Origin of the sequence: Nitrosovibrio tenuis (genome assembly GCF_900109785.1) — a bacterium.
GTDB classification, from domain to species: domain Bacteria; phylum Pseudomonadota; class Gammaproteobacteria; order Burkholderiales; family Nitrosomonadaceae; genus Nitrosospira; species Nitrosospira tenuis_A.
This window is the reverse complement of sequence record NZ_FOBH01000009.1, coordinates 1-57,671: the sequence shown is the minus strand read 5'-3', so window position 1 is coordinate 57,671 and position 57,671 is coordinate 1. Positions and strand designations below refer to the sequence as shown.

Here is a 57,671-nt window from a genome sequence, read left to right as displayed (position 1 = left end):
GAATCCATCCTGCAGCAATTGAAGGATTTTTTAATGAAGGAGACCCCGCCCATACTATTGCAGCGCCATGTACTGTGCATCGAACAAGCCGGGGCAGCAAAAGTTTATGGAATGTTCTTCGGCGTGGGGCTTATTGCCCGAGCGGTGATATTCTCGCAGAGCAGGATCAAGCAGCTGGGTATTACCGGGGAAATTTATTCAGCCATCATTACACTTGGCTACTTGGCCGGTGTGCTTCTGGGGCGTCGTAGCGGGGCATGGGCGCCGGTCCAAATGTCCATCATTGAAAGAAATATCGAGCTTCACCGAGGGTCATTCGCATTTCTTTTCGCCAGTACCCTCGATCGGCTGCTGTTTGGCATGCGGCCGTACTGGGGGCAGGAGCCGGAGCCGTTGCACGTAACTTTTATCCGGGAGCAGCGCAAGCGTCCTCTGCGCTCGTTAATGCAGCTACTTTTCGGCCGCCGGGGCGCCCTCGAGGAGAAAAACGGTTATCACAGTTGCAATAAGCAGGTATTGGAGTTGCTGATAGACGACGACTATATCGTCGATGGCGAATCCTATCGCGCAGCGAGCCAAAGTGGACCATTGCGGATTACCCCGGCCGGTCCGGTTACCTTTCTGGTTGCGGCTCGCGCAAACGCAGGCTCATAACATGCCGAGGACCCTACCGACAGACGAGCAGCAACTTCCGGATGATCTCATCTCGGAAATGGCTTCGTTGAGTTCCAAGGCCGTATCGGGAGACTTTCTTATCCTGACTGAAGCATTGAAATCACGGTTCGGGTCGTCACTGGAGGCGGTTCTGCTTTATGGGTCCTGCCTGCGTTCCCATGAGATCGGTGATGGGGTCGCAGATTTTTATGTTGTGGTGAACAGCTACAGTGATGCCTATCCTGAACGCTATCTACGTTATTTCAACGCATGGCTACCGCCGAACGTCTTCTACCTGGAAGTGGCTAACGGTGAAAGGAAATTCCGGGCCAAGTATGCAGTCGTCTCAATGGCGGATTTCGAGCGTGGAACGCGGTATTGGTTTCACCCTTATCTATGGGCTCGCTTTGCTCAACCCTCCCGTTTATTATATGCCCGTGATGAAGCCAGCCGCAGGCGTATTCATCAAGCTCTGGCTCATGCTGTGGTGAAGTTCCTCAAATCCAGCCTTCCTGTGCTCGGCTCATCCATAGCCGATGCCGAAGTAATCTGGATCAATGGATTGACGCAGACCTACGGCGCGGAATTGCGGCCGGAGCGCGCCACGCGCGCGCGCCAGTTGGTGCAGATCAATCTGGAGGATTATGCATTGCTCACCCGGTGCGCTGCGCCCGCGTTAGCGGGAACGCTGGAGATACTGGCAGGCGGAAATTATCGATGCGTGACAGATACGGTGAAGCGCCAACATTCACTTTTGCATTGGCGGTTGCGCCGCTGGCAGGGAAAAATTCTATCCGTGCTTCGTCTTACAAAGGCGGCGTTTACCTTTAACGACAGCATTAATTATGCGGCGTGGAAGATCGAGCGTCATACCGGTGTTCGCGTTGAGGTAACGCCAATGCTGCGGCGCCACCCCGTCCTCTGGGGTCTGAAGGTATCCTGGAGACTGTTGCGGCGTGGCGTGCTGCGCTAGTTGCCCAGCGCTCAAACGCCAAGTCAGGTATTGAAACTGAAGTGATCTCCGTATGAGCGGGCCATTCGTCCAGGCACATCATTGGCATTTCTCTGCGTCCAGATCCCTGCATGGTGTGCCTTCGCTTGATTTGAGGATCAGATCGCACACTTCTCGGACAGCGCCATGACCGCCTGAGCACTCACAAACGTAATGGGCTTGACGCAGAATTTCAGGAACGGCGTCCGCAGGACAAAAAGCTGTACCTACATGACTTAAACATTCCAGATCGCTGAGATCGTCGCCGATATATGCGATATTTAGCAGGGAGATGCCCCAGCGTTGCGCCAACTCCAGGAGAAGGGGAAATTTATTACGTATGCCTGGGTAATATTCATCAATATGCAGCTTTCTCATCCTGGCTGCAACGGCGGGACTATCCTCAGTGCTGATAATGCAAACGCTGACCCCCTTTTCACGCAGTAGCTGTAAGCCATGGGCATCACGTGTATTAAACTTCTTCAGTGCCTCGCCAGCAGGTCCGTAGTACATGCCCGCATCGGTCAGCGTGCCGTCCACGTCAAGTACCAACGCTTTAACCTGCGAAGCACGGGCGGTGGCCGATATCAGCTTCTGTTTTGCCAAAAGTCGCTCGACAACACTCCAGCCTGCTTCATCGCCTATATCAATTGCGGTCTCAGCGGCCATTTCGTGGATGCCAATGCGGCCACCCAAATGGCAGCCGTGATCTTTGAGCCACTTCGCCCGGGTCAGGTAGAAGGCGCCATTTTCCACCGCATAGCCTTTGCGATTTTGCGATGCAGAGCGTTTCATGGGGTCATGATCAACTGGTGTACCTGTCCGCGTCCAAAAAAAACGTTTTGACTGCACGGCAGTCAGAAGCGAATCCAGATCTTCCGCAAGAAATTGATGCTTCGCGGCGCGAAAATCTTCCGCGCGGGTGAGAGGCGAGGTTGCCTGGATCAGGCACACGACATCGAAAGCGGCATGCTGCTGAAACTCAAACAGGGCACTGTCTATATCCCCGGTACCGGCACCGGTCGCATCGGAATAATCAAGAACCTCAACCCTCTTATTTGCCAACAAAGATTCATCTGATAGTTTTTGGCGAATTTCCGGTGAAGCAGTAGTGATATAGATTGTATCGAAACACTCGGCCGCGAGGGCCTGTTCCAGGGTCCAGGCGAATAACGGCCGTCCCGCCATGTTGCGCGCGCTATTTCCAGGAGGTGATTCGGAATTTCCACGCAGAGGCATCAAAGCTACCCAGCGCATCAGTTGAAGTGTACCCCTTGCACGCGTTTGAGTTTGTCGCGCTGCGCAAGCTCAATTTCCGTCATTTCACCTTCCTTGAACTTCAATGTCTTGCAGACATTGCGAACGTCTCGTACCAGCCTGCGCAACCCATCCGGTTCCAGCGAGGCGGCATGGTCGGTTCCCTTCCAGGTACGGTCCAATGTGAAATGGCGTTCAATCCAGGAAGCGCCCAAAACGACAGTTGCAATATCAATGGCAATGCCGAGATGATGACCTGAAAACCCAATCTCCTTGACGCGCGAGCCGAACTTCTCACTGAGCGACTGTATCTCGAGCAGGCAGACCTGGTCGAAAGGAACGGGATACCCGGATGTACACGCGTATAGCACAACCCGATTAGCGGCGTCGCATTCCTCCAGCAACTGCACGATATGCTCCTGCTCAGCGGGAGTGGTCATGCCCACGGATATGTGAATGTCTCCATCATAATGAGTGGCCAGATACTGCAGCATGGGAAAATTGAGATTGCACGCTGAGGGGATCTTGATGAATTCGGGATTGAGGCTGGCAATTTCTTTTGCTGAGGTAAGATCCCAGACCGATGTCGAATAGCCGATCCCAAACTCCTGGCACCATTGTTGTAATTGTTGATGCTGGTCTATGTCAAATTCGAGAAATTCACGATGAGCGCCATAGCTTTCACCATAACTGTTTTGAGGGTTTGGATGGCGTGCGTTGTACTCTCCAGGGGTGAGCAATTCCTTATTCGAACGCTTTTGAAACTTTACGAAATCGCATTTTGCAAATGTGGCCGCGATTCCTATCATTTCTCGCGCAATCTCAATGTCCCCTTTATGATTACAGCCTATTTCAGCAATGACTTTTGGTGTCTTCATAAACAAATTTGCGATTAATCCTTTGGTTTTAAATAAAAAAATATATTAATCTGAGCCCGATTTTTGCAGGCGCGCCACTATATCATACAGATGCGGGAAGTTTTTTGAAAAGAAAGATCGTGAGAAGCGGGGCATCCATTAACAATTAACCATGGAGCCTGAACAGATGTTTCGAGTGTTGTTGGACCCGGATGGTGCGGAAACGATTCAATAAACGGCCGAAACGTGCGATTTTCTGCTCAATCTCCGCAATTGAGATTCCGGGAAAGCGATGGTCATGGTAGGAAAGCCTGTTGGGGCCGGGGCGGCGCATGTTCAGGTTTGTGACCGAAGCCTTTAGCTTGGCAAGCGCCCAACCCCGCACATATGTTCCGACCGGGGATGCGGGCGGCTGCTTTTCACCATAGCCGCTGTCCTCAAGGATATCGACGATGCGCTCGGAGGCCAAACGCCCATTTTGAGCTGCCAGGTAATAATCGATGAGCGTTTTGCGCTCCTCACCCCCCGCCATTCCCAGTTCACCATTAAGAATCCCAGCCAAAGTCGTTTGCAGTTCTTCAAAACTGAACGACTGATAGCTTAGCTTGGTGGGCAAGCCTTGAAAGTCATAGTCATAGTATTCATTAAATGTGGAAAGGTAAGAAATGGCGGGCACCCCGAGTGCATAGGCCTCCAATCCCGTCGTGCAACCATTGTGCACCATTGTTTTTGCAGCCAGAAGCCAGGGAATCACGTTCCCTTCGTTGCTGACTTTTACTCGCTGGCATTTCGCAGCGATGTCATTGTACACCTTGAAGTTTTCGCTTGGATGCGGCCGGACCACGATTGTCAGATGGGGAAAAGCCTGTTCGAGGGCCGGAATGAGCCGCTTGAAGTCTTCCAGTATTGCTTGTTTATGCTCCCACAGTCCTTCGGCGAACTCGCGGCTCATTCCAATCCCGGCTTGGCCGCGCCGGGATTTCTTCTGCCCGTCTTTCGATGGCACGAACAAGCCAATATTGGGAATGAAGGGATTTACATCAGTAAAATTAGTATTAATGAGGATGAAATCCCCATAAAGATTACGGAGCTTTTCCACCTCTGTATCAAAGTAGGGGCGCATTTCAGGCCGCAATATATCCCCCCGCGGATTTCCGGTAATATGGATGGGCATGTTTGCAGGCAGCTGCGGGTATTGCTGGAGTAAATCGACATTTTCCTGACCCCAGGCAAATACATGGGATACATTACTGATCGTCGTCGGAGACAGCCGCAGGGTGAAATAGGTTTCGGCTGGCGGATGAACCAGCGCCTCTTCTTCCCATGCGACAATCTCGTGGCCGAGCATACGCAAAATCCTGAACATCGAGTTGCTCAGGCTGCGCATGCTTTTCGCAAGATACACACCACGCGGAAGCGATGCCACCTCGAAATGAACGAACGCACGTGAACCGATAATAACCGGAAAGCCGCGTTCCGCCGCTACACAGGACAGCAGGAGTTTCGCGTCCAGCTCGCGAACCTGATTTTCAACCGGAATAATGAGGGTTGAGGCGGAATTTCTCATACATTTTTCAGAACTTCAATTTAGCAATGTAGGAATTGCTATCCCAGGAATTGCTTATTGCTATCTCCATCGCACTGCGTAGGCGCAAGATGACGATTCAAACCAATAGACGAAAACGTTGGGGTTCCGCCGCGGTCACATGGGGGCGTTGGCTGGGCTAATACCTCGCGGTATCGATTGCATCTGCTTCGCCTTTACCAGAACCTCTCCGATATAATCCTCGACTCTTCAATACAAGCCACTGGCCCATCAGAACAGGGAAGGGATTCCATCCTCTGACTGGGGAGTTATAAGATGAGACAGAATCCCGGAGTCATGGGGTTCGTAATTATACCTAGTCAGCCTGAAATATTCGAATCGATCGCATAAATCTCGAGGTCAGCAAAAATTCATGCCAAAACAGTTCAGATCCCGTCGCTTGACAACAATTTACCCCAAGCGCATCATTTCGGCCGAAATGGGCCGCCCGACCCACCGGAAGCAATGCACTACATAGCCGATGTTGATCTACTCACTCATTCCCGCACGGGGAGGATCCAAAGCCGTACCCCATAAGAATATCCGGCTTTTACGGGGAAAACCGCTTATTGTCCACTCGATAGAAATTTCCCTCGCGTCTCCTTCGATTCAAAGAACTTTCGTCAGCACGGACTCGGAAACCATTGCCGAGGTCGCCAGAAACGCCGGTGCCGAAGTACCATTCTTGAGACCCAGTGAACTGGCACAGGATGACACGCGTGATTTGCCCGTATTTCAGCATTTTCTCAAGTGGCTTGAGCAAAATCGGGTTCCTCTTCCAGATGCCATTTTTCAATTTCGTCCCACATCTCCCTCCCGTAGCGTTGCGAAGGTAGAAGAAGCCGTTGACCTGTTGAAAAAGAATATGGCAGCCGACTCGGTTCGAGGAGTCATTGAGCCGGGGCAAAATCCCTACAAGATGTGGACCATCGCGGAGGACGGTTTTATGCGGCCTCTACTGAGCATTCCACGGATCGCCGAGCCCTTCAACGAGCCCAGGCAAAGTTTGCCTAAAGTGTACTGGCAAATCGGCTATCTCGACCTGATTCGCACCCGGACCATTCTGGAAAAAAATTCCCTTACAGGCACACATGTTTTACCGCTTAAAATCGACAGCAAAGATTCCATCGATATCGACGATGAATACTCGTTTCAACTGGCCGAGTTCTTGATGGAAAAACGGGAAAGCGTCATTTGAAAGCTTTGGTGGTTGGCCTTGGCTCCATTGGCGTCAGGCACCTCAACAATTTGCATACACTCGGGGTTCACGAACTAGGCGTCGTGCGAACCCGTAATCTCCCACCGCCAAAGGAGATCATCCCCAAAGACGTTACCGTCTTTCAGGATATCGATCTCGCGCTCAGCAAGAAATTCGACCTCGTGGTGGTAGCCAACCCGACCTCCCTCCATCTGGAAACGCTCATCAAAGCACTTAAGGCAGGGTCCCACGTTTACATTGAAAAACCGGTCGCCCACGAAAAACGGCGACTGCCCGAGCTCACACGCTACCTCGCCTCAAATAACCCGAAGGTTTTGGTGGGATGTCAGCTCCGTATGCATCCGGGGCTGCAAAAAATCGAAGAGTGGATCAACCAGGATAAACTCGGAAAGATCTATTCGGTGCAAGTCGATCTGGGGGAATATTTGCCAGACTGGCATCCTTGGGAAGATTACCGGCAGACCTACGCAGCCCGCGCGGATCAGGGGGGAGGAGTTGTCCTGACCCTTATACATGAGTTGGACTACTTGCATTGGCTTTTTGGAAGACCCAGGGGCGTCTTTGCCGTCGGAGGGCATCGAACTTCTCTCGAACTCACTGTGGAAGATACCGCCCTCATCACGTACGAAACCGAGCGGAACATCTGTGTTCAGCTCCGGATGGATTATTGGCGAAAGCCACCTGTTCGCCATATGAACATTGTCGCTGAAAAGGCCATCGTGGATTGGGACTATCCCGCGCGCCTTACCACCCTGAAACAAAATGGGCAGATCCTGGATAAAATCGAATTACCGCCAACCTGGGACCGGAATGAGTTATTTCTATCGATGATGAAGGAATTTATCGATAGCTTTTCCGGGAGATCATCTACGCGGGTCACCTTGCAGGATGGCATCGATGTACTGCACACCGCTCTAGCGGTCAAAAAGTCCCTTCAAATTCATCAGAAGGTTTCGTTATGAATCAAGCTTACAAGGGAACACCCTTCGACCTCACAGGCCGCGTGGTGCTTATCAGCGGGGCCACCGGCCTCCTCGGCAAGGAGTTCGCTCTCGCGGCTGCATCGGCTGGCGCGCATTTGGTGATGGGTGATCTGAACATTAGCAAGCTTGAATCGCTGAAAAGCGAAATAGCGTCCGCATCTCCGGACACGCAAACATGGGTCCAGGTTCTGGATGTGACCGACGCCGATTCTTGCCGATCCATTGCGCAGTTATGTGAAGCCCGTTTCAATCGGATCGACGCCGTGGTCCACAGTGCTGCGATTGACCCAAAATTTGAACAGGGTTCCGATACATCGCGTTTTTCGAAATTCACGGAGCTTCCAAGAGAGCTTTGGGAAGCATCTCTCGATGTCAATTTAACCGGCGCCTTCCTCTTCGCCCAAGCCACATGCAAGGTGATGGAAAAATCCGGAAAGGGATCTGTTATTTTTCTCGGGTCCAATTACGGGCTGGTGGGGCCGGACCAGCGCATCTACAAAAAGGCGGGCCAGGAACACCAGACATATAAACCCGCGGTTTATTCCGTATGCAAGGCAGGCCTGCTGGGGTTGACGAAATTTCTGGCCGCCTATTACATGAATACGTCCATCCGCATAAACATGCTCACGCCCAGCGGAGTCTGGAATCAACATGACGATGAGTTTGCAAATAATTATTCATCGCGGACCATCCTTGGCCGCATGTCGGAAAAAAACGAATATCGGGGGGCAATCATTTTCCTGGCGTCGGACGCTTCAAGTTATATGACAGGAGCAAATCTGGTCATTGATGGCGGATGGACAGCATTATAAACGCCTTGCCCGAAACCCGTCGCGGCTGGATGCAACTCCCAGACTGATTTTCAACGGAGATGAGTTTTCGTAAACCGAGCCGCGGATGCAAAAGTGCGAATCGCTGATTCGCTTGCATGACGGAATCGCATCACAACGATAGACAGGACTCCCCACAAGCTCACGCGGAACCTCGTCTTGTGACTTAAACGCTGGGTCCACGGCGGCAATCTCAAGCAAATACTGCGCAATTTCTTTCCGCATCAGCCTCTTTCGTTTTCCAACACATCCCAACGGCCGGCAAAAGCCTGAAAAATCGCAGGATCGCTCGAGATGGCGGCAATCTCATGGTTGAGCCAAAATGAGGGTTTAGTCCAATTAAAACTGCCAAAAATCGACCATGCGCGATCACTATCCTCTATTAATACGAATTTCAGGTGCATGGGAAGGTGTTCGGGATTTCGGATACGCCTGAATCGGATTCCAACGGTGGCCAGCCGCCGTTCCACCTTCGGTGTGACACGTCTGAGCGTCGACTCCGCAAATATTTCCAGTGCCACGCCTCGCCTGGCGAGCCCTATCATCACGTCGACAGCGGCTTCTGTTCTGATATGCGATGCCACGACACGGACACGAGCGCTACTATTAACCTGACTCAGGAACTGCACGACCGGATGTGGACGCACGCGGGGCCAGAGATGAATCGTCGTATCCGGGCTATGGATGGCCCGGTTTGCGTCGGCGGAGAACCGGTAAAAGAGGCCCGGCGGCGCCTGGTGAAGATGCCTTGCGTGTTTCACCAACTCTTCCACCAGCGTCGGATCGCGGAGCCCAATCAGCGCATTGTAGCCGCGGTCCTGGTCACCTATCTCCCGGATGATCTCGGGATCCTCTTCCGGCATATTCCCGGATGGGTTAAAAGAACCGATTAAGGCAACGGGTTTCGGGTGGGAAAAACAGTAGAGTTTTTCGTGTAGTTGGGGCTTCCATGACTTATTTGCCGGTGATGGTATGCCGGTGATGGTCACGACGCGAAGCGCATCGCCCAACCCGTCGGATCCCGAAAGCATGGCAATCACGGCGTCATTGGCGTGCGGAATGCGCGGTTTGCCTTCCAGGCTGAGGGTGACATTGACACCCCGTTTATACGCCTGAATCAGGGCTTCGGCCAAACGAAGATCACGAAAATAATAGGTAACCCAATTGATGGAACCACCAGGGGGAACAGCCGCGACATGCGCGGCCAGCACATTGCGCAGGGCGCCCGGAGGTTGATCGGGGCCGCCGAAATAGATCGCGGAGGAAAATTCGTCTCCAAGTTCAGATCGATTCAATGGGCCTGCGCAATAGAAATTTTACGACTGGCATTGAGCCAAATGGTTGCCTGGGCCACTCGCATGTCATGCATGGTTTCGGTCAAGGGTGTAGCTCGGTCACGCGCGTTTCAGGCTTCTTGTTTCGCTAGCGCCTGTTCCACCTGTGCTGCCCGTTTCGTCCGTTTTTATCCGTTCCGCCTGTTCCTCGAGCAGTGCCACATAACGTGGTAATACATCTGCCCCCCCGGCATGAAGCATCTCATCGATGAAGCGCTGCCGGTGCTCCTCCACGTAAAACGATTCGCAGCCGTTGGAAAGAAATTCGTCGATTCTTCTGTACACGTCATCCCGGCACTTTAACTCTGTCTCGGGCATATAGTAGGCCAGCGCGGAACGGCCAGCATGCAGGTAATCGGCCGCCAGCACGGGTTTTTTTGCCTTGACGGCTTCAAATACCACCGAGGTGGCAAGATCAATAATGACATCCGCCCAATTCATCAGATGGATCGAGTGGACGCTGTCCGCCGCGACGCTCACATTCGAGAGCTGGCGCAGAGAGGCATTTCCGGTCAGGGGCTGTCTCCAGCCGCCGCGTGTGTGGGGCTTGATCACCAATTCGACGCCGGGAAAAGCGGCGATCATTCCCACGACCTCGCTGACTTCCTCCCAGAACGTGGTGAAGTTGCTCTTTCTCAAGAAGATGACGATCTTGAGTCGTCCCTCGGAGCCAGCCCCCTGCGGGCGCTGCGGGGACAACTTTGCCAATTTGCTTAGCCATTCATCACAATAGCGCGGGGACCCCAATACGGCGATCGCCTGGTTATCCAGGAACGGACGAAAGCGCGTTGCGCACAACTCGTTGGGCACGACAAGTTTGTCAAATATTCTTGCGGCCGAAAATAAAGCATCCGGTTTCAAGACCCATTCATGATGACGTATCAGCCGGTTGGCATGAGGACTGTCTCCATGCGGCAGCGATACCGTGCCAAGGCCCATGCCTCGTGCAGTCGCGACGACTGTCTCGACCCATTCGACCGAGATAGGCGAATCTCTCGTGATCCAGTCGAAGACCACCACGCCCTTGCCGCCTTCGCCAAAGCTGTGTTCGAGCAATCGCCTGGTGGTGTTCCGCCAGATTGGCTCACGTCGTTTGGCGTTGTATGTTTGGACCAGTATTCCAACAAGCCTGCCAATAAAAAAGAGGCGCCGCGCACCGTTGGTCAGGAGGAGCATCTGTAGCCGCCATCGCAAGAATTCCGGCGGAGGCAACAGATCTCGAATATGAGCGAGCCGGACACGATCGAGCTTATTCAAAAATTCGATACGGTAGTCATTGCGAAACTTTGGATGACCTACCAGGACAACATCGCAGTGATGACCTGACTCGATCCACTTTGAGATGACCGGTGTGATGTGATCGATATCGTTATAATGGCGGAGAAAAAAAAGGGCTTTCATTATGAAAAGTGGGGCAAACACCGGCCCAAGACGAGATCATGTTCTATCTGACGAGTGAAAAACGGATCCGATTTCGCCATTTCAGACAGGACAGAGATTGAGAGCCGGCATGCCGGGATTAATATTCCGAGTACACAGCAATCGTGCAACGTTGACCACGCCCGGGATAAGCATGAGAAGCTCCGGATAAACCGCAGATTTTGCCAGCTCAGCGTCAGGTTGCCAACTCGATTATGGACTGAGCATCAACTGGATGCCTAATCAGGCGCTGATTCAGTGTCTGATTCACAAGCTCCTGCACCGCGGTTTTGCCTCATCTTGCGCCATCCTAAGTTCAGTGCTCGATCATAGTCTTGTTTGAAAAAGCCGCGGAATGACTGGTATATGAATATGTTCAGGAAAGTACTGATCAGAGGCTTGCGATGCATGACAAAGTAGTCAGCTCTTCCAGCCTGTTGCCAAATGCCCAGGCTTGGCAAAACATTCTGGCAAAGTTTGTGTTGCTTTTTTTCGGCATAGCCTTGTGGATGAAATGGATGAGTATGAGTGCGGGTTTTATTGTGGCACTGGTGTGGATTCTTGACAACGGCCATCGCAGGTTGGGTCAGATTATTAAAGAGCCCTTGGTATTGGCGATACTCATTTTGTGTGCAGCGCTGGCGCTGGGAATTCTGTGGGGGGATTACCCTGAATCGGGGCGTTTGAAATGGAGGAGATATTTTGCATTGCTGGTCTTCATTCCTTTTCTGTCTCTTTTGAATAAAGACCGTTTGCCCTGGGCAATCGGCGGTCTGGTTTCAGGTTATGCCATCGTTCTGATGATTGGCATTTACCAGTGCGTTATTGCCGGTGAACAAGGCATCCCGCCTCTGGATATAAGCTATCTTACCTTTTCGTCGATGCTTGGGATTGGCATCATCATATCAATCTATCTGGCGGGTGAAAGCAACCATAAAAAAATAAAATCGGCGTTATGGTTTTTGACATTATTGTTGTTATATGTCCAGTTTAATCAGCATGGCCGAGGACCGCTTGTCGCCACGCTTCTGGGATCGGGATTATTGATTTTTCTGCGCTACAAATCAGAAAAAAAAGTGCTTTTGAGCATTGCCGTGTGCTTTATCATCACGGCCGTGGCTTTCGCATACAGTGGCGGCTTGTACCAAAGGTTGGCTCAGGTCCAGACCGATATCGAACTCTCACAGCAGGGAAAATACGATACAAGCCTCGGGTATCGATTCGCCGTGTGGGACGTCGGCCTGCATGGAATTGCCGAAAAGCCGCTGTTTGGCCATGGGACGGGAGTACCGGAAGGATACTTCGAAAAAACTGTAATGACCTACAAAGGGGGGATCTACAAGGATTTGCCGAAGTATATGGAAACTTCTCACTATCATAACGACTGGATTGAGATTGGGATGCATCTGGGTGCATTTGGCCTCTTGGTGTTTGCCTTTCTCCTGCGGAGCTGGTTTCAAACACTCAAAGCCCATAGTCTCTCTATTCCGGGTGCTGCTTTGGTGTGTTTCATTTTCATATCGGGTTTGACGGATACATTCGCGCTTTATACTAAAGTTGTCACCTTCCTTCTTGTCATTACCGCTGTTGCCATCGTCTGGCAAAAGAAAAACATGGGCGAAAAAACTTGGGAATACAAACGCGTGGGAATATTTTGAACGAAGGAACAGCATAAACCGGTTTGCCAACTGGATGCTGACCGACTGTCCATTCAGCCAGGACGACTCAGCTGTCGACGCTTCGCCCTACGTCGACTATTTGAGGTTTCCCAGGTGCTGTTCGCCCAGGTATCCATATGCAACACGGTAATAGACTTGCCGCAGGGATTTACCGTCCTGCACGATTTCCCGATCTTGTACCGGGCCGGGGTCCACAAGCATCTTGCCAATGTCACGATCTTGCCGGGTTCGCTCAAGATTATGGGGCCACATGCCCACCAGGATGATTGGGCGTGCCGTGGGTGGTTCCGATGGGTACCAGAAATCATACATGGCCCCGCTGTCGCCAAACATATTGCGCGAGCGAATCTCCATCGGCTTTCCCCGGTTGTAAAAGGTCAGTACACTTGCCACGGACCATTTACTCATGCCTACCACAATGGGTTCTTGCCCGGTCTGTTGCCGAACCTCTTCCACGACTTCTTCAATTCCCTGTGTTGCTTCGCGCCAGAAATAATGTTCGGGGAAGCCTTCGTAAATGCCCCGGTATGGAATACCCGGAATGCCAAGCACCAGATAGTGCAGTGCAAAAGCGTAAAGAAAAAGGCAGATCGCGATGGTCGGTTTCCAGGCTGACCTCAAGCGGACCGCAACGGCGCGCAAATCATCGGTTTGGCCCATCAGCCATGCCATGGTGGGCAGCATGCCGAGCCATATCGGGCCGGTCCAGTGAAACCGCAGCGAATCAAAAATGCTGAGAACGACGAACACCGCCAAAGGCACACCCCCGAATGCCAACACGAACAAACGGCGTCTGCGCTCGTGTGAACTACCGCTATTGTCGCGTCCCGATAGCAATGCCATTATCGCGGCCAACAAGCCTACCGGGGTCAGCAGTACCATAAGGTGAAGAATGAGCAGGTGTAGGGAAAATTGATCATCACCGACTCCCTGGATCCGGCTCGACTGAAACGAAAGCGAGGCCCAGTTGTGTCCCATATTCCAGATGATGACCGGTGAAAACAACAGCAGGGCAAGTGTCGCCGCCAGATAAGGGTGGGGACGGCGTAGCCAGCGGCGCGCGGCCGGATCGAAGATTACAAATACCAAGGCCGAAAGGCCGAGAAGGCCCAGCGTATACTTGGACAGAATGCCCAGGCCAAACGCGATGCCCACGCCCAGCCAGGCGGACCGGCGATCGCCAATCAACGCTCGTTCCATGTAATACAGAGTCGCTGCCCAGGCGGCAACCAGCGGTGCGTCTGCTGTCATCACCGCACCGGTGGCAAAATAGAATGGCAACACGGCAAGCAGCAGCACTGTGCGAATAGCGGTCGACTTATCGTACAGGTTGCGCGCCAGCGCATACATGTAGCCCATCGTTATCAGACCACAGCAAAATGCGCCGAACCGAACCCCGAACTCGCTATTGCCGAAGATCGAGGTCCCCAGCCAGATCAGCCACGCTACCATGGGTGGATGATCGTAAAAGCTCAAGTCCATATGTTGGGTGTAATTCCAGTAGTACGCCTCATCCGGAAACAGTTCAGCTGTTCCGATATAGATCAAACGCAGCAGTACGCTAAATCCGATGATCCCTAATGAGGCGACCCTCCAGCGTACATCTGGCGAGGGTGGGTTGTGCTCGACAGGAAATACGTAGAAAGCGGAGCCTAAATAGTTAATTACAGCCGTGGCCGCGATGGCGGGAAAAATTGCTAAATACGACGGTATATGCCAACTATAGATCAGCAGGGCCAGTACGCCGCCGCGCATCAACAACGCAAACACGCCCACGGTCAAAAAACGGCTAAACTGACGCCATTGAAGATGGCCCGCATGGTGGAGGCGGAACGACCATTTTGAATTGAGTGTGTAGTTCACCGAGGCCGCGGCGAAGAAGCTCATGATATGGGCCAGCGCCAGACCGGCTCCGTTGCTCATGAGCCATTGGAACAGCAAGGCGTCCACGACAACGCCAAATAGCCCAACCACCGCAAACCGGCTGGCCGTACCGAAGGAAACGGTACCGCCGGCCAGCGTCATCAGGCGCTGCAGATAGGTCCATTGATGTGAAAATGACAGCTTCGAGGCGCCGCGCGTCCGGTCGCTAAAACAGATGGGGACCTCTATTACCCTCAACTTTCCCTGACCGGCCACCAGCAGTTCGAGCAGAATCTTGTATCCGCGTGCACGTTCCGCAATGGTTGCGGCCAGTTCGCGGCGAAACGCGAAAAAGCCGGACGTTGCATCATTTACATCGCAGAGCGGGCGGGCAAGCCAGCCGCCAAGACGTGATAACCACTGGCGATGCAGAGGCCATCCTTCGGTGCTGCCGCCCGGTATGTAGCGGCTACCGACTGCTACATCGTGGCTTCCGTCCAGCACCGGCGCAATCAGGGCGGGCACCCGCTCAGGCGGATGGCTCAAATCTGCATCCATCACAACAATGACATTGCCGCGTGCCAATGCCGCGCCTGCCAGGATGGAGCCTGTCAGGTCGGGCTTTTCCCGGCGCTCAACCAGCCGCACATTCGCACGGCTCTCCCAGGCGCGCACTCTGGCCGGCGTCCCGTCGGCTGAGCCATCGTCAACGATAATGACTTCAAAACTCTCCTTTTGCAGGTCAAGTGAAAAAAGGCGAGTCAACAACGGATCGATATTTTCTGCTTCGTTAAGCGTTGGGATGACTATGGAGAACTGCGTCAAAGCTACCTCTAAAAATTAAGCAAAGGTCCGTCTTGCGGAATCAACTGATATGGATTAGGAGAACATAACTACAGGCGGTCCCGTCGATCAGCATAATAATGCCGGACGGGGTTCAGGTTGTCGTCGAGCTCATATACCAGAGGTCGCCCATTGGCTATCGACAACTTTATCAGTTGTGCGATCGACAATCTGTCCAAATGCATTATCAGGGCGCGCAGGATATGCTTGTGAGCGACGATGAGAACGCGCTTTCCATGGCGGATCTCCGGGACGATTATTTCCCGCCAGTAGGGCAGTACCCGTAAGAGAGCCTGCTGCATGCTTTCTGCTAACGGTAATTCGTTCTTGTCAATGGAAGAATAACGCAACTGATTCCCGGGGAAACGCGCGTCGCAGGGATCGAGAGGAGGCGGTGGCGAATCAAACCGAAGCTGGGAGTCAAGAATGGGGCGAACGCCGAATTTCCTGATAGCACTCAAGGGATCGATTCCTTCCAGCGCGCCGTAGTGGCGTTCGTTCAAACGCCAACTCCGCCGTATTGTCAGTTCAGCGAGCCCCATTGCTGACAATACGATACGTAGTGTATCGGTAGCTCGCTTAAGTTCCGAAGTGAAGCACATGTCGAACCTGAACCCTGTCTCCTTGAGCAACCGGCCAGCACACTCAGCCTCCAGCTCACCCCTTGCGCTCAATTCAACATCGTTCCAGCCGGTAAAATGTCCATCCCGGTTTGAAATACTTTCTCCATGCCGCAGCAGAACAAGCTGTGTCACGCGTCGATTACTCGTTCAAATCAGTTAACTGACAGTACAAAAAGAAAATGCTTCGTTTTTTCTGCGTGCAGACACGCAGCGTGGACACGTGGTTTATGGTGGCGGTTGGGTACGCAATCATAGAGAAAATGCTGTGAGAAAGCTAGAGAGCCAGGACAACTTGCAGAACCTCTGGGCAATTCTCTGGTCAATTTTCAGGCGGCGCGACGGCGGTTTTGGAGGATGAGGTGCGCGAAAGGCAAAAGTGCGATCCTGTCGATGCACGCGCCCAAGCCGATATTGTCAAGCTGGTTCTAGGGAATGAGAGGTGCTGCACCCAGTGTCGGCAACTCGGGGACAACCTTTTCAAGAGATATTCCTGGCGAGGTCAAACTCATGCGATAGATATGTACGCTGGAAATTCGCTGTTGCGATTCCACGTTAGTCATGCCCAGCAGGATCCGATGTGCTCGATGACATGGCGGTTAACTTCAGCATTGACTGCGTAAGCGCGGCTAAAATCGGGCACCCCCGGCCAGCCGGAATCAATAAATTCGACCCCGTTAAAATACTTTGCCTCTGCATAACGCGGAATGACGTGAAGGTGTACGTCGGGATCAACCATCATCAGCATCAGGTAATTCAGTTTATCGTAACAGAATGCGTTAGCCAAAGCATGCTCCAGCTGTGCTGTGACTTGGTGAAGCTCAGTAAAACTTTCCTGGCTAAGCTCAGAGAATGCTCGCGCAGGCTCATGAGCAGCCAGAACCACTGAACCCAGCGTCAACTGGGCTGGACGCAGCATAATGCTCCAATACCGGTATTGCCGGATTATTGTTTGTGGCGCGCCAAACTTGCGCATCGTTGCGTTCAATGCTGACATATCCCAGGGTGAAGCACCAGTCATCGAAGAATCCATGATGTTTTGCGAATGATAAGACTGCGAAGGAATCGCGAGCAGTTTATCTTGAGTATATAGCAGTACCTTGCCCTGCTGCCACTCAGTCCCCCTCGTGGCTTCCAAGTTGTCCTAAATATTCTTTGCAAATGCAATAGTCCGAACGGTCTATATTTTCATTGTAAAGACTGAATTATTTTCATTACCGTAACCTAAAATACATAACGGCGTACTATTATATATTTGGATTCATGTAAGGAGATTCAAAAGTCACGGCTGAGTATAGATTGCAAGTTTGCGCTTCTATAAGAGGTCTGGACGGCCGGGAATGCGACATGGAAATTCCTGTCCTTTGACTAACTGCGGCAGTGAACGTGGAGAGACGAGTGAAAATCGTCGGCAACATAAGTCTTGATAGTCTAACCCGGGACTTGAGCGGAGCCCTGTGGATCTTTGCCCGATTGCGCGAAGATGGCTCGGCAGCAACAAGTATTCACCGGTATATCCAGCGTGAAGTTTGGCGCGACGCCAACTCTGGTGACCGAATGGTGAAGGGGGTGGCGCTGCTGTTCGCCCCTCTCATGCTTGGTGTGCTGGTAGCGGTTTTTACGACCCTCAACGGTCGAGCCATAAAGAAACGCGCCGGTAAAGGAGTGATCCAGCAAATTCGCGAACAGATTGAACTGGCGCGGCGCTTTGCCATTCTGCCTCCATGGTATTATATTTTCGAGTTGCATGATGACGATAAAAAAACGCATGCCAGCGAGTATCTGAACCGGTTTGAAACAAAAGCGGGACTCTACCGCTTTCTGCGCGATAATAATGGTGGTCTTCCCGTCCCGGCGGAACGCAGCACCGACTGCATCAAGGACAAAGCTCGGTTCAGGACCCGCTGTCTCGAGCACGGGGTAATGACTGTGCCTGTTCTTCTGAACGTTGCGCATGCGGAAGTCAATGCAGTGGATTGGGCCTTGCCGGACTTGCCCGAGTGCGATCTATTCATAAAACCGCTGCACGGCCAGGGTGGAACAAAAGCCACGTGCTGGGAATACCTTGGCGATGGGCGGTTCCAGCGCAACGAGGGTGAAATTATTACTGGCGATGAGCTGCTGGGTCGCTTGCGGCTGGAGTCGCGGCGCAGAGCCTTTCTGGTACAACCCCGGCTCGTGAATCATAAGGAAATCACCGATCTGGCCAACGGCACACTCGCCACAGTTCGCGTAATGACCTGCCGTAACGAGCAAGGGCAGTATGAAGCAACCAACGCGGTCTTTCGCATGGCGCGAAATAAATCGGTCGTCGTCGATAACTGGCACGCCGGGGGTATCGCGGCCAACGTCGATATTTGCACCGGCCAACTGGGAAGGGGCACCCGTGGCGCCTGGGGGGCAACTGCGGACGGATGGTATGAGCAACACGAGACGGGCGTGCAGATCCTGAATCGCAAGCTGCCGTGCTGGCCAGAGATGATCGAACTGGTGCAATATGCGCACGGCAGCGCATTCTCCGACCAGGTAGTCATTGGTTGGGACGTTGCCCTGCTCGACAGCGGCCCGTGCATAATGGAGGCCAACAAGGCACCCGATCTGGACATTCTCCAGCGGGCGGGGGGCGGGCCCCTAGGCAACCAGCGGCTGGGAAAACTTCTGGCGTTCAACCTGAGGCGTACTGTTGAAGCCAAGCACGCGCTTGGCTTTCCTAAGCAAAACTCAACGGTTCCTACTCATGCGTGATAAGCTCAGTTGAGCACAAAAGGTCTCGGCTGTATGTCGGGCCGGATACTTTCCTTGGATTCTCTGCTGAAGAGCGCTTCAGCTCTTGCCAAATCTACGGCGAAATCGATCTCGCACCAGAGGTGCTGGTAGATAGAACATGCTTTGACCATCTGTTTTCCCGCCAGCGCATCGATGATAGTCAGATACCAGGATTTAAGCTCGGCTTGATGCCGAAGCGCAGCTTCGACTGCATCGCGGAACGATTGCGGTCCGTGCTCCCGAAAAAAAACAAGCCCGATAGACTCCGCATCGATTTGCTCTGCGGATAAAGTTTTGCTCACGTGCTTGACCCAGCCTCTTTCATCCAACTGAACCTTCATGTCGTCCGCATCATAGGCGGGCTTGCGATCGACGCTAAGAGTAATGGGGGCGGATTCGGAGTTTAACACCTGGGCCAGCAGGGACCCATCAAAAACAGTGTCTCCATTCAGGAGCAGAAAGTCACGATCCATTGCGAATCGCGCAATCCAGCAACTGGCCAGGTTATCCGCAACTTCAAAGAACGGATTAAAAATTGTATTGACCTGCCCATCCGTATATCGTTGTTGCAGCAGGGCTTCAACCATGGCGGACTGGAAACCGGTGACGACGGTGATTTCGTTAACCCCGGCAGCGAGAAGTGCATCGATTTGCCACTCTATAATCGGTTTGCCTAAAATCGGCAGTAGACATTTCGGAGTATTTTCGGTTAGCGAAAGTAGCCTGCGACCCTGACCGGCACTGAGAATAATCGCTTTAACAGGGTTTTTTTGTTTGATGCCAGTCATGTCTCGTGATCTATAAAAAGTAATCGAAATTTACGCTCGGTCCTACCTTTAGCGCATTCTCAGCGTTTCCCTTATATCCCGGCATTAAAATTGTTGTACTGCTGTCACTGTTTTATTTCAATGCTCAACGCGGCAGCTTGGTTCGACTCATGGGATTGCCTGGCTGTATAACGGTTAAAACAACTGCAGTTTGATGTACTCAAGCGAGTAAAGGGCTCAGATCGGGCAATACGCTTACGTCTGCCGGAAACGGGTTCTCATCCCCAGGACGAACACGTCCCAGAAATGCGATTTTGTTAAGCTGTGCACTTTGGTAATCAGCCAACGCGTCGCCAATCATCAGGACGCGGTCCGGCACCAGGGCATGGGTCGTCAGAATATCCGCGACCAGCATCTGTTTAGGCGTGGGTGAACCGCGTACAGCAGTGAAATAGGATGCGAGGCCACGGCGTTCAACGATGGTATTCAGCTCGGCTTCCGGCGTACCGGATGCGATAAACAAAGGTATCCTCATGGCTTCTTTACGGATCAACTCGGCTGCGCCCGGCACCGCTTCGCTGGCAATGACGGCTTCGACTACCAGTTCCGAGAAACGCTGGTCCAGGAGTTGTTCTTCATGCCGCGTCAAGGGCGGTTTTTTCAGCAGATTTTGCTGAAAATAGCGGAATTTGTGGTAGCGCGACATGCCCCCGTTCAAGCAGTGATACTGTGCTACCGCAGCCATGATTGCGTCGCCATGATCCTGATAGAGATTGACAAAAGCTTGCGTCTTGATATCCCCCGACTCAACCACCACTCCATCGAAATCGAAAATGATGGCTTCCCACCCAGCGGTTTTCATGCCTTGTTATCCGATGCCAAAGGTGTTGCTTCATCATCTTCACTGGAATGATGCATGGTTTGATGGATGTCCCGCAGGCAATCCAGCAGCCCCTGCCCCAGATCGACGTGCTCATTAAGCACCAGCTTGTGTCCGATGCGGGGCTGGAACGCATAGGGCGTTACCGCATAATGATGCACCGCATTAGCTTGATCAAAATGCAGGTCAACTTTCCAGGGCATGATTTCCGAAATCATCGTCATCACATCCTTAATACGCAGGCGCTCCTGGCCAGTAAGAATCAAATGGCGGTTGGCAAATTCGGGCGCCAACACCTGGACGCTCATGCGTGCGGCGTCTTCAACATGTATATACTCCCGGATTGCTTCACCGGTGCCGTGATAAGTGATCGAATGCCGTGCTACGGCTTCATATAACATCCGGTAGATGCCATTACGCGCATCAGCGCGTCTGCCATATAAGGACCCGTAGCGCAAAATGCTGTAATCCAGTCCATAACGCTCGTGATAAGTCTCGATAAACCGCTCCGCAGCCTGTTTGCTTGCACGGTAAAAGGAGCCCGACTCAGAGTAGACATAAATCGTGCTGGCAAAGACGAAGCGGCGCGCTCCTGCCAGACGGGCGGCTTCCAGCACGTGCATATTGCCCAGCACATTGATGGCGGCGGTAGGCAGCGGTTTGTCGTGGGCTTCATCAATATCCGCGATGGCGGCGAAATTGTAGACAACATTGGCTCCGTTAGCCGCTTCTGCGACCTGATCGAGGTTCATGATATCGCCAATGATCATTTCCTGATCGTAGCGTCGATAGGGCGAAGGGCGGCGATCAAACAGGCGCACGCGATAGCCTGCGGTGGATAATGCATCGGCCACGTGGCTTCCAAGGAACCCACTGGCGCCGTACACTATGGCGGTTTCGCTAGACATTCGTTGCGTGCTCGTCCGTCACCACGCCCGCTTTAATCAAACCCTGAAGCAGATTCTCCGCAGCTTCAAGCTCCATGCGCTGACGGGCTTCCTTCGCGAGCGAGCCGACATGCGAGGTGAGGATTGCCTTGTCACATTGGAGCAATGGTCCGCGGTACGGCTCCTGCTCGAAAACATCAAGCGCGGCAGCATCCAACTGTCCCGAGAGCAGGGCCTCCGCCAGGGAGGTTTCGTCGATGAGGCCCCCTCGGGCAGTATTGATCACGACAGCCCCCCGTTTCATACGTGCGAAAGCTTCCTTATTCAGCAAATGGTGAGTGTGGGCATCATAGGTCAGGTGCAGGCTTACGATATCCGCCTTAACCAGAAGTTCCTCCAACGAAACCAGTTTTACGCCTTGAGGCGACTGCTCAACATAAGAATCGTGTGCCACAACCTCGGCGCCAAAAGCCTGGCACAAGTGAGCAACGCGTCGACCGACACGCCCCAGACCGATGATGCCGACCTGCTGGGCGGCGAGTAGCCGGCCCTGAGTTCGTGGCCATTGTCCCTCGCGGAGCAGTCGGTCAGTCTGGCATATCTGCCTTAGCGCGGTCAATATCAAACCCAGGGTGAGTTCAGCCACTGCCTGAGCTGGGGCCTCCGGCGTGTTGAGAACCGTGATCCCATAACGCTTTGCCGCGGCGAGATCCACATTATCCAGCCCACTTCCGCAACGGGATACTACTTTCAGTTCTTTGGCGGATGCCAGAACATGTTCTGTCAGAGGCTCTATGCCTGCAATCATTCCGACGGTATCGCTACCCAACAATGCGGCCGTTTCAGTTTCCGTAAGTTTTCGCCCATAGCTGTTTTGGACAATATAAATCCCCTCTTTTATCAAGTGCTGAAGAGGACGGTTATTGTTCACATCAAACGATGAAGTGGAAATGACGAGTTTGCTCATACCGTTGCCCGAATGTCTTGCATATGGCTGCGGCACAGCGTATCAAGGATACGGATATCGAGCCCATAGCCAAGAAAGCTGAAGCCTGCCTTGATGTTGCGCCGCAGTTGGTCCGGATCCGGTTCAACCACATGGATACCACCTGGCTTGCCCAGGCGGCGCCCAGCCTCCAGCACCTTTTCTATTGCAGTTTGAACTTCCGGATAATCGAGCTCGCCAGGGCGTCCCATGGAACCGGATAAATCGTAGGGGCCGATAATATACGCATCGATACCAGGAACGGAAAGAATGGAATCAATGGCATTGACGGCATCGATATGCTCTATCATTGCTACCACGACGGCATTATCCTCCAGCCAGAGCCGATATTGTTGAAAATGGGCGCCATAGCCTTGAGCACGCGCCAGACCAACTCCCCGCTGGCCCCTGGGCGGATAATACACGGCTTCTACCGCAGCTTTGGCATCCGCGGCGGTTTTGACCATGGGCACCATTATGCCCGTTGCGCCGGCATCCATGACACGCTTGACCTGATCCGGGTCATTCGAGGTCAATCGCACGATTGCCGGGCATCGTTGGGAATCGAGCACCTGAATCAGCATTTGCACATCGCTGAGTTCCAGGACGCTATGCTCGGTATCCAGCACGAGCCAGTCAAACCCGGCGGCAGCCATGATCTCGGCGATCGAGGGATGCCCCAGTGTAATCCATGACCCTATGGTCAATACGTTTCGGGCCAGTTTTGATTTTAATTGCATAGAAAGCAGTCTGAAGGAGCCTGCGAAGCATCTGCTCAATACGAGGCCAGTAGCGGATCGGACTCCATCAACCGGGCTACACGCTCCAGATCAGCCGGGGTATCCACTGCTTGCGTATTGAACTTGGTTCTCACCATTTTCACCCGATAACCATGCTCCAGTAATCGCAACATATCGACGGACTCCAATTGTTCCAATGGAGTAGGCGGTAATCGGGCGAAGTCAAGCAGGGTTTTATGCCGGAACGGGATGATACAGACTTGCTTATAAGCAAGGGTATGGGAGAAATTTGAATGAGCGGGTTGAGCGGCGGGGGGCGCGGTCGGTATCGGTTGGCGTGACATGTAAAGTGCGTCACCCTTCTGATTCATCACGACCTTGATTGTATTGACATCGTAGAAATCGGCTTTATTATCGATGCATCGCACCAGATTGACGCAGCCCAGCTGGGGATCGTGCCGGAATGGCTCTACCGCTGCATCAATCATCTCGGGCCGGGTCATTGGTTCGTCACCCTGAACCATCACAACGAGCTCAGCATCCATATCGGCCACAGCCTCGGCAACCCGATCACTGGCGCGCTCATGGGTATCAGCCGTCATGATCACTGGGGCGCCAAAATCCCGCGCGACATCCCGTATTTCCTCATCACAAGTAGCAATGTAGGTCGCGTCCACGGCATGGCTCAGGGCAACGCGCTTGTAAACATGTTCCAGCATGGCGCGACCCAGCAACTTCGCCACCGGCTTTCCGGGAAAGCGTGATGAACCCATGCGTGCCGGTATCACAGCAATTGTTTTCATTGTTTCATTGTTAACCTAGTTAGCCGGTACTGTCCGGATGATTGATATAATCGCTCTCATCTTGTCGACAGTACTCATAAGCTTGAGGCGGGTATCCCTCATAGTCATCTTCCAGGGTCGCTATCCTACCACTAGAGATGCCGCTCTGCGAGAGCTTAAAGCAGATTTCAGGGCGCTGTATAGATCGGATAACGAGGAATGAGGAAAGCGGGCTGTGCTATTCAATGAATATGCCCCGGTGTACAATAAGGAAATTTTCCTAACCAGGAACAGACCTGAATCTTTATCAAGTGAAAGTGGAGAAAGTACCAGCGGCCACTCCCGCTATACATGCCAGAAAATAGAAGGTAAAAGATCAGTAAAGAGAACCCTTTTCTTTCTCTGCCAGTATAACGACCTACCCTATTATCTATTACTCCGGCTATTTTCAAGCACCCTACTGAGCCTTTATGTCAGCCATGCCATCGATCGATGTAGTGATCCCGGTTTACAATGCGCCGGCGCTGACTCGCCGCTGCATCGAATCTGTAGTAAGGTGCCTCAGCCCATCCATACGACATATTTATATCCAGGACGATGCATCCGGGGCCGAGACACGTGAAATGCTCGATAACCTGCCGTACGGGGATCTCCGTATTTACCATGCACCGAAGAATCAGGGCTTCGGTGCATCGGTAAACGAGGCTATCAGCCGCTCCGACGCATCCTATGTACTGGTGCTCAATTCCGATACCGTGATAACTGAGGATATCCTCCCACGGTTGTACGAGGCGCTTGTGGCTGACCCGAAGCTGGCTCTCGTTATTCCCAGCGGAAACGATTATGCCAGGGATAACCTGGACCGATATGTACGCAAGCCCGGGGGTTACATTCGTACACACCGTCTTCGAGGGCACGCCTTCCTGATGCGGCGCGGCATTTTTCTGGAGATCGGCGGCTTCGACGCCGCATTCGGCCGTGGCTATTATGAAGACACGGATCTGGGTCGCCGGCTTAACCTGCGCGGTTGGCAGCTTGGCGTGCATCCCGACGTGCACATCCAGCATAAGGGCGGTGGATCATTTGGCCGCGGCCAGTCTTACATGCAGCTGGTCAGGCACAACCGCAACCTCTATCTCTCGCGCTACCCTAACGCATCACTTAACGTGCTTCTGTTATCGGGCAACTGCCCCTTGACGCATTTTCCTTCAAGTCTTCTCGATGCGCTCGATTACGTGTTTCGCGAAGGGGGCTATATTCATTGGCTTACCCCAGAACCGGCGCGATTACTCCTTTGCTTGCAGATGCGCAGCTACGCCATGGGTCTCGAGGCAATAATCAGGCTCATGCTACGAAGCTGGCGCGAGGAAAAGCGCATCTCTGAAATATGGATGTTGCCGGACGTTCCCCGGTTGTTACGTGCCTTGATCCAATCCTGGGCGCGTGTTCGCGGAATCAAAGTTCTATCGTGGGATTGGGCTCCAGCAGCGCAGAGCTGCACCGCTTCGATTACCTCGACCTAAGTTGAACCTAAATCCGATAGTTGATCGCTTAGGATTAGGAGGCAGGCAGGCATCGAAATTTCGGGAAATCATGATTTTCACCTTTCAACCTTTTGGTGGCTAAGCGTCCAACGCCGGATTTAAGTTGTAGGGATGTGGTAATACCTGAGCAAGTCTCCCCCCAGAGCGTGTTCAGGCGCGCGTTGTACGAGCGGAAGATCTTGAGGGAATTTCGAGGGAAGAGCGAATCGATCCTGGGTATCCGTTCCGTTTCCATTTCATTGCCAGGACGTGCAATAATCCTGTAAGAGTTTTGAGGACACGACCAGGAGGGCACATTATTCACTTAACCGTACTCGGATGCAGCGGCGGCATTGCAGCAGATTTGAGGACCACGTGCCTGATGCTGGATGACGACATTCTGATCGATGCAGGTACTGGAGCAGGAGATCTGACGTTGAGCCAAATGCTCGGGATTCATACGGTCTTTCTCACCCATTCCCATCTCGATCACACCGCCCTGCTGCCGATGCTGGCAGATGCGGTCGGGCCACGCCGGGATACATCACTTGACGTTTATGCCCTGCCTGAGACCATTGCTACACTCAAGCAGAATGTATTCAATTTCAAACTTTGGCCGGACTATACGGCCTTGCCCTCGCTCGACAAGCCTTACGTGAGGTTTCATCCTGTTGAAGTAGGCTATCCGGTAGAGTTGTCAGGGAGGAGGATTACGCCTTTGCCCGTGCGCCACGCCGTACCTGCAGTGGCCTATCAATTCGATAGTGGCAATGCAAGTTTTGTATTCAGCGGTGATACCACTTACCATGAGCCTTTCTGGGAATCTTTGAACGCGATAAACAACCTCCGCTATTTGATGATAGAGGCGACCTTTCTCAATCATAATATTACGGGTGCCGAGTTTTCGGGTCATATGCGTCCTCAATTACTGGCACAAGGGTTGAGAAAGCTCAACAAGCCGGTTCGTTTGCTTGTAACGCATATGGAGCCTGGCAATGAAGATGCAACCATGGCAGAAATTCAGACGGCAGCTGGAGAGTTCCGGCCCGAAAAGCTGAGGCGCGGGCAGGTGTTCGAGTTTTAGACGCGGTTTCGCGGTTCTTTCCGTTCATAGCCATATGCTATAGCCATTTTTTCCGTCGAAATAATGCGAGCATGCCTACGCTGATGGCAGCCATTATTCCGAGGACCGTAAAGAAACCCCAGTCCCAGTCGAGCCCAGGCAGATGCTTGAAGTTCATCCCATAGATGCCGGCAATCAGGGTGAGCGGCATAAATATCGTGGTAATGACGGTAAGGACCTTCATTACCGCACTGATGCGATAACTGATGCTGGATATGTAGATATCGAGCATGCCCGAGGTCAGATCGCGCAATGACTCAACCGATTCGATAATGTGAATCGTGTGGTCATAGACATCCCGCAGATAGAGCAACGTATTGCTGGTCATCAGTGGCGAATCCCCGCGCTGCAGCGAATTGATCACTTCGCGCAGCGGCCATAGCGACCTGCGAAGAAAAACATTTTCTCGTTTCAGGCGATAAATGGCATGCAGAGTCCGGGGCAAAGGATTCGATATCAGCTCTGTTTCCAGTGCCTCGGTTTTTTCATCGAGTCGCTCAAGAATGACGAAATAGCTGTCCACAATTGCATCAATCAAGCTATACATCAGAAAATCCGCGCCCAATTTCAGGATCTGGCCTTTGCCTGAGCGCAAGCGTTCACGCACCGCCTCGAACTGAAAGCCATTCGTTTCGAGAAACGAAAGCACAAAGTTTTTTCCTATTACGAGACTAATCTGATCCGAACTTAATCGTTCTTCCGGGCCATCCTTTTCATAGACGAAGGTTTTCAGTACTACGTAAAGATAATCGCCGTAATCCTCAAGCTTTGAGCGCTGCTCGGTGTTGAAGATATCTTCGAGCACCAGAGGGTGAAGGTTAAAGCAGGCCCCGATTTGCTCCATTATCCCGATATCGCCCAGGCCATTGAGGTTGACCCAGATCGTCCCTCGTGCAAGCTTGATCTTATCGGCGAGTTCGGCGGTAGCTACCTGGGATTCACGCGCGCCGTTCTCGTCATACTCCACCAACATAACATGAGATGCGGCAGTCTTTTTCTCCCCTATATGGACCAGCGTGCCCGGTGGCAATCCTGCTTTGGCAGATCTTTTTTTTGAATGGCGAGCCATGAATTGATAGAAGGGTTTAGGAGCTAAGGGGGCTAAGGGAACTAAGGGGAACTCAGCGCTGGTTGCGCTTCAGGATGTTTTATCGGGAGGATTGATCCCTTCCCTATCATGTTTCACACGGAGATTGAAATCAAGAGCGGCCCATTGTTCGATTTCCGTAGACAGTGCTGTATCAGTCAAAGGATTGCGCTCCAACCATCCTGGCTCGATGAGCAGTGTAAAGTCCGAATTATTCCAATGCACCTCCAATTGCGGTAATTGAATATCGCTGCGGCAGCGGTGGAACAACGCGGCCAGGCGCAGTGCAAAGAGCAAAGCAAAATCCATCGGGTCGGTAATACGATCTCGCGCTTTAATTACAGCGCCCCTATGGGCCAGCGTAAGGGCGCTCAAGCGTTCCTGTTCCCTTCTGGAAAAACCGGGCATGTCAGCGTTAGCAAGTATGTATGCTGAATGCTTGTGATAGCCTGAATGGGCTACTGAAATCCCGACTTCATGCAGTCGCGCTGACCACGAGAGAATACGCAACGGTTCCTCTGCGTCGTTAGCCACGTGCGTCAGCAATTGTTTCCCCAGCAATAAGGCCAGCGATTCCACCCGTCCGGCTTGGGCGGAATCGACCCGGTAACGTTGCATAAATTGCCTGACCGTTATTTCGCGCATGTCGTGCTTATGGAAGCGTCCCAGCAAATCGTAGAGTACGCCTTGGCGCAATGCTCCCATGGCTTGAGACATCCTACGAATGCCCAGTTCAGAAAATGCAGCGGACATGATAGCGAAGCCACCGGGGATAACAGGCGCCCGATCGGCAGGCAGCCCGGCAATTTCCAGTTTTTTAATATCGCCAGCCTTAAGCAAATAATCGCGAAAGTTTTCCAACCCTTCCAGCGTAATGTCGCCGTCATTGCCCGCATTGCCGAGCTTGTTCAACGTTATAATATCTCCCAGCGCCCGCGCCGTGCCGGATGAGCCAAAAGCATCCTGCCAGTGTGCTGCGGAAAAGTCCGTGGCGATGGCCTGCATTTCGTTGCGCGCAGCCAGTTCGGCTCGCCTCATCGTTCCTCGGGTGATTTTCCCGTCCGGAAAAAAAAGTCGGCTATAGCTGACACAGCCCATGTAAAGACTTTCAAGTTTGATTGGTTTTAGCCGGTTACCAATGATAAACTCGGTGGAGCCGCCGCCGATATCCACTACAAGGCGGTTATCGTTCGATGGACGAAGACTATGAGCGACGCCCAGGTAGATAAGCCGTGCTTCCTCGTGCCCGGCAATAACTTCAATGGGAAATCCGATAGCGGCCTCTGCCTTTTTTAAAAAGCTCGCTGCGTTTTTTGCCACTCTGAGTGAATTGGTGCCGACCGCGCGTACGGCATGGGGTGGAAACCCCCGCAGACGTTCACCGAAACGCCTTAGACAATCCAGGGCGCGCGCTTGAGATTCCTCATCCAGCCTCTGGTCAGCGGTAAGGCCGGCGGCAAGCCGAACCATTTCCCGTAAACTGTCCAGCGGATAAATTTGCTTGCCCACTACCCGCGCTACTTGCAAACGAAAACTGTTGGAACCGAGGTCTACGGCTGCGAGAGTGGAGTATGCGAGCATGGCTTCTCCGGAAGAGTCGGATTTCGGGGGAGACTCTCATCAAACCCCGGGTTTGTCAGCTCGGGCGCCAACCCGGCGCTTCCGCGAGGATGTCTGAAAGATGCGGCGTTATTCTCTTACTTCGCGTTCGATCTCTTCAACAGTGACATGGCGTACATCCCGGCCTTTAACCATGTATATTACGTATTCAGACATGTTTTTGGCGTGATCACCGATGCGCTCGATCGCCTTTGCTATAAACAGTATTTCCAGGGCGGTAGAAATTTTGCGCGGGTCTTCCATCATGAATGTGATGAGCTGGCGCATGATCGAGCGGAATTCTTCGTCGACCTGTTCATCCTCCCGCACGACCTGAGCAGCGGCTGCCAAATCCAGGCGGGCAAATGCATCCAGCGATTTGCGCAGCATTTCCATGGCAATGTGGGCTACATGCCTGATCTCGACGAAACGCGGCACATGCATACGGTCGGTTTCATATATCAATTTGGCCATGCGTGCGATCTTTTCCGCTTCGTCACCAATACGCTCAAGATCGGTAATGGTCTTGATGACGGTCATGATCATACGCAGGTCGCCTGCGGCAGGCTGGCGGCGCGCAATGATCTGGCTACAGATTTCATCTATCGATACTTCCATTGCATTGACGCGATGGTCATTGGCAATGATGCTTTCTATCAGGCTATCATTGCCGCTGGTAAGCGCCTCGATAGCTTTCTCGATCTGTTCTTCCACAAATCCGCCCATGTGCAGTACGCGCGTGCGCACGGCCTCAAGGTCGGCATCAAACTGTTTGGATATGTGTTCGCTGCTTGCCATTGCACACCTGTTGGTTGGTGCAAATCAAAGGATAATAATCGTGGATTATGACAGTTTTATTGCTGATGCATCAGATACCATCGTCCGGACCCCGTTATCGGTGCCCAGGAGTAACAGATCGGCGCCGCGCCTCGCGAACAACCCGTTAGTCACCACGCCGGTTATCTGGTTGAGCGTTGTTTCCAGTTCAACCGGGTTTAAAATCTGCATGCCATAAACGTCAAGGATCATATTCCCGTTATCGGTAGTAAAACCCTGGCGCAGCATGGGCTGGCCTCCCAGCCGTATTATCTCGCGTGCCACATAACTGCGCGCCATCGGAATAACTTCAACGGGCAGGGGAAACTTTCCGAGTATCTTGACGAGCTTACTCTGATCCGCAATGCAGATAAATCTTTTGGCCACGGCCGCGACAATTTTTTCCCGGGTCAAAGCCCCCCCACCCCCTTTTATCATATGCAGGTGCTCAGTAATCTCATCTGAGCCGTCTATATACACAGGCAGTATATCGACACTATTCAAATCGACAACCTCGATACCATGTCCGCCGAGACGCTGGGCAGTTGCTTCCGAACTTGCTACCGCGCCTTCAATTTTATGCCTGATTCTGGCTAACTCGTCTATGAAATAGTTCGCGGTAGAACCTGTACCCACGCCTACTATACTACCGGCAGGTATGTGCTGGATGGCTGCCTGAGCAGCGGCGCGTTTTTGTTCGTCTTGCGTCATGGATATTAATGGATAAAAGAAAATTTTTTTAAAGGATAATCCTATCCGCCAATTTTAACAATCAAGCTGGACATTCAAGACTCTCCGGCATGTTAAAATTCCCGGATTCAAGCTTCGCAAAAATGCCGAATAGAATGAAAAACAATTACCTGGAAAGAATTCTCACCGCTCAGGTTTACGATGTAGCGATAGAAAGCCCTCTGGACCTTGCGTCGAATTTATCTGCGCGGTTAAACAATCGGCTATTTCTGAAACGCGAAGACATGCAGGAGGTTTTTTCATTCAAACTGCGCGGCGCGTACAATAAAATGGTGAAGCTTTCCCCCACCGCGCTCAAGCGCGGTGTTGTCACAGCCTCTGCCGGCAATCACGCGCAGGGGGTAGCGCTCGCGGCACAACGGCTTAATTGCCAGGCGACCATCGTGATGCCTGTTACGACACCTCAAATCAAAATGCAAGCTGTCGAAGCGCGCGGTGCGACTGTGATAACGCATGGGGACTCTTATGACGAGGCCTATGCCCATGCATTGAAATTTGCGGCGGAGCAGCATGCCACATTTGTGCATCCATACGACGATCCTGATGTCATCGCGGGCCAGGGCACGATCGGAATGGAAATTCTGCGTCAGCACACCGGCGCCATTTACGCGATATTTGCGCCGGTGGGGGGCGGTGGACTTATCTCGGGTATCGCGGCGTATGTGAAAAGGCTTTATCCAGAAATCAAGATTATCGGCGTCGAGCCTCTCGATGCAGATTCCATGTATCAGTCGTTGCGGAAGAAGCGCCGGGTGAGGCTCCCGCAGGTGGGATTGTTTGCGGATGGCGTCGCGGTAAAGCAAGTAGGGGTAGAAACCTTACGCTTGTGCCGCGAGTTGGTGGACGAAATTATTCTAGTGGATACCGACGCCATCTGCGCGGCAATCAAGGACGTGTTCGAGGATACCCGAGCAATCCTTGAGCCGTCGGGGGCGCTCTCCATTGCCGGAGCAAAGGCATACGTCAAGCGTGAGGGGATCCATGACAAGGACCTTATCGCAATCGCTTCAGGGGCCAACATGAACTTCGACCGCTTGCGCCATGTGTCCGAACGGGCGGAACTGGGCGAGCATCGCGAAGCCGTGATGGCCGTGACGATTCCTGAAGAACCCGGCAGCTTCAAAAAATTTTGCGCCATGCTGGGGGCGAAGAGCATAACTGAATTCAACTACCGTTATGCCGACCCTAAAGAAGCGCATGTGTTTGTCGCCGTGTCGGTTCGCGACCGGGAGGAGGCGACCAAGCTGATAAAAAGCCTGGATAGTAGCGGCCTGCGCACCGTCGACCTCAGTGACAACGAGATGGCTAAATTACACATACGCCATCTGGTAGGTGGACGCGCACGTGAAATAAAAAATGAGCTCCTCTACCGTTTTGAGTTTCCAGACAGGCCGGGGGCGCTCATGAAATTCCTGAACAGTATGAGTCATCACTGGAATATAAGCCTGTTCCATTACCGCAACCACGGCGCGGACTACGGCCGTGTTCTGGCCGGGATCGAAGTGCCGCCCGAAGAGAAAGCCGAGTTTAAGGCATTCCTTGGCCACCTCGACAATCACTATTGGGATGAAAGCAACAACCCCGCATATAAGTTATTTTTGGGGTAAGCGAACAGCAGAGTTTTCTTGGCTGGCTCGACGGAAATATTTTCAAAACAGTTACTTCGGGAAGAATAAAAAGGTTATGTCAATGTGTTTCTCCACGGTAAATTTGTTCTGTGCCAATTTCGAGGTCCGTGCTTGATGGATTCGAGTTATGGAGGGAAAAGATTCCGTTAGATGAAACGCATTTCAGCATATACAGACCGGGTAGCGGCTGCGTTACGCACTGCCGCAGGGCCCGGCCCGTTATTGGTCATGCTGAGCTCAAGTACGCTCATGCAAACAGCTTGACAAGCCCGCTGAAGACACAGGTATGGAGATTGGCTGGGTTAATGGAAGCGCGAGCCAAAACGCGAATATTCCATCCGAAGGACTCGAGGGTGCTGTCGCCTTTGTCGACCGTGCTACCCGATTCCAGTTGAACCAGCTCAATTTATTCTTATGCTGTTCAAGATCCGTCTATCGGCATTCACGCCGAGGGGTTTAACAATAGAAACGGCTGGCGCGTCTTTTCGCCCTACCGCATGCTCTCGCGATAGTTCCTTTTTGACATAGGGGTAATGTTATGCCCTTATTACCAAGCAGAACAATAAAACTCATCTAGTTTTACATCCAGGGGAAAGGGGCTTTCAGCGGCTTTCGATGAAAAGCCTGTAGAGGTTCCTTAAGGACATCAAAAATGAAATGCATTCCTAAATGCACAAATTCTATTTTATTATTCGCGTTATTCGTTCTGTCTCCAGTCATCGTGAGCTCAAGCACGGCTGTTGCAAGGGACATTACCGATCTGCTTAAGGACAGTGGAGTGAAGGTGGGGGGCTGGATCAATGGCGGGGCGACCTACAACGCCAACAATCCATCCAATGGATACAATGGCTCGGTTACTTTTGCCGATCGTGCCAACCGGCCGCAATTAAACCAGTTCAACATTTACATCCAGCGGACAGTGGTATCGGAAGGTAAAACGTTCGATATCGGCGGACGCTTCGACTTCATGTTCGGCACTGATGCAATATACACCCAGGCTTTCGGTATTCCTCCGTTTGATGTGAATACCGGCCAGCCGCTGGACAGGGGCAACTGGGATCTCAATTTATGCTGTAAATCGACGCGCACCTATGGAATCGCACTTCCGCAAGCTTATCTGGAAGCTTATGTGCCCGTGGGCAACGGCCTCAACATCAAGGCGGGCCATTTTTATTCCCCAACCGGGTATGAGACGGTCCCGGCGCCTGATAACTTCTTTTATACCCATGCCTACAGCTTTAATAATGGCGAGCCGTTTACCCATGTAGGGGTGGTCGGGAATTATCCGGCCAGTTCGAATTGGTCCGTGATGGGGGGCGTCACGACCGGCAGCGCTACCGGGGGTTGGGATGGCACCTTTGATAAACAGTTGGGGAACTGGGGCGGTTTAGGCGGTCTTACCTGGACGAGCGACGACAGGAGAACCTCAGCCAATATCACGGGTACTTACGCGGAGACCTCTACCCGCAGCAACGAGCCCTGGGGCATGTACAACATCGTACTGCAACACAGGGTCACCTCCAAGACTCACCTGGTTCTGCACCATGTGCACGGTTATGCCGGCGGCGTTTTGCTGAACGGAACTCATAAGAACGCGGAGTGGTATAGCATTAATACACATCTGTATTATGATCTCCTGAATGACTTGACCATCGGCCTTCGCACCGAATGGTTCCGCGATAGAGACGGTTTTCGCGTTTTCTCTCCGTTTAGGGTAGTCGCCGCCACTGATAACACAGGATTCAGTTTTGCAGGCAGCTTCATCCCGACTAGTGCGCCTGCTGATTATTATCAGGTAACCCTGGGTATGAACTGGAAACCGGCAAAAAGACTGAATTTAGATTGGAAGCCCATGCAGAAGCTGAACATTCGACCTAATATCCGCTACGACAGGGCGGATGGGCTCCATCAGACGTACAGGCCGTTTGACAACCGAAAAGACCAGTTTCTGTTTTCGGTGGACGCGACAATTCCTTTTTGATTCCGCATCAACCAGATTGAGGGCTGAATAGCGTTACTAATAAGTAGTATTACAGTATTATGAAACCATCGACCTGGTTTTAGAATCATACAACGTGGAGGAATGAGGCGGCGCAGCTACGTCGTCGACTTTTAGATTCAGATTCCACCCCATCTCCACTCTTCCGCCAACCTGGGGAAACCAGACATTTGCCTGAATTCTCCCACTCCCGCGCTAGGAAATACACAATACCTCAGTTGCTTTTCTGCTGCGTTTCTACGAGAGCAGCGCCAGCCATTTTATCCTCATGCGCGGCACGATTGCGTTGCGCTTGTTCCCGCGCCAATTGGCGGTGAGCGGCAGCTTCCTTTCTGTTCTCCTGCGCGGTTTCGCCATATTTACGCACCAGCGCCGTAGTGTGCGAAATCAAATCTTGAGCTTCTCTACCATAGAGATAGCTTTTTTCCTCATAATGTTCAAGTAATTTTCTTTGTTCCTCAGCCTTTGCCTGCATTTCACTGGCTGCATTTTCGAAATACTTAGTCAGCGCGTCGTGGTCGCTGCGTGTTCTCGCGTTTTGAGAAGCTTTCCTAATGGTCGGATTCTGGACCGCTTCGAGTGGGCTCATCTGGGCGCAGGAAGCCAGAAAACCGAGGGACAACGCGGCAAAAAATGTCCTTGTTTTCATTGCGGCACCTCCTATAGAAAAATCCGGGAATCAACTACTTGATGGATCGACATTCTTATCTGATCGTTGAAACAAAGTTTAGCGAACACGGGATACTTTGTCAACATAACTGTGTTATAAGTGTTTTTATGAGCAGCCCATTATAGGCATTTTTAGACGCTACTTTATTGTTATATCTATTGTATGTGTTTATTAATGAGCTATAATTATTTTTTAGTTTGAGGGCGTGAAGTGCCGAGTGGTATATGGGAGAGCGGCAGAAACAATTACTTAAGCTGCTGCGTGGAAGCAAGCCCGGTCTGAGTGTAGATGAACTTTCGAAGGGGCTTGAAATTACGCGCAACGCGGTACGGCAGCATCTTGCATCCCTGGAGGCGGCGGGACTGATAGCGGCCGGCCCTACGCGTCCATCTGGCGGCGGGCGCCCGCAGCAGCTTTATATTCTTACCGAACTGGGTAAGGAAATGTCTCCGCGTCAATATTCCTGGCTTGCTCAGTTGGTGGTTGCTTCGGTCGGGCGTGAAGAAGGCGTTGAAGACATGGGTAAGCGCATGAAGGAAATTGGGGCGAATGTTGCGCATCAAATCCGAAACCAGTATCCTGGTTTGACCACGCATAAGGAAAAAGTCGAAAAGCTTGCCGAGGTAATGGATCAGCTTGGTTACAACGCTCGAAATGCGATGTTGCCGGGCGGCGAGGCGGTCATTGAAGCGGATAACTGTGTATTTCATACCATGGCAAAGAAAGATCTTGAGATCTGTTATCTGGATAGGGGACTGATGGAAACTTTTACCGACAGCAAGGTTGAACAAAACGAATGCATGGTGCGCGGTGGAAACGTTTGCCGTTTTAAACTCAAGCCCAAGGACTGATGATTTCGTCGGACGTCCTTGTGTTCTCCACTACATTTTCACGCATTCCCGTCATCCTCCTGTCATTCCTCCGCGGTCTTTATCCAGGCTCTGAATAAACCGCCGCTTTGCCAGCCTAGCACTCAGCCGCTAGTTTTTCTGTCGGGACCGGACCAAGCCAAGGTGTTGTTGGAACGTATCAGGCGATTGAAAAGGTTTTACCGGGCACACAGGCATTCTTCTCCAATATGGAGAATTCAGGTTGGATTAAGTTCGCCCTAGCCCTGAGTTTACGCTGATCTGTTCATGGGGCATCATGCATGGCGTCGGTCTCAACTTTGGTCCGGCAACCCGCGGGTTCTGCAGAGCTTTTGCTGAACGAGCGTTGCGCCGTTCTCATGCCTTGTTAAACGAGGAAAATGATCACATTAATAAAAAATTAATAAATAATTCACAAATAATTTACATGTTCTTAACGTGCATCATGATAGCTTCCAATAAAAAATAACTGCTTTTCCTGTAGTGTCTTTACAAGGGGAATCCATCCATGCCATTCGCCCCACGCGGAATCCGACTAGCGTTCGTCTCTGCGGTTTACCTGCTAATAACAATTGCTCACCCAACCGATGCTCATGCTAATGCTGCGGTGGATTTTCTTAAGGAAAACGGAGTAAGAATAGGCGGCTGGGTCAATGGTGGAGCTACCTTCAATCCGGGTCAGACCCGAGGGTTCAATGGAACGGTTACTTTTGCCGATCAGGCCAATCGCGCGCAGTTGAACCAGTTCAATATATTCATACAACGCGCGGTGGTAGCGGAAGGCAGTGCCTGGGATTTCGGAGCCCGTGTCGACTTCATGTTCGGTTCGGATGCCATTTTTACGCAGGCTTATGGGGTTCCATCGTTTGATGTCAATACGGGCCAGCCTTTGAATCGAAGCACCTGGGATCTTGATTTGTGTTGTGCGTCGACTCGTTACTACGGTATTGCATTTCCTCAGGTTTATGCGGAGGCTTATGTACCCGTCGGAAATGGCCTGAACGTCAAGGCCGGCCATTTTTATACACCTATTGGTTACGAGTCGGTTCCCGCCCCGGATAATTTCTTTTATACTCACGCCTATACCATGCAATATGGCGAACCTTTTACGCATACCGGCGTATTGGGCAACTATAAGGTCACCAAGAACTGGTCGGTTATCGGAGCGGCGACCACAGGAAGTGCCACCGGCGGCTGGGATGGCGGTTTTGATAAACAGTTAGGTAACTGGGGCGGAATAGCCGGTATTACCTGGACCAGCGACGACATGGGGAGCTCTGCCAATCTCAGCGGTACCTATGGAGAGACATCCACGCGCAGCAGTGAGCCCTGGGGAATGTATAGCCTGGTGTTGAAGCACAAGATAACGCCCAAAACCCATTTTGTTTTCCAGCACGACCATGGCTATGCTGGAGGTGTATTGTTGAACGGTGAGAATATAAATGCACAATGGTATGGCATCAACATGCATTTATATTACGACCTCATGCCCGAGCTATCGATAGGTGTTCGGACCGAGTGGTTCCGCGATAGGGATGGATTCCGTGTCTTCGCGCCCGGGCGCGTGGCCGCTGCGACGAATAACCAGGGATTCAGCTATGCGCTAGGGCGGAACCAGTTGGGAAATAGCACTAGCATGCCCGCCGACTATTACGCAATCACCGCGGGAATGAACTGGAAGGCGGCAAAAACGCTGAAGATCGACTGGAAGCCGATGCAACAGTTCAATGTTCGTCCGAACGTTCGTTATGACAACGTGGACGCGCTACATGGCGCAATTTACCGGCCGTTTGGCGGGCATAAGGATCAGGTTGTGCTGTCCCTCGATTTTATGGTTCCGTTCTGATGCAGTATTCCTGTCCCGCTTTCTTTCAGATATAAGCTAAGCGCTCCGAAGCTTACGGCTCCGAGTAACCCTGCAACCGCTCAGCTTGTATTCGCGGGAAGCCCTTCCATTAGAACTGGTCAACCGATCTGCCGGCCAGCCGCAAAACCATTCTCACATGAGGAATTCCCGCTTCCATGAACTGCTTCCCTACCGCCCGAAAACCGAACCTGGCATAAAACCCGCCGGCATGTGCCTGTGCGTGCAAAACCACTTGCTGAATCTGACGCTTTATCGCTTCCTCCAGCAAGCAGTGCATCAATGTGGCGCCTACGCCTTTTCCCCGCCATTCCTTTAACACCGCCATACGTCCGATAACCCCGTGTGGGAACAAACGCGCCGTACCGATTCCCTTCTGCGCGGCATCCCTGGCAATCAAATGAATGCAACCTGCATCAAACTCATCCCACTCCAGCTCGGCGGGGACACCTTGCTCACGTATGAAAACTGCTTCGCGTACTGCGTGTAATACCTGGCTATCATTCCGCCAATCAGCTATGCGTACCGTATAGGTTTCCACCCCCGTACTTGACTCATTACACCGGGAGGCAATGGCGGTCTCACTCAAAGGGATGCCGCTCTACAATAGTTTCCTCCCGATCCGGTCCCGTCGATATCATGTCTACCGGTACCCCGCAAACTTCTTCAATACGCTTCAGGTAATTTCGCGCCGCGTCCGGGAGTTGCTCAAGATTTTTGATTCCTACCGTGCTGCGTGTCCATCCGGGCATTTCCTCATACACCGGCTCGCAGCGCGCGAGTTCATCCGCGCCTACCGGCAGGATTTCATGGATCTTCTCTTCCATGCCATCGCCAGTCAATTTGTACCCCACGCCCAGCCGTAGCGTCTCGACGCCATCCAATACGTCGAGCTTTGTCACGCACAGCCCCGACACCCCATTTATTTGAATTGAGCGTTTTAACGCGGCGGCGTCAAACCAGCCGCAACGCCGCGGACGCCCGGTCGTTGCCCCAAATTCATTGCCGCGTCTCGCCAAGTGCTTGCCCACATCATCATCCAGCTCGGTGGGGAAGGGTCCCGCGCCCACCCTCGTGGTATAAGCCTTGGTGATACCCAATACGTAATGCAACATCTGCGGCCCAATTCCGCTTCCGGTCGTTGCCGCGCCCGCGACGCAGTTGCTCGAAGTAACGAAAGGATAGGTTCCGTGATCAATATCAAGCAAGGTTCCTTGAGCCCCTTCGAACAGCAGGTTGCTGCCGGCCCTGTTGGCCTCGAACAACAGCCGCGGCACATCCGCCACCATGGGTTTCATACGATCCGCCAAGGATAGCGTATCGTCCATGGTTTGCTGAAAATCCACTGTCGGAGCCTGGAAATAATTTTTCAGCACGAAGTTATGGTAATCCAGCATCTCCCCGAGCTTGGCAGCAAAACGGTCACGGTGAAACAAATCCTGCAAACGGACCGCACGGCGTGCGACTTTGTCCTCATAAGCAGGGCCAATGCCCCGACCCGTCGTTCCAATCTTCTCCAGGCCCCTGGCTGTTTCCCGAGCATTATCGAGCGCGCTGTGACAGGGCAATATAAGCGGACAGGCTTCGCTTATGCGGAGCCTGTTTTGCACGTCTACCCCTGCTCGCTCCAGCATATCCACTTCCTCCAGCAAGGCCTGTGGCGAAATCACTACGCCATTGCCAATGTAGCAGGCAACGGTGCCGCGCAAAATTCCGGAAGGGATCAGGTGCAGTACGGTCTGCTTACCGCCAATAACCAGCGTATGCCCGGCATTATGGCCTCCCTGGAAACGGACCACTCCGTGAGCGTGGTCTGTGAGCCAATCCACTATTTTGCCCTTGCCCTCATCGCCCCATTGAGTGCCAATGACGACTACATTTTTAGTCATGTTTACCGATTTTCAAAATTAATACACAACGGCAAGTTAAAAAGCGACTGGATATTTTATTATTGCTCAAGACCAACATTTAAATCCACCTCAATTCCCGCCGTTAGCCAAACTCCGCCTTCCAATACCAGCTTTCTGTCACAGTTGAACATGTCCTGGTCGCGCTCGTGTCCAGGCAACTCCACCACTACTATTTCCCCCTCATTGCGAAGCTGCACAATCTTTTGTTCAAGCGCTTTTTCGCCCTTGATATAAGGTGCAAGAATTCCCCTGGGGGAGGGACCCGGCTGAACTAATCCGGACAACTCGCGAAGGTCCATGCTGAAGCCGGTCGCCGGGCGGGCTCTGCCGAACGCCTTACCCACTTCGTCATAACGGCCCCCAAGCGCTATCGCATTCGGGCTGTTGCCGGCATACGCCGCAAACACCATGCCACTGTGGTAGTGATAACCCCGTAGATCAGCCAGATCGAAGGCCAATGTGTCAACCAAGGGGTTTAATTCCTCTCCCACTGTCTCCAATTCATCCAATGCCGTCCTGATCTCAGGATAATCCGGAAGGAATCGACGTGCACGTTCAAGCACCTCAACGTCACCGTATAGCTCGGGCAGCAGCAACAACGCTTCCCTAGCACACGTATCCACGTGCTTGGTCAGCCCGGCGCAAAGGGATTTTAACGCATCAGTATCCTTGGCTTGCAACACTTCGAACAGCTCGGTTTCCAGCTCGGCAGGAATCCCCGAGCCCCTGACCAAGCCGCGAAAGACGGCGACATGGCCGAGATCGAGATGAATTTCCGGTAATCCGGCAATTGCCAGGGATTCAAGCAGGAGGCGTTGGACTTCCAAATCGCTTTCCAGTCCGGAATGACCATAAAGTTCGGCACCGATCTGGAGAGGTTCCCGGGTCCTCGTTAACCCCGACGGCAACGTATGCAACACGCTGCCTGCATAACATAGACGCGTAATACCCTTCCGGTTTAGCAGATGCGCATCAATACGTGCAACCTGGGGCGTCATATCTGCGCGCAAACCCATCATGCGCCCGCTCAGTTGATCCACTACCTTGAACATGCGTAGGTTTGTATCACCCCCACTGCCGGAAAGAAGGGATTCAACATATTCAAGCAGCGGGGGACCCACTAATTCATAGCCGTGCACCCATAGCAAATCCATGATGCGCCGGCGCATCATCTCGATGCGCCGTGCCTCGGCAGGGAGAATATCCTCAACGTATTCGGGAAGGATCCACTGACGCATCTATATGCTGGTCACATCTAAAGAAGTTGGCCGAGACAGACCTATCTCACAAGGTAAAGTATCAGCAATCCTGCCAACATGGAGGTTAGACCGATGAAGCGGATCTGGCTGTCGCTAATCTCGGTAAGTTTCCTGAAAGCATCTCGCCAGGCGCCGGGCATCAGGAATGGCAGAAGCCCTTCCAGCACCAGCATCAGTGCGAATGCCATTGCTAGAGTGTCCCACATCCGCTATAACCTCAGCAGATGCTTCAAGATAATTACCGCACCATACGGGCGTATTGGATGGGAAAACATGAGCGACTCAGAGCAACCGCATTTAGCTTTATATTTTTGATATGGGTAGCCCCCGCCGCAGGCGGACGGATCGGGGCGATCGTACGCGATCCGGGCTCAAAATAGCCCTACTTTGTACCCCGGCCCGCATTCTTCAAATATTTGAAGAATTCCGAACTGGGATCCAGGACCATCATATCACTCTTGTTTTTAAAGCTCTGCTTGTAGGCTTCCAGACTGCGATAAAAAGCATAAAACTCGGGGTTCGGCTGAAAAGCATTGGCATAAATGGCCGAGGCCTTCGCATCACCCTCACCTTTTACCTCCTGGGCTTTACGGTACGCCTCTGCAAGGATGACTTCGCGTTGCCGGTCTGCGTCGGCGCGGATTTTTTCCGATTCCGCCGCACCTGTCGAGCGCAGTTCGTTCGCTACGCGTTTCCGTTCCGCTTCCATCCTGCGATAGACTGATTCACTCACCTCCTGAGGCAAATCGACGCGCTTCAGCCGGACATCCACGACTTCCACGCCAATCTTGCGGGCGTCGGCATCGGCTTTTTGACGCATGATTTCCATGATCTTGTCCCGCTCACCGGAAACCACGTCATGCACTGTGCGATTGCCGAATTCGTCGCGCAGGCTTGAATTAACGGTCTGAGAAAGACGAGTCTGCGCCAGCATTTCGTCCCCTCGCACGCTGACATAATATTGCTTTACGTCCACGATTCGCCATTTTACAAACAAATCCACCAGCACGTTCTTCTTTTCCGACGTGATAAAACGTTCCGGCTCGGCTGTATCCAGAGTCAGGATACGCGCGTCGAAATAACGTACGTTCTGCGCAAGGGGAATCTTGAAATACAGGCCCGGAGATGTTTTGACGTCAACGATTTCGCCCAGCTGGAACAGGATAGCCTGCTGGCGCTGGTCAACTATATAAAGTGATGAACTCGCCACAACAATCAGGGCGATAAGCGTGCCCAATAGAATGGAAGTATATTTTTTCACTTATCGTGTCTCCCGTTCACGACCGCGAAACGCTTCGCGCGTGCGAGCGGCGCTATCCGGCACGGTTTCCTGCGCAGGCGGGGGAGACGCCTCCGACGCCGTAGCAGGGGATGAAGAAGGTCCGCTCATGTGTATCAGCTTGTCGAGAGGCAAGTACAGCAAATTATTGCTGCTTTTCTGGTCTACAAAAATCTTGGTGGTGCTCGAGAGTATTTGCTGCATGGTGTCCAGATAAAGACGCTCGCGCGTAACGGCAGGTGCTTTGTTGTATTCGACGAGGATCTGCTTGAAGCGGCTTGCATCGCCCTCGGAACTTGCGATCACCCGCTGCTTATATCCTTCAGCCTCTTCCAGCAGCCGTGCGGCGTTACCTTTGGCCTTGGGAATCACATCATTGGCGTAGGCCTGCCCTTCGTTTTTCTGACGCTCCCGATCCTGTCCCGCCTTGACCGCATCGTCGAACGCGGCCTGCACCTGCTCCGGAGGCTGTGCATTTTGCATGGTAACCTTGCTGATAGCGATGCCTATCTTATAACGATCGAGTATATCCTGCATCAGCTGGGTGGCCTTCGCCGCCACCTGTTCGCGGCCTTCGTAGAGTACGAAATCCATCTTGCTTTTGCCGATGATCTCACGTATGGCGGTTTCCGCCGCCTGCAGTACCGCGTTCTCAGGCTCACGGTTGGTAAAAAGAAAGTCCTCGGGATTTTTGAGGATATACTGCACGGCAAACTGAATGTCGATGATATTCTCATCATCGGTCAACATCAGCGATTCCTTGAGTACTTTACTTCTAACATTGTTTCGATAACCGATTTCCACGGTGCGCACCTGGCTCACGTTAACGGTTTCGACCATCTCGACCGGGTACGGCAAATGCCAGCGTAAGCCCGCCTGAGTAGTTTCCACATATTTTCCAAAACGCAATACAATGCCTCGCTGCCCTTCATTCACGATATAAAATCCGCTCGCAATCCATAGAAGCAGGAGCAATCCGACAAGCAGGCCGATGCCGCCGCCATATTGCCTAGCGCTGGGGCCGCCAGGTCCCTCGCCTCCGCCTGATCCGCTACCGCCGCCCTTGCGCTTGAAAAGGCTGTTGAGTTTCTTGTTGAAATTGCGCCATAGTTGATCCAGATCAGGTGGACCGGAATTACCTTTTTTTCTTCCCCACTGAGGATCGTTTAATCCCATGATGATTCCTATCTTTTGTTTAATGCGGCTAAAACCGTCCAAACGGTATAAATAACCTCTCAATTCAGTCTGTGGCGGAATTATTATTGTTGACTCTAAGCAACCCGGCCAGCCGCAGCCGCATCTGTGATCTGCGAGCGACTCTTGCACCGTTGCAAGGCTTGCCGCTCGATGGCTTCCGATAGAGACAATTTGACAAACTCCAGCCCATAACCGGTCTTTGCGCTCAATCGGAGCTGCGCAATTCTACCATACTCATCACGGCGATAACCCGCCGCCCCCGCGGATAAATCAACCAGATCTATCTTGTTCAGCACCAATACTTGGGGAATGGAGTCAGCACCAATTTCCTTTAATACCTTGTTTACTTCATCGATTTGTTCATCCCGGTTCGGGCTGCTTGCGTCGACTACATGAAGTAGCAAATCAGCCTGCACAGTCTCCTCAAGGGTAGCGCGGAACGCAGCGACGAGCGTATGCGGCAGATCGCGAATGAAGCCCACCGTGTCGGAAATCACCACCGGCCCGTGATCCGGTACAAACACCTTTCGCGTCGTGGCGTCGAGTGTGGCGAACAATTGATCGGCAACGTAAGTTCGCGCGCGCGTAAGATTATTGAACAGGGTGGATTTGCCGGCATTGGTATAGCCTACAATGGATACCGACATCACGTCGGCCCGCTGCCGGGAGCGGCGCTGTAACCCACGCTGGCACTGAAGTTTAGCCAGCTTTTCCTTAAGCAGCTTGACCCGTTTTCCAAGCAGGCGCCGGTCGGTTTCCAACTGGGTTTCACCCGGACCACGCAAACCAATACCGCCCTTTTGCCGCTCCAGGTGAGTCCAGCCGCGCACCAACCGGGTTGAGAGGTGCTCAAGCTGGGCCAGCTCTACCTGCAGCTTGCCCTCATGGCTTTTTGCACGTTGCGCGAAAATATCCAGAATCAGGCTGGTGCGGTCTACCACCCGCCGCCCGAGACGACGCTCCAGATTACGTTGCTGGGCAGGAGAGAGATCGTGATCGAAAATCACCAGCGATGCGCCCGTTTGTTCCAGCGCCGAGGTGATCTCATCAACCTTGCCGGTGCCAGCGAAGGTTGCAGGATCAGGCCGGGAGCGTTTGCCTTTAATCACTGCGGAAATTGCAAGCCGATCGCTTGCAGCCAAATGCCTCAATTCTTCAAGATTTCCAACGTCCGCCTTATTGCTGAAATCGAGGCTGACCAGCACCGCGGTGCCGGCGGCAGTCTCCATGCCGGACGCATCCCCAGCGATCTGATCAAGCATCAGGTGTGCCGGGTGCCTCAAATGGAATGTTGACAGCCCTCGCGGGTACCACAGTAGAAATTGCGTGCTTGTACACCATCTGGGTGACGCTATTCTTCAGCAGCACCACATATTGATCAAACGAGTCGATATGCCCTTGCAATTTGATTCCGTTTACCAGATAAATCGATACGGGAATATGCTCCTTCCGCAACGTATTCAGAAACGGGTCTTGTAATAGTTGCCCTTTAGCGCTCATGGGTGACTCCGTATTTTAGTTATTCAAGAATTAACTCTACTTGATTTTCAAGAGTAAATCCATATTCTCGGATACGAGAGAAAATGGATATCAACCCCTGTAAAAAGCCTCCGCCCCGAAGACTTCGATTTCATTAGGCGGACTCGCCCAACCGGGAGCGGGGAACACTGAATCGTCACGAAAACTGGGGAAAAGAATTTTAACGTCGTTTCGTTGCGGCGCACTGATGGCGCGGGGAGATTGCTTCATATGATCCTGGAGAATATACCGACGAAATTTGCCCAGGCTGTAGCGCAGCCTGGGCAGCAGAGGCATCTCAACATTAAAACGCGAGATACTCCGATAAGTGATCTTCAGCGAGACAGGCGTATTTATACTATTTACTCGAATGGTTTTGGCCTGGGCGTTTCATTGGTTGAAGGCGGTAAAACAGGCAGCTTGAACTCCGGTTGCTTTCCGGTCAGCGTCTTCAGGAAAGCTACAATTTTGGCATTTTCATCCTTGGTGAACTTGCGGCCCAACTGCAAGCGGCCCATGGTATTGACCGCATCTTCCAAGGTTGGTGCGGCGCCGTCATGAAAGTAGGGATAGGTTAGTTCCACATTGCGCAAGGTGGGCACCTTGAACATGAAACGGTCGGCATCCTTGCCCGTTACCGAAAAACGGCCCTCTACCTTGCTTGCTGTTTTATAAGGCTCATGGACGCCCATCTTCTGGTAAGAAGCGCCCCCGACGGCGGGACCATTGTGGCAACTTGCGCATCCGCTTTCTTTGAATAGTTTGTAACCTTCCAGCTCGGTTTGAGTGAGCGCTGTCTTGTCGCCCTTGAGCCATTTGTCGAAACGGGAATCGGGCGTAACCAGCGTTTCCTCAAAGGCGGCGATTGCATCGGTTACCTTCCCAATATCAATTTGATCTGAGCCGAACGCCTGCTTGAAACGGGCGCGGTACTCGGGAATGGAGCGCAGCACATCGACCGCCAACGCATGGCTGAACCCCATTTCTCCAGGGTTGGCGATAGGGCCGCCCGCCTGGTCTTTCAAGTCCTTGGCGCGACCGTCCCAGAACTGCGCCAGATTCAAGCTGGAGTTCAATACCGTTGGCGCACTGATCGGCCCCTGGTGCCACTTGTGTCCGATGGATGTCGGCAGATTATCCGAACCTCCCATGCTCAGGTTATGACATGAATTACAAGAAATGAATCCGGATTTCGAAAGACGCGGATCGAAAAAAAGCATTTTTCCCAGCTCGACCATATTTTCATTTTTTGGCTTATGGGCCTCGATGGGCTGGATAGGTTCATCAGCGGACATCGCTGGGGGGGCTGCGATGGTTCCAACAGCCAGCAGCGATACAATCAATGCTCGCAATATCATCGGTAATCTCCTAAAACGCGGCTGTAGTGGCGCAGCCGATTACGCCTACAAATTATCCGTAAGGGCACCTGTTATCAGTAAGGGGCGCCTCTAAATAAAGATCCGAAAAACCGCTGTGTCAACCGGGAAGCACAGGAAGTGTTGGTGCCATTCTTGTAATAAGATGTTTCTCATCTGGCACCTGAGAGGGCGGTACGCACTACGGTGACATGGATAGCTGCCACCCAAAAGAAAATACCTGGCCTGGAGTTAAGCATGTCCATAAGCCTTAACAGCCTGGATGTGGTTTCATACTGCCCTGCGTTGACCCTATCCGTTTTTTTCCGCTCTGTTGGAGGAAATTACCGAAACCTGTTCTCTACTGCCATAGGCAGGTCCATACGCATTGCCATCCAAATGGAGAGGGGGGCGGTTAATCAGACGCGCCAATTCGGTCAAGGCCTGCTGATAGACCTGGCGCTTGAACTCGACCACTGAGTCCAATTCCACCCAATACTGATTCCAACGCCATGCATCGAATTCCGGACGAACGTTCGTGCGAAGGGAGACGTCACAGTCACGCCCGACCAAGCGCAACAAGTACCAGATTTGTTTCTGCCCCTTATAATTTCCGCGCCAATCCCGCTTTATCCACTGATCCGGCACTTCGTAGCGCAGCCAGTCCCGCGTGCGGCCGATGATGTGGACATGGCACGGATGCAAACCTATCTCCTCCGTCAATTCCCGATACATTGCCTGTTCCGGACTTTCGCCCGGCTTGATGCCTCCCTGAGGGAATTGCCAGGAGTCCTGCTTGATTCGCTTGCCCCAAAACACCTCGTTTTTTGAATTCAGCAGAACGATACCCACATTTGAGCGATATCCGTTACGGTCGATCATACGATTCACCCGTTTAACCCGAATGGATAGATTTTTTCATATTTTATCCCAGATTGAAAGCCGTAGAGAGATTAATGAAGAGAGTATGCAGATGTGCTTTCCGTAGCGAGTGATTCTGCCTGCATGCCGGCATCAACAGCTTTTCAGGTAGAATCGCCAAATTTTACGCCCAACGGAACGGCGAACGGGAACTCATATGCGCGTATCGAGCTATTTCATTTCCACCCTCAAGGAGGCGCCTGCGGAAGCGGAGTTGGTGAGCCACAAGCTGATGTTGCGCGCTGGCCTCATCAAGCGCCTCGGCAGTGGTCTTTATACATGGATGCCTCTGGGTTTAAGGTCTCTGCGAAAGGTTGAAAATATCATACGAGAGGAAATGGACGCGAGCGGTGCGCTGGAACTGCTGATGCCGGCGGTACAACCTGCCGAACTATGGCAGGAAACCGGGCGCTGGGAAGTGTTTGGTCCGCAGATGCTGAAAATCAAGGATAGACACCAGCGCGATTTCTGCTTCGGCCCTACGCATGAAGAAGTCATCACGGATATAGCGCGGCGGGAGATCAAGAGTTATCGGCAGTTACCGGCCACTTTCTATCAGATTCAGACCAAATTCCGCGACGAGATCCGGCCCCGTTTCGGGGTGATGCGGGCGCGCGAATTCATCATGAAAGATGCCTATTCATTTCACGCCGATCTAGCCAGCCTGGAACAGATCTACGCGGCAATGCACGACGCGTACTGCCGCATATTCACCCGCCTGGGATTGAGATTCCGTGTCGTTACCGCCGATCCCGGAGCAATTGGAGGCAGCAGATCGCAAGAGTTTCACGTTCTGGCAGACTCCGGTGAAGATGTCATCGCTTTCTGCCCTGATTCGGACTATGCCGCCAACATCGAAATGGCTGAATCGCGGCAGCCGCTCGTATCACGGGGAGCGCCTGATGGCCTGATGCAAAAAATCCGAACCCCTGGCAAGAAAACATGCGAAGAGGTCGCTGCGTTTCTAGGCCTTCCCATCGAACAAACGGTAAAGACTCTTGCGGTTATCGCGAACGGAGAGATGTATCTGTTGCTATTACGGGGAGATCATTACCTCAGCGAGACAAAGGTTCGCAAGATTTCCTTTCTGTCTGGTTTCAGGCTGGCGAACGAAGAGGAAATCCGCGCACGCACCGGCTGCCTTCCGGGATATATCGGACCCGTCGGCTTGCAGCTACCGCTCATCGCGGATCGCACTGTTGCGGTGATGAGCAACTTTGTTTGCGGTGCGAATGAACAGGATTACCATTTTACGAACGTTAATTTTGGCCGTGATGTAAAGGAGCCTGACCATGTTTTTGATCTTCGCGAGGTGATCAGCGGCGATCCTTCGCCCGATGGAAAAGGAAAACTGGAGATCTGCCGCGGGATAGAGGTGGGTCATATTTTTCAGTTGCACACCAAGTATTCCCAGGCGATGAATGCCGTTTATCTGGATGAATCCGGCCGGACACGGGTAATGGAAATGGGATGCTACGGGATCGGTGTGTCGCGCATCGTGGCGGCGGCCATCGAGCAGAACCATGATGAGCGCGGCATTATTTTTCCCGCGGTGATAGCCCCCTTCCAGGTTGCGATCATCCCCATCGGGCTCAAGAAAAATGAGCGAGTCAGGAATGAAGTGGAAAAATTGTACGCGGAAATTTCCGATGCCGGCATCGACGTTCTGCTTGACGACCGCGACGAACGACCTGGCGTGATGTTTGCCGACATGGAATTGATTGGTATTCCGCATCGTATCGTTATCGGCGAGCGGGGGTTGAAGGAAGGAAATATCGAGTATCAGGGACGAGGGAATGAAAAATCTCAGACCATTCCGTTTCTTTCACAACACATAATAGACTTTCTAAAGTCGAGAATATACGACTGATGGGTGCATTTTCTGACTGATGGGTGCATTTTCTGACTGATGGGTGTTTTCTTATACTACCGGCATTGCCTCAGGACAGCGCCAGCCAGACGGACAAGGTCAAGGTTTCCTCCATGTTTTCCTCCATCCGGTCGGTTAATTTGGAATAATTTCCCGCCCAGCGGCCAAGCCAGGCGGATAGATCCCGCTGTGCTTCGGCAATATCGCGCCGACGATAGAGCCAGCAGCTCTTGCAAGCAATCATCGTCGGCCTTGCGTGGCAGATAATCCAGGGCATTGCGCAGGAAGTGCACAAAGCAGCGCTGCCATGCCGCTTCGGGCAATACTTCGCCAATTGCCCGCTTCAATCCCGAATGGTCATCCGAGACCACAAACTCCACACCCGAAGTCCGCGCTGCTTAAGTCCAAGCAGGAAATCCTTCCAGCTTGAGCCAGACTCGCAGCTGGCCCTCAGTGATCGCCTTTACCTTCCGGGGTCGAGACCCCTTGCACGTACCTCTCGGCCAGCGCTGTCAGCAGAGCCTTCTCGCTCCTCTGGCAGCGCTCAAATCCACGCGGGCCTGCGTGTGCTGGGGCCGTGTCACGGATACGACCGGAAATGGGTTTTCATATTTTCCAGGCCGTAACCGCGGCGCGCATCGATGCTGAATGCGCCGGCGCCAAAGGCCGCTACCTGGAGCAGCCCGCCCGTTATTGCGATATTCTTCAACAGCATGATGAAGTGAGTCTGGTCGCCGATGGCGTTGTGAAACAATGCACCTGCGGCCACGGTGAAGACAGCCAAAGCCAGTGCGGCAATGCGTGTCCTGTAGCCCAGTGCGAGCATGAGGCCGCCAATGATTTCCACGCCTATGGCAATCGCCAGCGCCAGTGCCGGTAAAGGCAAGCCGACCGACGCGATGTAGCCCATGGTCATTTGCGGAGCGGCGGCTTTGCCAAAGCCGCTTATCAGGAAGATTACCGCCATCATCAGGCGACCGATCATCGGAAGGGTGGGAAATGTTTTTTCATTGCTGTTCATGGCAACTCCTTAAGTAAAAGCAATTAATTGAGAGACCGGATATGACGGTGTGGCGGTTTCAAGCGGAATCCTCCGGAACCCGCAGGTGGCGTTTTCGATTGAGTATGTTCTCCGATTCAATCTGCCGGCCGATCCTTCTGATTTCGGCTTCGCCACGTGCGAGCGCCGCAGGGCTCGTGTGCACGGAGTAGTAACCCAGGGCCAATTCGTGGGGATGCCTGATGGAAGAGCCAAGGACAAATTCGGTATCTCCATCCCCGCCGAAATCGATGGCCTGGCTGGACTCTTCAAACACAGCGATCTCGTTTTGCAGCGTGCAGTTCGCGGTGCGTAATTTCCCCCGGTGCGTGGCAACCCAGGCGACGGTGTGACCGGCCGGCGGCTGGTAGCGCCAGCGCTCGCCATCCTTCAGGCTTACGTGCAGATAATTCATCGGCGTGCGGGTCCTGATCAGGCTTTCCGCTTGGCCGTACCGGCCGAGAATGATGCGCGCCGGGCCGCTCGACGGCACCTGCTCCGGAGGAAGGTACCGGCTATACGCTGGGCCGTTTTCGTCTTCCGGGGGCAATGCCACCCATAGTTGATAACCCTTCATGCGTTCGTTCCCGGCGATGCCGCCGCCGTGCCATACCCCGCCGCCGGCACTCATCCATTCGACGCCGCCCGCGGGCAGTATTCCCTGCTTGCCGGTGCTATCGTGATACTCGGTCTTTCCTGACAGCGGCACGGTCATGGTCGCGATGCCGGAATGCGGATGCATGTTCATCGGTGATCCGCCTCGTGCCACGTCAAAGTAGTCCAGGAACACGAAAGGCTTGATCAGATTGCCGAGGTCGGATGGGCTGACGAGACGGGTCAGGCCGCCATGGTTGCTGCCCTGGGTGCGATCACGTATACGCCGCTTAGAAACGATATTCCTGTTGAAAAAACTAGTACCTTCAACGATCGCGTTCATTTTTTTTCTCCATATGATTACGTTCTGTCTGGCATGCGCGTCTCAATCTTGAGAGCGCGTATCCCGGGTTGCTTGAGTGTGTTTCATATTCTGAAACGACAAGGAAATATTAAATACTGGATTAATATCTGTGAAGACTATATATTTAGATACAATATATCGTTAGGAGAGATAGATGCTAGATGCGATGTCCACGGATCAGCTGCGCACATTCATAGCTGCCGCGGACGAGGGAAGTTTTTCGGCCGCCGGTCGCAAATTGCGCCGGGCGCAGTCGGTCGTAAGCCAGACGCTGGCCAATCTGGAACTGCAAGTAGGGTTTACCTTGTTTGATCGAAGCGGCCGTTATCCTAAACTGACAGAGGCAGGGCGGGCATTGCTTGCGGATGCACGCGTCGTCATCAGTAGCATGGACGCATTCAAGGCAAAGGCACGAACTCTGGAAGAGGGGCTGGAGCCGGAATTGGCTGTCGCCGTGGATGTGATGTATCCCATTGCTGCATTGACCGAGGCGGTGCGCGCATTTCACGAAGCCTTCCCCGCGATGCCGCTGCATCTGTATGTGGAGGCGCTTGGCGCGGTGATGCAGCCGGTTCTGGATGGACGCTGTCGCATCGGGATAGCCGGCCAGGTTCCCGAGGTGCCGGCAGACTGTGCTTCGGAGTATCTATTGAGTGTGCATATGGTGACGGTAGCGGCGCCGTCTCACCCATTGGCGAAACAGGCGGGCACCGTTACCCGGGCCGATGCGGCCAATCATATGCAGCTTGTTCTTACCGATCGTTCCACTCTGACGGAAGGGCGAACTTTCGGCGTTCTTGCGTCGCAAACCTGGCGGCTCGCAGACTTGGGCGCGAAACACGCATTTTTACGGGCGGGTTTGGGTTGGGGCAATATGCCCCTGCCAATGGTCGAGGAAGATCTGTCGCGCGGAACCCTGATTCGTATCGAGCTGGAACCATACTCTGTTACCGGTGCCTGGCTTTCCATGTACGCGATTCACCGCAAGGACGCACCCCCCGGGCCGGCGGGTCGGTGGTTCATGGAAAAATTAAAGCAAAGATAAAAAGCGCGCAGTCGCGTCAACCCATGCGCCTTCGGATCAGGAGGCCGCGGTGGCGGCCTTCCGCCTGAGATGGTCGAGCTTGTCAGGGTCAGTTCTATCGCGCTTCCTTCATCTGGATCAATGCCTCATGGCGAATGGCCTGCCAGTCCCGCGCATGTGCCCAGATACCAAGCATTCGATGCCCGTTATTTCGGGCCAGTGGATTTGTCTCAGATCAGGGGGTAATACGCCCAGTTATCGTTTCTGATTCCGGTCCGGCACAGTATCCACATAATCGCTGGATAACGCTGTGGATAATCTCCTAAGCTGTCGCGATCGCTCGTTATTTTCGTATCGATCAGAATTTTTGCGCCTTGCTGCCAGCCGAATCCCGGTCAAGCCTTGATTTCAACAGCGGTCATGTACCGAAAATCCCTGGCAGATCCCGGCCGCCGTAGACCACGCGCTCGATGCGCATGGCATCGGTGACGCGGAAGAGGATGGCATAGCTGCCTACGGTCGTCATGCGCGCATCACTATCTATGTCGGGGCGCAGCTGATAGAGCAATGGGTTAAGGGATATCTCGCGAAACCTGGCGCGGACTTCCCGGATGAAGGTAACCGCGCGCCTTGGTTTCTGCGGCACTCGTTACCTGAGCTGATCCCGTGCTTATGCCAGATCTCGTTGACCGCAACGCCACTATCGGCTTCTTTCAACATCCCAACAATCTGCCTTTCCGTGAATCGCGATTTCTTCATTTTAAACCTGGCCAAAATCCTGCCGGAAAATTTTACTTATTGCTTGTTACTGGGTAAGGAACGCCTTCCAGGTAATACGGGGCTATCCAAAAAAACCTTTATTTGCCTCAAGAAGGCTGCCCAAGACGCCTGTCCGAATGTCTTCCAGTGCATCCTGCACTTCGTGCACCTTGATAATTCAAATGACTTGTCTATCCTTATAAAGGTATTTCTCCCGCTCGCCTGGCACTCCCCCCTGTTCCAAAACGAGGAGTCATCATGAAAATCATCCCTGGCGTCAAAGTCCGTGGCTTTATCCTGGCTGCAGCATTTTCTGCTGCTCTGGGTTTCGGCACCCATGCTTCCGCACAAGTACAACATTCATACCTCATCGATCTCAACAGCAAGACGGCAACTGATATTGGCACCTTGGGTGGTGACACCTTTGCTCATGGCATCAACGCTGCCGGGCAGGTGGTGGGTGAATCTCGCGGCCATGCTTTCATCACCGGGCCCAACGGGATGGGCATGAGAGACCTTGGCACCTTGGGCGGTAGTTACAGCGTGGCTCATGGCATCAACGCTGCCGGGCAGGTGGTGGGTTTGTCTTTCACGGCAGGGGGCGGTGAACATGCTTTCATCACCGGTCCCGATGGGATGGGCATGAGAGACCTCGGCACCTTGGCCGGTAATTACAGCGATGCTTATGGCATCAACGCTGCCGGGCAGGTGGCGGGTGATTCTGGCGACCCTTTCATCACCGGCCCCGACGGGATGGGCATGAGAGACCTTGGGTCTTTGGGTGGAACTTACACCCATGCTCATGGCATCAACGACACCGGGCAGGTGGTGGGTTATTCTACCACGGCTGGGGGCACTCAACATGCTTTCATCACCGGCCCCGATGGGATGGGCATGAGAGACCTCGGCACTCTGGGCGTTAGTCAAAGCTTTGCTTATGGCATCAACGCTGCCGGGCAGGTGGTGGGTGGTTCTGCCATCCATGCTTTCATCACCGGCCCCGACGGGATGGGCTTGAGAGACCTTGGCACCTTGGGTGGTTTTTTCAGCAAGGCTTATGGCATTAACGCTGCCGGGCAGGTGGTGGGTGAATCTCTCACGGCTGGGGACACTTACCATGCTTTCATCACCGGCCCCAACGGCGCAGGCATGATGGACCTCAATTCGCTGGTTGATCTGCCCGCCGGGGCGATTCTAACCGAAGCCTCCGACATCAATAACGCTGGGCAGGTCATCGCCGTCGCAACCATTCCGGAGCCGGAGATCTTCGCGCTCTTTCTTGCAGGCCTGGCCCTGGTGGGATTCATCGCGCGGCGAAAGAAGATCGCCGGGGAATTTAGCCTGGGGTAGGCTTGGACTGGCCAAATAACTTTGGCCGTGCTGTAGCGGGCAGCTGCGGCTAAATCAGCAATCACATCTGGGAGTGCTCCGCCAGTGCCTTGAGCGTTGTCGATTCAGGCTTTCCACCAGATCCATCCGGTTCATGCCGTAATTGCTTGCCAGTTGTTTGATCAATCGCGCAGCAAAGCCCGATACTTATCCCACGGAATGGTACGAAAGGCGAAGCCGTCGTTCACATGCGTTATATGGATCTTCTCCATATTCAGCGTGAGCTTTAACTTGCCTTCGAGGAATTCCTCTGCATCCCTCGCGTACTGCTTCGGCATGCGCCCGAGTACCCTGACCACGATCACATTCCGCCAGGGTTAATCGGTAAAATAGCACCCATGCTGATATAAGCAGGGTTTGTCGAATAAGCAGGGTTTGTCGAAAAAGCTTACACTTCAATGAGGCAAATTTAACCGTTTTCTACCGACCTTATATATAAGTTAAGGATTATTTGTCATTTTTATAATGTAGGCATGAATTATGCTTATATTTATTGATGAGCCTGGGCGAGGTTCGTGAGACTCAATAAAAAATAAAAAGGAAAGCAAATATGAAATTTCGTATGTATCTGTGCGCGGCCGCAGTAGCCGCGTGCACGGGGGCAGCACAAGCGGCAGTGATTACCATTCCCCAGAGCGCGCTCATACCATCTACAACGCTTTGGACAACCGATCTGGGGATTTCAACTGGCAATACGCTTGTGATGACCGGCGGCAGCAACGCTGCCAACGTAGGAGCGGCGAACGGCCGTAATGATGATGGCTTCAGTGGACCGATTAATTTAGGCTTCAACTTTACTCTGTTTGGCACGACCTACACCAGTTTTTATGCCAACAACAACGGTAACATCAGCTTTGGAAACGGCATTGCGGCTTATACGCCAACTGGACTACAGGGTGCGACTCAGCCGATCATCTCGCCATTCTTTGCCGACGTGGATACGCGCAATAGCAGTAGCGGAGTAATGTCGCTACAGACGCATTCTTCTGCTGCGGGCAACGAAGTGATCATCACCTGGCCGAATGTCGGCTATTTCAACGCCCAGGGAAGTCCGCTCAATACATTCCAGCTTGTCATTCGGGGAGACGACTACGTGGTTCCCAGCGGCGAAGGCCGAGTCGGTTTCTTCTGGAACGACATGGGCTGGGAGGTTGGCTCAGCAAGCGGTGGCGGTTCGGGCGGCCTCTGCACTGGCGTGGGCGGCATCGGGCGGTCCTGCGTCCCCGCCGCGGTAGGCTTTGGTGACGGAATTAGCAATGGCTATGTGCTAGAGGGTTCGACCCTGAACGGCATAGCTGGAGTAGTTCAAGATCATCGGTTGTGGATCAATCTGGATAGCAGTGGCGTACCCGAGGTCCCATCGGGAACGATTCCGGAGCCCGGAACACTTCTCTTAATGTCTATCGCCGGCATGGCGTTTATAGGTAATCGGCGCAAGCTACTTCGCTCACGGAACCTCTGAAATCGGCGTCAAGATATCTTAATTGCAGTTACGAAACCCCGCAGGTGTGGGGTTTCGTATTATAAGTGTATCTAGCTCTGCCCCGGGCGGGGCGTGGCTTGTGGGTGGGCGGGTGAACAGTGCCACTTCGGTATTACGCTATTGCCCTAGGTCAGACTCCGATAGGCAGCTACGGTCAGCTCATCATTTTGCTTGCCCGACAAAGACGACGCGTTGGCTATCGCGGTAGGCTGTTTGTTGATAGGGGAGGGCAGATTGGCGTGTGAAAATTTCTCCCGATCCGGTTCCCCGCTCATCACAGGCCACGCCAGCCGCCATCGCTGGCGGGCGGTGCGCTTCGCCTGTCACGGCCTCTGATCCGCAAGAACTACTTGCGGCCGCAGTTCACATGACCCCCATCCAGCACGGCATCGGCCGGCGCCTTTCCGCGTAATCCCCCAGCGAAGCCCCCAGTCCTCTGTGAGGGGGACTTGTGAGGGGATAAACGATATCGCGGGGCAGGCATCAGTGGCCCTGCAATTGCCTGCGTTTAATCCCACCCATTCCCAACCCTTGCCCGTGAAGGCAGGGCTGTCTCCCCACTCCCGTCGCCCCCAGGGGCGAGGCGAGGAAGTCCGAACGAGAGGATCTGTTTTTAGATCTCCTCTTTCTTGAACCCTCATTTTCGGGAGATTGCTATGAAGTACACACCACGCCTGCTATTTCCAGTTGGGCAGCTTGTAACAACCCCGGGTGCGCTTAACCACGTGAGCGGGGCGTACATGATCCATTGTCTTGCGCGGCACATGCGCGGTGATTGGGATGTATTGATGCGGAGGACGCGAAAACCAACGCCGAAGCGGTAAAGGCAGGGTCTCGTATCTCTCGGCCTACCCAATTGACCCGGAAAAACCCTGCGAGGGCTTCGGGGAGAATACCCTCTGGATCATCACCGAAGCAGACCGCAGCGTGACGACTTTCCTGCTGCCCGAAGAATATTAAGCCCGTGTCCGCCCAGCAGATGGAGCGCGACGTCGATCGTGCCTGCAAGCTCAATGAGGCGGGCACGGAGCGCATCGACCTTGTGGACGCCCACGGCTGATGAACCGAGTTCGTGTCGGGTGATATTCGCAGAAAATAGGACGTCATCGTCGACCAGAATAAGCCGCCGAACCGCCGCATCGGCACCTAATCAGAAATGGGCGGCTGACTTCACTTATGTCTGGACGGCAGAAGGCTGGCTTTTTGTGGCTGTGGTACTTGACTTGTATTCACGCCGCGTCGTAGGCTGGTCGATGCAGCCAACCATGACAGCGCAGCTCGTGATGGATGCATTGTTGATGGCAATATTGCGCCATGGTCGGCCAGAAGCAGTACTACATCATTCAGACCAAGCTTCGCAATATACCAGTGAGGACTTTCAGCGCTTACTGGAATCGCATGGCATCACTTGCAGTATGAGCCGCCGCGGTAATTGCTGGGATAACGCCGCAATGGAGAGTTTCTTCTCCACCCTGAAAACAGAGCGCCTTGGTCGAAGGCAGTATCGTACCCGCAACGAATTGCGTGCCGATGTCTTCGATTATATTGAGCGGTTCTACAACCCAAAACGCAGGCACTCGACTATCGGCTACATCAGTCCGATACAATTCGAAAATCTGAAATGTGCTTAGAGATGTGTCCGTGAAACTGGGGGAAGCCCAAGGAGCCAGTATTGTTAAATACAAAATTAAGTTTTTAGCAGAAGGTTATGGTAATTTTATGACGCCTTGAAGAAGCTTTTTTTAAATACAGATTCTGTGCTTTCCAAGATGGAACCTCTAGATAAGGGATTAAAAATGTCTGGATGCATTTTTCCTAAGACAGTTGATTTATTAATAATT

General features: G+C 52.9%; 51 protein-coding genes and 2 pseudogenes (1 of these 53 running past the window's edge). 18 read left to right on the top strand and 35 right to left on the bottom strand.

Features of this window, described 5'->3' with window-relative positions; genetic code table 11:
* Both BMX00_RS14900 and BMX00_RS14895 read left to right on the top strand, forming a co-directional pair.
* A protein-coding gene (locus tag BMX00_RS14900) for a diacylglycerol/lipid kinase family protein (protein ID WP_245728019.1) crosses the window boundary here: on the top strand, positions 1-654 show its 3' portion. Its footprint begins 360 nt before the window's first position; 654 of the gene's 1,014 nt are visible here — the last part of the coding sequence; its start codon lies off the left edge, out of view; it ends in the stop codon at positions 652-654.
* 1 nt (position 655) lies between these two features.
* Positions 656-1,627 (top strand): hypothetical protein, encoded by a 972-nt coding sequence (locus tag BMX00_RS14895; RefSeq protein WP_245728018.1) that lies wholly within the window; start codon positions 656-658, stop codon positions 1,625-1,627.
* A 78-nt stretch (positions 1,628-1,705) separates the two neighbouring features.
* Here BMX00_RS14895 and BMX00_RS11010 read toward each other — a convergent pair whose 3' ends face one another.
* The 3 genes from BMX00_RS11010 to BMX00_RS11000 form a co-directional block, all read right to left on the bottom strand.
* The gene (locus tag BMX00_RS11010) at positions 1,706-2,902 is read right to left on the bottom strand and encodes an N-acylneuraminate cytidylyltransferase (protein WP_090829071.1); all 1,197 of its coding nucleotides are present in this window, start codon (positions 2,900-2,902) and stop codon (positions 1,706-1,708) included.
* Entirely contained in the window at positions 2,902-3,780 is an 879-nt protein-coding gene (locus BMX00_RS11005) for an N-acetylneuraminate synthase family protein (protein WP_090829070.1), read from the bottom strand. Before BMX00_RS11005 ends, BMX00_RS11010 begins: the two co-directional genes overlap by 1 nt.
* A 145-nt stretch (positions 3,781-3,925) precedes the next feature.
* Entirely contained in the window at positions 3,926-5,326 is a 1,401-nt protein-coding gene (locus BMX00_RS11000; RefSeq protein ID WP_090829069.1) for a surface carbohydrate biosynthesis protein, read from the bottom strand.
* 499 nt (positions 5,327-5,825) lie between these two features.
* Between BMX00_RS11000 and BMX00_RS10995 the strand changes: the two genes are divergently transcribed.
* Genes BMX00_RS10995 through BMX00_RS10985 form a run of 3 tightly spaced genes read left to right on the top strand, consistent with a single transcriptional unit; the run spans position 5,826 to position 8,358 of the window.
* Complete coding sequence (locus BMX00_RS10995; RefSeq protein WP_090829068.1) at positions 5,826-6,542, top strand: acylneuraminate cytidylyltransferase family protein; 717 nt, start codon at positions 5,826-5,828, stop codon at positions 6,540-6,542.
* The gene (locus BMX00_RS10990; protein WP_090829067.1) at positions 6,539-7,525 is read left to right on the top strand and encodes a Gfo/Idh/MocA family protein; all 987 of its coding nucleotides are present in this window, start codon (positions 6,539-6,541) and stop codon (positions 7,523-7,525) included. Before BMX00_RS10995 ends, BMX00_RS10990 begins: the two co-directional genes overlap by 4 nt.
* The gene (locus BMX00_RS10985) at positions 7,522-8,358 is read left to right on the top strand and encodes an SDR family oxidoreductase (protein ID WP_090829066.1); all 837 of its coding nucleotides are present in this window, start codon (positions 7,522-7,524) and stop codon (positions 8,356-8,358) included. Before BMX00_RS10990 ends, BMX00_RS10985 begins: the two co-directional genes overlap by 4 nt.
* 242 nt (positions 8,359-8,600) lie before the next feature.
* Here the strand turns inward: BMX00_RS10985 and BMX00_RS10975 are convergent, their stop codons facing one another.
* Both BMX00_RS10975 and BMX00_RS10970 read right to left on the bottom strand, forming a co-directional pair.
* Positions 8,601-9,671, bottom strand: a complete 1,071-nt coding sequence (locus BMX00_RS10975; protein ID WP_090829064.1) for a phospholipase D-like domain-containing protein — start codon at positions 9,669-9,671, stop codon at positions 8,601-8,603.
* 99 nt (positions 9,672-9,770) lie between these two features.
* Positions 9,771-11,111, bottom strand: coding sequence for a hypothetical protein (locus BMX00_RS10970; RefSeq protein WP_090829063.1), 1,341 nt, complete (start codon positions 11,109-11,111; stop codon positions 9,771-9,773).
* A gap of 422 nt (positions 11,112-11,533) precedes the next feature.
* Here BMX00_RS10970 and BMX00_RS10965 point away from each other — a divergent pair, with 422 nt between their 5' ends.
* The gene (locus BMX00_RS10965) at positions 11,534-12,787 is read left to right on the top strand and encodes an O-antigen ligase family protein (RefSeq protein ID WP_090829062.1); all 1,254 of its coding nucleotides are present in this window, start codon (positions 11,534-11,536) and stop codon (positions 12,785-12,787) included.
* A 96-nt stretch (positions 12,788-12,883) separates the two neighbouring features.
* Here the strand turns inward: BMX00_RS10965 and BMX00_RS10960 are convergent, their stop codons facing one another.
* The 3 genes from BMX00_RS10960 to BMX00_RS10950 all read right to left on the bottom strand — a co-directional run bounded on the left by BMX00_RS10960 (position 12,884) and on the right by BMX00_RS10950 (position 17,155).
* A complete protein-coding gene (locus BMX00_RS10960; protein ID WP_177171847.1) occupies positions 12,884-15,496 on the bottom strand; it encodes a glycosyltransferase family 39 protein in 2,613 nt (870 codons plus the stop codon).
* Between the two features lie 68 nt (positions 15,497-15,564).
* A complete protein-coding gene (locus BMX00_RS10955) occupies positions 15,565-16,269 on the bottom strand; it encodes a 2,3-bisphosphoglycerate-dependent phosphoglycerate mutase (RefSeq protein ID WP_090829061.1) in 705 nt (234 codons plus the stop codon).
* A 424-nt stretch (positions 16,270-16,693) separates the two neighbouring features.
* On the bottom strand, positions 16,694-17,155 hold the full coding sequence (locus tag BMX00_RS10950; RefSeq protein WP_090829111.1) for an HIT family protein: 462 nt from the start codon (positions 17,153-17,155) through the stop codon (positions 16,694-16,696).
* A gap of 377 nt (positions 17,156-17,532) precedes the next feature.
* Between BMX00_RS10950 and BMX00_RS10945 the strand changes: the two genes are divergently transcribed.
* On the top strand, positions 17,533-18,879 hold the full coding sequence (locus tag BMX00_RS10945) for a sugar-transfer associated ATP-grasp domain-containing protein (protein WP_177171846.1): 1,347 nt from the start codon (positions 17,533-17,535) through the stop codon (positions 18,877-18,879).
* Between the two features lie 5 nt (positions 18,880-18,884).
* On the opposite strand, the gene BMX00_RS10940 is transcribed toward BMX00_RS10945, so the two are convergent.
* The 6 genes from BMX00_RS10940 to BMX00_RS10915 all read right to left on the bottom strand — a co-directional run bounded on the left by BMX00_RS10940 (position 18,885) and on the right by BMX00_RS10915 (position 23,962).
* Complete coding sequence (locus tag BMX00_RS10940) at positions 18,885-19,688, bottom strand: phosphocholine cytidylyltransferase family protein (RefSeq protein ID WP_177171845.1); 804 nt, start codon at positions 19,686-19,688, stop codon at positions 18,885-18,887.
* Between the two features lie 199 nt (positions 19,689-19,887).
* Positions 19,888-20,529, bottom strand: a complete 642-nt coding sequence (locus tag BMX00_RS10935; RefSeq protein WP_090829060.1) for an HAD family hydrolase — start codon at positions 20,527-20,529, stop codon at positions 19,888-19,890.
* Positions 20,526-21,455, bottom strand: coding sequence for an NAD-dependent epimerase/dehydratase family protein (locus BMX00_RS10930; RefSeq protein WP_090829059.1), 930 nt, complete (start codon positions 21,453-21,455; stop codon positions 20,526-20,528). Before BMX00_RS10930 ends, BMX00_RS10935 begins: the two co-directional genes overlap by 4 nt.
* Positions 21,448-22,401 carry a phosphoglycerate dehydrogenase gene (locus BMX00_RS10925; protein ID WP_090829058.1) on the bottom strand — a complete coding sequence of 318 codons (954 nt, stop codon included), beginning with the start codon at positions 22,399-22,401 and terminating at the stop codon, positions 21,448-21,450. The genes BMX00_RS10930 and BMX00_RS10925 overlap by 8 nt, the downstream gene beginning before the upstream one ends.
* A complete protein-coding gene (locus BMX00_RS10920; RefSeq protein ID WP_090829057.1) occupies positions 22,398-23,159 on the bottom strand; it encodes an HpcH/HpaI aldolase family protein in 762 nt (253 codons plus the stop codon). The genes BMX00_RS10925 and BMX00_RS10920 overlap by 4 nt, the downstream gene beginning before the upstream one ends.
* Before the next feature lie 35 nt (positions 23,160-23,194).
* The gene (locus tag BMX00_RS10915) at positions 23,195-23,962 is read right to left on the bottom strand and encodes a 3-deoxy-manno-octulosonate cytidylyltransferase (protein WP_090829056.1); all 768 of its coding nucleotides are present in this window, start codon (positions 23,960-23,962) and stop codon (positions 23,195-23,197) included.
* A 458-nt stretch (positions 23,963-24,420) separates the two neighbouring features.
* On the opposite strand from BMX00_RS10915, the gene BMX00_RS10910 reads away from it, so the two are divergent.
* Together BMX00_RS10910 and BMX00_RS10905 are read left to right on the top strand one after the other, a co-directional pair.
* Positions 24,421-25,464, top strand: a complete 1,044-nt coding sequence (locus BMX00_RS10910) for a glycosyltransferase family 2 protein (RefSeq protein ID WP_245728017.1) — start codon at positions 24,421-24,423, stop codon at positions 25,462-25,464.
* A 292-nt stretch (positions 25,465-25,756) separates the two neighbouring features.
* Positions 25,757-26,548, top strand: coding sequence for a 3',5'-cyclic-nucleotide phosphodiesterase (locus BMX00_RS10905; RefSeq protein ID WP_483869849.1), 792 nt, complete (start codon positions 25,757-25,759; stop codon positions 26,546-26,548).
* 37 nt (positions 26,549-26,585) lie between these two features.
* Here BMX00_RS10905 and corA read toward each other — a convergent pair whose 3' ends face one another.
* The 4 genes from corA to rpiA all read right to left on the bottom strand — a co-directional run bounded on the left by corA (position 26,586) and on the right by rpiA (position 30,800).
* Entirely contained in the window at positions 26,586-27,656 is a 1,071-nt protein-coding gene (gene corA, locus BMX00_RS10900) for a magnesium/cobalt transporter CorA (protein WP_090829054.1), read from the bottom strand.
* 69 nt (positions 27,657-27,725) lie between these two features.
* Positions 27,726-29,255: an exopolyphosphatase gene (ppx, locus tag BMX00_RS10895; protein ID WP_090829053.1), complete on the bottom strand. Its 1,530-nt coding sequence runs from the start codon at positions 29,253-29,255 to the stop codon at positions 27,726-27,728.
* A gap of 108 nt (positions 29,256-29,363) precedes the next feature.
* Positions 29,364-30,071, bottom strand: a complete 708-nt coding sequence (phoU, locus tag BMX00_RS10890) for a phosphate signaling complex protein PhoU (RefSeq protein ID WP_090829052.1) — start codon at positions 30,069-30,071, stop codon at positions 29,364-29,366.
* Between the two features lie 45 nt (positions 30,072-30,116).
* On the bottom strand, positions 30,117-30,800 hold the full coding sequence (gene rpiA / locus BMX00_RS10885) for a ribose-5-phosphate isomerase RpiA (RefSeq protein WP_090829051.1): 684 nt from the start codon (positions 30,798-30,800) through the stop codon (positions 30,117-30,119).
* A 122-nt stretch (positions 30,801-30,922) separates the two neighbouring features.
* Here rpiA and ilvA point away from each other — a divergent pair, with 122 nt between their 5' ends.
* Together ilvA and BMX00_RS10875 are read left to right on the top strand one after the other, a co-directional pair.
* Positions 30,923-32,446, top strand: coding sequence for a threonine ammonia-lyase, biosynthetic (ilvA, locus tag BMX00_RS10880; protein WP_281245905.1), 1,524 nt, complete (start codon positions 30,923-30,925; stop codon positions 32,444-32,446).
* 673 nt (positions 32,447-33,119) lie between these two features.
* A complete protein-coding gene (locus BMX00_RS10875) occupies positions 33,120-34,448 on the top strand; it encodes a porin (RefSeq protein WP_090829049.1) in 1,329 nt (442 codons plus the stop codon).
* A gap of 232 nt (positions 34,449-34,680) precedes the next feature.
* On the opposite strand, the gene BMX00_RS10870 is transcribed toward BMX00_RS10875, so the two are convergent.
* Positions 34,681-35,115: a hypothetical protein gene (locus BMX00_RS10870; protein WP_090829048.1), complete on the bottom strand. Its 435-nt coding sequence runs from the start codon at positions 35,113-35,115 to the stop codon at positions 34,681-34,683.
* A gap of 245 nt (positions 35,116-35,360) precedes the next feature.
* Between BMX00_RS10870 and BMX00_RS10865 the strand changes: the two genes are divergently transcribed.
* Positions 35,361-35,987: a helix-turn-helix transcriptional regulator gene (locus BMX00_RS10865; RefSeq protein WP_090829047.1), complete on the top strand. Its 627-nt coding sequence runs from the start codon at positions 35,361-35,363 to the stop codon at positions 35,985-35,987.
* Positions 35,988-36,513: 526 nt separating this feature from the next.
* Complete coding sequence (locus BMX00_RS10860; protein ID WP_090829046.1) at positions 36,514-37,851, top strand: porin; 1,338 nt, start codon at positions 36,514-36,516, stop codon at positions 37,849-37,851.
* 109 nt (positions 37,852-37,960) lie between these two features.
* Here BMX00_RS10860 and BMX00_RS10855 read toward each other — a convergent pair whose 3' ends face one another.
* The 10 genes from BMX00_RS10855 to BMX00_RS10805 all read right to left on the bottom strand — a co-directional run bounded on the left by BMX00_RS10855 (position 37,961) and on the right by BMX00_RS10805 (position 47,269).
* A complete protein-coding gene (locus BMX00_RS10855; RefSeq protein WP_090829107.1) occupies positions 37,961-38,410 on the bottom strand; it encodes a GNAT family N-acetyltransferase in 450 nt (149 codons plus the stop codon).
* Positions 38,411-38,450: 40 nt separating this feature from the next.
* A complete protein-coding gene (locus BMX00_RS10850) occupies positions 38,451-39,758 on the bottom strand; it encodes an adenylosuccinate synthase (protein ID WP_090829045.1) in 1,308 nt (435 codons plus the stop codon).
* Between the two features lie 59 nt (positions 39,759-39,817).
* Positions 39,818-41,017 carry an ATP phosphoribosyltransferase regulatory subunit gene (locus BMX00_RS10845; RefSeq protein ID WP_090829044.1) on the bottom strand — a complete coding sequence of 400 codons (1,200 nt, stop codon included), beginning with the start codon at positions 41,015-41,017 and terminating at the stop codon, positions 39,818-39,820.
* A 41-nt stretch (positions 41,018-41,058) separates the two neighbouring features.
* A complete protein-coding gene (locus BMX00_RS10840; RefSeq protein ID WP_425433895.1) occupies positions 41,059-41,226 on the bottom strand; it encodes a DUF2065 domain-containing protein in 168 nt (55 codons plus the stop codon).
* 194 nt (positions 41,227-41,420) lie between these two features.
* Entirely contained in the window at positions 41,421-42,299 is an 879-nt protein-coding gene (gene hflC / locus BMX00_RS10835; RefSeq protein WP_090829042.1) for a protease modulator HflC, read from the bottom strand.
* Positions 42,300-43,493: an FtsH protease activity modulator HflK gene (gene hflK / locus BMX00_RS10830; RefSeq protein ID WP_090829106.1), complete on the bottom strand. Its 1,194-nt coding sequence runs from the start codon at positions 43,491-43,493 to the stop codon at positions 42,300-42,302.
* Positions 43,494-43,588: 95 nt separating this feature from the next.
* Positions 43,589-44,776, bottom strand: coding sequence for a GTPase HflX (gene hflX, locus BMX00_RS10825; RefSeq protein ID WP_090829041.1), 1,188 nt, complete (start codon positions 44,774-44,776; stop codon positions 43,589-43,591).
* Positions 44,769-45,014, bottom strand: coding sequence for an RNA chaperone Hfq (gene hfq / locus BMX00_RS10820; RefSeq protein WP_090829040.1), 246 nt, complete (start codon positions 45,012-45,014; stop codon positions 44,769-44,771). Before hfq ends, hflX begins: the two co-directional genes overlap by 8 nt.
* Before the next feature lie 380 nt (positions 45,015-45,394).
* The gene (locus tag BMX00_RS10810; RefSeq protein ID WP_090829038.1) at positions 45,395-46,390 is read right to left on the bottom strand and encodes a cytochrome-c peroxidase; all 996 of its coding nucleotides are present in this window, start codon (positions 46,388-46,390) and stop codon (positions 45,395-45,397) included.
* 309 nt (positions 46,391-46,699) lie between these two features.
* Positions 46,700-47,269, bottom strand: a complete 570-nt coding sequence (locus tag BMX00_RS10805) for an RNA pyrophosphohydrolase (protein WP_090829037.1) — start codon at positions 47,267-47,269, stop codon at positions 46,700-46,702.
* Between the two features lie 196 nt (positions 47,270-47,465).
* Here BMX00_RS10805 and BMX00_RS10800 point away from each other — a divergent pair, with 196 nt between their 5' ends.
* Entirely contained in the window at positions 47,466-49,178 is a 1,713-nt protein-coding gene (locus tag BMX00_RS10800; protein ID WP_090829036.1) for a proline--tRNA ligase, read from the top strand.
* Between the two features lie 70 nt (positions 49,179-49,248).
* Here BMX00_RS10800 and BMX00_RS14890 read toward each other — a convergent pair.
* From BMX00_RS14890 to BMX00_RS10785, 3 genes and pseudogenes are all read right to left on the bottom strand, one after another.
* A pseudogene (locus BMX00_RS14890) lies at positions 49,249-49,549 on the bottom strand (transposase).
* 209 nt (positions 49,550-49,758) lie between these two features.
* A complete protein-coding gene (locus tag BMX00_RS10790) occupies positions 49,759-50,199 on the bottom strand; it encodes a DoxX family protein (RefSeq protein WP_090829035.1) in 441 nt (146 codons plus the stop codon).
* A 58-nt stretch (positions 50,200-50,257) separates the two neighbouring features.
* Positions 50,258-51,154: a pirin family protein gene (locus BMX00_RS10785; RefSeq protein WP_090829034.1), complete on the bottom strand. Its 897-nt coding sequence runs from the start codon at positions 51,152-51,154 to the stop codon at positions 50,258-50,260.
* 175 nt (positions 51,155-51,329) lie between these two features.
* Here BMX00_RS10785 and BMX00_RS10780 point away from each other — a divergent pair, with 175 nt between their 5' ends.
* Positions 51,330-52,220, top strand: a complete 891-nt coding sequence (locus BMX00_RS10780) for a LysR family transcriptional regulator (protein WP_090829033.1) — start codon at positions 51,330-51,332, stop codon at positions 52,218-52,220.
* A gap of 397 nt (positions 52,221-52,617) precedes the next feature.
* Here the strand turns inward: BMX00_RS10780 and BMX00_RS10775 are convergent, their stop codons facing one another.
* Entirely contained in the window at positions 52,618-52,845 is a 228-nt protein-coding gene (locus BMX00_RS10775) for a type II toxin-antitoxin system RelE/ParE family toxin (RefSeq protein WP_090829032.1), read from the bottom strand.
* Between the two features lie 371 nt (positions 52,846-53,216).
* Between BMX00_RS10775 and BMX00_RS10765 the strand changes: the two genes are divergently transcribed.
* On the top strand, positions 53,217-54,308 hold the full coding sequence (locus BMX00_RS10765) for an HAF repeat-containing PEP-CTERM protein (RefSeq protein ID WP_090829030.1): 1,092 nt from the start codon (positions 53,217-53,219) through the stop codon (positions 54,306-54,308).
* A gap of 161 nt (positions 54,309-54,469) precedes the next feature.
* On the opposite strand, the gene BMX00_RS10760 is transcribed toward BMX00_RS10765, so the two are convergent.
* A complete protein-coding gene (locus BMX00_RS10760) occupies positions 54,470-54,646 on the bottom strand; it encodes a hypothetical protein (protein WP_218141543.1) in 177 nt (58 codons plus the stop codon).
* Positions 54,647-54,897: 251 nt separating this feature from the next.
* On the opposite strand from BMX00_RS10760, the gene BMX00_RS10755 reads away from it, so the two are divergent.
* Positions 54,898-55,809 carry a PEP-CTERM sorting domain-containing protein gene (locus tag BMX00_RS10755; RefSeq protein ID WP_218141542.1) on the top strand — a complete coding sequence of 304 codons (912 nt, stop codon included), beginning with the start codon at positions 54,898-54,900 and terminating at the stop codon, positions 55,807-55,809.
* 183 nt (positions 55,810-55,992) lie between these two features.
* Here the strand turns inward: BMX00_RS10755 and BMX00_RS14595 are convergent, their stop codons facing one another.
* Entirely contained in the window at positions 55,993-56,157 is a 165-nt protein-coding gene (locus BMX00_RS14595; protein ID WP_177171844.1) for a hypothetical protein, read from the bottom strand.
* A 797-nt stretch (positions 56,158-56,954) separates the two neighbouring features.
* Between BMX00_RS14595 and BMX00_RS10745 the strand changes: the two are divergent.
* Positions 56,955-57,461: pseudogene (locus BMX00_RS10745) on the top strand (IS3 family transposase); the annotation flags it as partial.
* Between the last annotated feature and the right edge of the window lie 210 nt (positions 57,462-57,671).

Coding starts and splice junctions, on each gene's coding strand:
- BMX00_RS10925 (WP_090829058.1), bottom strand. CDS start 22,401: ATGAGCAAACTCGTCATTTCCACTTCATCGTTTGATGTGAACAATAAC.
- BMX00_RS10810 (WP_090829038.1), bottom strand. CDS start 46,390: ATGATATTGCGAGCATTGATTGTATCGCTGCTGGCTGTTGGAACCATC.
- BMX00_RS10785 (WP_090829034.1), bottom strand. CDS start 51,154: ATGAACGCGATCGTTGAAGGTACTAGTTTTTTCAACAGGAATATCGTT.
- BMX00_RS10755 (WP_218141542.1), top strand. CDS start 54,898: ATGAAATTTCGTATGTATCTGTGCGCGGCCGCAGTAGCCGCGTGCACG.
- BMX00_RS10850 (WP_090829045.1), bottom strand. CDS start 39,758: ATGACTAAAAATGTAGTCGTCATTGGCACTCAATGGGGCGATGAGGGC.
- BMX00_RS10800 (WP_090829036.1), top strand. CDS start 47,466: ATGCGCGTATCGAGCTATTTCATTTCCACCCTCAAGGAGGCGCCTGCG.
- BMX00_RS10780 (WP_090829033.1), top strand. CDS start 51,330: ATGCTAGATGCGATGTCCACGGATCAGCTGCGCACATTCATAGCTGCC.
- BMX00_RS10845 (WP_090829044.1), bottom strand. CDS start 41,017: ATGCGTCAGTGGATCCTTCCCGAATACGTTGAGGATATTCTCCCTGCC.
- BMX00_RS10920 (WP_090829057.1), bottom strand. CDS start 23,159: ATGCAATTAAAATCAAAACTGGCCCGAAACGTATTGACCATAGGGTCA.
- BMX00_RS10790 (WP_090829035.1), bottom strand. CDS start 50,199: ATGAACAGCAATGAAAAAACATTTCCCACCCTTCCGATGATCGGTCGC.
- BMX00_RS11010 (WP_090829071.1), bottom strand. CDS start 2,902: ATGCGCTGGGTAGCTTTGATGCCTCTGCGTGGAAATTCCGAATCACCT.
- BMX00_RS10765 (WP_090829030.1), top strand. CDS start 53,217: ATGAAAATCATCCCTGGCGTCAAAGTCCGTGGCTTTATCCTGGCTGCA.
- BMX00_RS10915 (WP_090829056.1), bottom strand. CDS start 23,962: ATGAAAACAATTGCTGTGATACCGGCACGCATGGGTTCATCACGCTTT.
- hflX (WP_090829041.1), bottom strand. CDS start 44,776: ATGCTTGATCAGATCGCTGGGGATGCGTCCGGCATGGAGACTGCCGCC.
- BMX00_RS10865 (WP_090829047.1), top strand. CDS start 35,361: ATGGGAGAGCGGCAGAAACAATTACTTAAGCTGCTGCGTGGAAGCAAG.
- BMX00_RS10995 (WP_090829068.1), top strand. CDS start 5,826: ATGTTGATCTACTCACTCATTCCCGCACGGGGAGGATCCAAAGCCGTA.
- BMX00_RS10985 (WP_090829066.1), top strand. CDS start 7,522: ATGAATCAAGCTTACAAGGGAACACCCTTCGACCTCACAGGCCGCGTG.
- phoU (WP_090829052.1), bottom strand. CDS start 30,071: ATGGCAAGCAGCGAACACATATCCAAACAGTTTGATGCCGACCTTGAG.
- BMX00_RS10860 (WP_090829046.1), top strand. CDS start 36,514: ATGCCATTCGCCCCACGCGGAATCCGACTAGCGTTCGTCTCTGCGGTT.
- corA (WP_090829054.1), bottom strand. CDS start 27,656: ATGGCTCGCCATTCAAAAAAAAGATCTGCCAAAGCAGGATTGCCACCG.
- BMX00_RS10805 (WP_090829037.1), bottom strand. CDS start 47,269: ATGATCGACCGTAACGGATATCGCTCAAATGTGGGTATCGTTCTGCTG.
- BMX00_RS10870 (WP_090829048.1), bottom strand. CDS start 35,115: ATGAAAACAAGGACATTTTTTGCCGCGTTGTCCCTCGGTTTTCTGGCT.
- BMX00_RS10930 (WP_090829059.1), bottom strand. CDS start 21,455: ATGTCTAGCGAAACCGCCATAGTGTACGGCGCCAGTGGGTTCCTTGGA.
- BMX00_RS10970 (WP_090829063.1), bottom strand. CDS start 11,111: ATGAAAGCCCTTTTTTTTCTCCGCCATTATAACGATATCGATCACATC.
- ilvA (WP_281245905.1), top strand. CDS start 30,923: ATGCCGAATAGAATGAAAAACAATTACCTGGAAAGAATTCTCACCGCT.
- BMX00_RS11000 (WP_090829069.1), bottom strand. CDS start 5,326: ATGAGAAATTCCGCCTCAACCCTCATTATTCCGGTTGAAAATCAGGTT.
- BMX00_RS10940 (WP_177171845.1), bottom strand. CDS start 19,688: ATGACTGGCATCAAACAAAAAAACCCTGTTAAAGCGATTATTCTCAGT.
- ppx (WP_090829053.1), bottom strand. CDS start 29,255: ATGCTCGCATACTCCACTCTCGCAGCCGTAGACCTCGGTTCCAACAGT.
- BMX00_RS10950 (WP_090829111.1), bottom strand. CDS start 17,155: ATGACTGGTGCTTCACCCTGGGATATGTCAGCATTGAACGCAACGATG.
- rpiA (WP_090829051.1), bottom strand. CDS start 30,800: ATGACGCAAGACGAACAAAAACGCGCCGCTGCTCAGGCAGCCATCCAG.
- BMX00_RS14895 (WP_245728018.1), top strand. CDS start 656: ATGCCGAGGACCCTACCGACAGACGAGCAGCAACTTCCGGATGATCTC.
- hflK (WP_090829106.1), bottom strand. CDS start 43,493: ATGGGATTAAACGATCCTCAGTGGGGAAGAAAAAAAGGTAATTCCGGT.
- BMX00_RS10935 (WP_090829060.1), bottom strand. CDS start 20,529: ATGAAAACCGCTGGGTGGGAAGCCATCATTTTCGATTTCGATGGAGTG.
- BMX00_RS10840 (WP_425433895.1), bottom strand. CDS start 41,226: ATGGCATTCGCACTGATGCTGGTGCTGGAAGGGCTTCTGCCATTCCTG.
- BMX00_RS10910 (WP_245728017.1), top strand. CDS start 24,421: ATGCCATCGATCGATGTAGTGATCCCGGTTTACAATGCGCCGGCGCTG.
- BMX00_RS10875 (WP_090829049.1), top strand. CDS start 33,120: ATGAAATGCATTCCTAAATGCACAAATTCTATTTTATTATTCGCGTTA.
- BMX00_RS10965 (WP_090829062.1), top strand. CDS start 11,534: ATGCATGACAAAGTAGTCAGCTCTTCCAGCCTGTTGCCAAATGCCCAG.
- BMX00_RS11005 (WP_090829070.1), bottom strand. CDS start 3,780: ATGAAGACACCAAAAGTCATTGCTGAAATAGGCTGTAATCATAAAGGG.
- hfq (WP_090829040.1), bottom strand. CDS start 45,014: ATGAGCGCTAAAGGGCAACTATTACAAGACCCGTTTCTGAATACGTTG.